Raw genomic sequence first — 56,451 nt, 5'->3', positions numbered from 1 at the left:
GAGGCCACGCTCCGGATCACCGGGATGGTCGGCCGCCTGGGGGCCGGCGAACGGCTGCACGCGGTGCGCTTCCTCGGACCGCTCGCCTACGTCGTGACGTTCCGGTCGGTCGACCCGCTCTACGTCCTCGACCTGCACGATCCGACCCACCCGAGGCGGTCGGCCGAGCTGACCATGACCGGCTACTCCGACTACCTGCACCCCGTCGGGCCCGGTCGGCTGCTCGGCGTGGGGGAGAGCGTGAACAGCAACGGCATCGTGAACGGTCTGCAGATCTCGCTGTTCGACAGCTCCTCGGCGCAGCACACGAGGCGGCTCGCCCACCTCACGCGGGCGAACACCCCGTCGGAATCACCCATCGATCCGCACGCCTTCCTGTACTGGCCGGCGGCGAAGCTGGCGATCCTGCCGATCAACTCGTGGAACGGCAATGAGTCCGGCGCGGCCCTCGTCGTGCGCGTAGGCGACATCGGTCTGCGAACGGTGGGCACCATCCGCAACCCGGCCGTGTCCACGACGGACGGGTACGACAGCGGAATCACGCGCACGCTGGTGATCGGCGACGACATCTGGACGATGTCCTCGTCCGGCATGCAGGTCAGCGACCTGACCACGCTCGACCGCCGCGCTTGGGTCCTGTTCACGTGACGGGGTGGATCAGCTGCGTACCCAGACGGCGGTGTCGGGTGCGAGTTCGATACCGACCGGCTCGGAGGCGTGCACGACCTCGCCGGCCGGCAACGGCACCGCGGCGTCTCCGGCGTTGAGCCAGACCGACAACCCGCCGCGCCGGTAGGCCAGGCAGCCGGCGGGCGCCGGCAGCCATTCGAGGTCGGCGCCGTGCAGGTCGGGCAGCTCGCGGCGCAGCCGCAACGTCGCGCGGTACAGGTGCAGCGTCGACGCCGGATCGGCGACTTGCGCGGCGACCGTGCAGCCGGCCCAGTCGGGCGGCATGGGCAGCCACGTCCGCGCCGCGGTCGTGAAGCCGAACGGCGGCGTCGTTCCGCTCCACGGCAGCGGGACCCGCTCCCCGTCGCGGCCGCGATCGACGTGCCCGCTGCGCTCCCACGTCGGATCCTGCAGCGCCTCGTCGGGAAGGTCGACGTTGTCCAGCCCCAGCTCGTCACCGTTGTAGACGTACGCCGCGCCGGGCAGGGACAACTGGATGAGGGCGGCCGCGCGGGCCCGGGCAACTCCCCGCCCCCCGCCGCCGTAGCGGGTGACCGTGCGATCGACGTCGTGATTCGCCAGAACCCAGGTGCACGGTGCGCCCACGTCGGCGAGGGCGGCCAGCGAGCGCTCGATCGCGCTGCGGAACGCCCGGGCGTCCCACCTCGACTCGACGAGATGGAAGTTGAACGTCAGGTTCAGCTCGTCCGGACGGACGTAGGCGGCCAGCCGCTCCGGATCGGCCACCCACGCCTCGCCGACCGTCATCCGGTCGCCGAGGTAGGAGTTCAACGTGCGGCGGAAGTGCCGATGGATGTCGTGGACGGCGTCGCGGTCCCAGCGGATGTCCCCGACGCTCGGGGTGTGCGCGACCTGGTCGGGGCCGGGCAGGATGCTCAGATCGAAGTCGGGCAGGCCGGGCTCCTTGGCCATGCCGTGCGCCACGTCGACCCGAAAGCCGTCGACTCCGCGGTCGAGCCAGAACCGCATGATCCGCTCGAACTCCGCCGGCACGGCCGGGTTGGTCCAGTCGAGGTCGGGCTGTTCCGGGGCGAACAGATGGAGGTACCAGTCGCCGTCCGGCAGCCGGGTCCACGCCGGGCCGCCGAACACCGACGGCCAGTTGTTCGGCGGCTCGTCACCGTTGCTCCCGCGGCCCGGCCGGATGATGAACCGGTCGCGCATCGGCGAGGCCGTCCCCTCGGCGAGGACCGACCGGAACCACTCGTGCTCGCTCGAGAAGTGGTTCGGGACCATGTCGACGGTAACCTTGATGCCGCGGGCGTGGGCATCGGCCAGCAGCGCGTCGAAGTCGGCGAGCGTGCCGAAGAGCGGATCGACGTCACAGGGATCGGCCACGTCGTAGCCGCCGTCGGCCATCGGCGAGCGGAAGAACGGCGACAACCAGACGGCGTCGACACCGAGTTCGACGAGATGGTCGAGGTGTTGGCGAACTCCGATCAGGTCACCCGTGCCGTCGCCGTTGCCGTCGGCGAAGCTGCGCGGATAGATCTGGTACACGACCGCAGACGCCCACCACGGGCGTTCGCTGAAAGCGCTTAAGGTCACCGGCTCATTGTGCCCGAGCCGCAAATCGGAGCGAATGTCAGTCGGCTGCGTTGCGCAGTGAGTCCGCGGCCGAGGTCAGGTAATCCCAGAGCAAGTGCTCGTAGGTGGGCGGCAGGTCGAGGGTGTCGAGCGCCCGGCGCATGTTGCGCAGCCAGGCGTCGCGAGCGGCCGTGTCGACCTTGAACCCGGCGTGGCGCATTCGCAGCCGCGGATGCCCGCGTTGTTGGGAATACGTGCCCGGCCCGCCCCAGTACTGGATCAAGAACATGCGCAACCGATCGGCCGCTCCGGCCAGGTCCTCCTCCGGGTACAGCGGACGCAGCACGGGGTCCTCGGCCACGCCGGCGTAGAAGGCGTCGACCAGGCGGCGGAAGGTGTCCTCGCCGCCGACCGCGGCGAAGAAGGTGTCCGCCCGTCCGTTCCCGTCCGGTAATCCCGTCACCGTCCCATTCTGACCGACCGCTCGATACCTTCTGCTGATGGACTACGACTTGATCGTGTTGGGGCTGGGCCCCGGCGGCGAGGAACTGACCGGGAAGGTCGCCGCGGCCGGGCGATCCGTCCTCGGCATCGATCCCCACCTCGTCGGCGGCGAGTGCCCGTACTACGGCTGCATCCCGTCGAAGATGATCTTGCGAGCCGCCGGCACGCTCGCCGAGTCGCGGCGGGTGAACCAGCTTTCCGGCCACGCCTCCGACTCGCCGGACTTCGGGCCGGTCGCCACCCGGATCCGCGATGAGGCCACCGACGACTGGAACGACAAGGTCGCCGTCGAGCGGCTGGAGGGCAAGGGCGCGACGATCCAGCGCGGCGCAGGTCGGCTGGCCGGACGGGGCGACGAGGGGCGGCTGCGCGTCGAGGTCGGCGGCGAGACGCACACGGCGGCGGCGGTGTGCGTGGCCACCGGTACCGCACCGGCGATGCCGCCGATCGACGGGCTGGACGGCCTGCCGCGCGGGGTCGACGACCTGGTGTGGACGAACCGCGAGATCGTCAAGGCGCGTGCCGCGCCCCGCTCGATGGTCGTCATCGGGGGCGGCGCCATCGGCTGCGAACTCTCGCAGGGCTTCGCCCGGTTCGGTACGGCCGTCACGGTGATCGAAGGCGCCCCGCACCTGCTGATGCCCGAGGAGCCCGAGGCCGGAGCCGTCGTCGCCGACGTCTTCGCCCGTGAAGGCATCACCGTGCACCAGGGTGTTGGGGTGCAATCCGTGGCCCGCGGCGGGGACGGCGTGATCGTCACACTGGCCGACGGCAGCACGGCAACCGGCGAGAAGCTCCTGGTCGCGGCCGGCCGGCGTCCCAACCTGTCCCACATCGGTCTCGAGACGGTCGGTCTGGACCCGAACGCGCGCAGTCTGGACGTCGACGAGCACATGCGGGCCGCGGACGGCGTGTTCGCGATCGGCGACGTCACCGGCAAGGGCGCCTTCACCCACGTCGCCGTCTGGCAGGCCCGCGTCCTGGCCGCCCACATCCTCGGCCAGCAGGAGCCGTACGGCGGCTATCACGCCGTCGCCTGGGCCACCTTCACCGATCCCGAGGTCGGTCGGGTCGGGTTGACCGAACAACAGGCGCGCGACAAGGGCCTGTCCGTCCGCGTCGGCCGCCAGCAGTTCGCATCAAACTCGCGCGGATGGATCCATGGGCCGGGCAACGACGGGTTCGTGAAGATCATCGAGGACGTCGACCGCGGGATTCTCGTCGGCGCGACGGTCGTCGGCCCGTACGGCGGGGAGCTGCTCGGCATGCTCACCCTCGCCGTTCACGCCGAAGTGCCGGTCGCGTCGATGGCGACGATGCACTACGCGTTCCCGACGCTGCACCGGGCCGTGCTGGAAGCCGTACTCGACCTCGCCGGCTGACTAGGTCGGTGGGGGCCGGTTGGGCTGGCCCGCATCGGCCGGCGGCGGCGGGACGTCCTCGCCGACGGGCTCCACCGGCTCCTCGGACTGCGGCGGCACGTGGGAATCGATGTCCAGGTGTTCGAGACGGTCACGGATGCGGCGACGCAGCTCGCGGGCGGTGCGCCACTGCTCCAGGGGGCGCACCTTGGCCACCAGGCGGATGACCGTCTCCTCGCGGGTCATCGCTTCGACGCCCTGCACCTCCGGTTCGCTCAGGAAGACGCCCGACCAGTCCTCGTCGGCGGCCAGTTCGTGCGAGACGGCGAGCATGGCCGCCGAGGCGGCGTCGACGTCGGCCCAGGCGTCGATCGGGATGTCGAGCACCACCTGCGCATAGCCCTGGCTCTTGTTGCCGACGCGCACGACCTCGCCGTTGCGGACGTACCAGACAGTGCCGTTGACGTCGCGCAACCGCGTCGACCGCAGGCCGACCGCCTCGACCGTTCCCGTCGCCTTCTCGAAGTCGATGACGTCACCGACCCCGTACTGGTCCTCCATCAGCATGAACATGCCGGCGAGGAAGTCCTTGACGATGTTCTGGGCGCCGAATCCCAGCGCGACGCCGACGATGGACGTCCCGGCGATGAACGGCGCGAGGTCGACCTGCAGCTCGCTGAGCACGAGCAGGAACGCGATGACGAAGATCGTGATGGACGCCGCCGAGTTGAGCACCGAGCCCAAAGTGGCGGCGCGCAGCGACCGGCGTTCGGACAGCAAACCGGCCGACTCCAGGAAGGAACTGCTGTCCAGCCGCTCCTTGAACGGGCGCAGCAGGCGGGGGAGCTCGCCCCGGACCGGGCGCACCGCGCGGTTGATCATCCGGCGGATCACCGCGCGCAGGATCAGAGCGACGACGATGATCACGACGATCCGGATGGGGATCTCGATCAGGACCCGCCGGTGCTCGTCCCAGAACTTCGGCAGGCTGCCGAGTTGTTTCGAATCGGGGATATCCATCGGGCCCACCCTGCCACGGAGCTGTCCCCCGAGTGCAAGCCGGGCGCGCCGCGATGTGGTCCGGCGCACGGCCGGCTGCGCGGTCCGAGCCCGTAACCGAGCCGATAATGCGTGCGCACAGGCGTTTCGTCAGGTTGACTGTGATCAGAGGAGGTCGGGCGTGGGCGCTGCACTGGTGCTCAACGCGACGTACGAGCCGCTGTGCGTCGTGCCGCTTCGCCGCGCGGTCGTCCTCGTCCTGGCCGAGAAGGCCATCGTCGTCGAGTCGAGCGACGACGTGATGCATTCCGAGCGGCTGAGCCTGCCGATCCCGACGGTAGTGCGCCTGTCGCGCTACGTGCGGGTCCCGTACCGCCGCGAGGTCCCGCTGACCCGGCGGGCCGTTCTTGAGCGCGACGCCCACGGCTGCGTCTACTGCGGCAACCGCGCCGACACGATCGACCATGTCCGCCCGCGCTCGCGCGGCGGGCAGCACGTCTGGACGAATGTCGTCGCGGCCTGCGCCCGCTGTAACCACCGCAAGGGCGACCGGCTGCTGGCCGAACTGGGCTGGCACCTGTCGACGCCGCCGGTCCAGCCGCCGGCCACCGTTGCCGTCGTGATGGGGTGGTCGGTACGCGATCCGTCCTGGGCGCAGTACCTCGGGCTGGGCCATGGACCGGCCGCGGTGGCGCCGGCGGTCTGAACCGCTGATCAGGCCGCCCCTGACGCACGGCGCCGAGGACGGATTGGCTAACGTAGGCGCCGTGACCGTCGTGCAGACCGTGCTGGTGTTCGTCGGCATTCCGCTGGGCATCATCGCCCTCATCGCGCTCGCCGTGTACGGCAAGTCGATGGTGCGCCAGCCCAACCGCTACCGCCCGGGCCGGCCGTGGGACTTCCCGCCGTCCTGGTACGTGCCGCATCCCGATGCCGTCGTCCAGCACGAGAGCGCCGGGTCGTCCACCACGGCCGTGGGAGGTGCCAGCGGTGAGTGGTGAGCTGACGACGCGGGTCACGACCAACGAACTCCAGTACGGGCCGCAGGGACCGATCTCGGCCGACAGCCCCTTCACCACCCGGCAGCTGAGCCGGCTCGACGAGGCGCTCACGCTGTCCAGCCGCGAGACCGGCCTGACGTTCTCGGTCTACGTCGGCGAGTTCAAGGCGCCCACCCGCGCCCACGCCGAGGCGTTGTTCGAGCGGCTCGACGACGCGTCCGTGCTGGTCGCGGTATCGCCGGGCCAGCGCGCGCTGCACATCGTCACCGGACCGGAGTCGAGCAAGCGCCTACCGAACCGGGCCTGCGCTCTGGCCGCGCTGGCCATGCGCGCCTCGTTCACCAACGGCGACCTGACCGGAGGCCTGGTCACCGGCCTGCGCATGCTGGCCGACTCCGCGGGCAACCGCTGATTCCCGCCAGACCGACCGGGCGGGCCAGCCGGGCCCGGGCGGGGCCGGGCGGGTCGAGTGCCCGCCAGGGCTTGCCGCGCTAAGGCTTGCAGCCGAGCAGGACCTCGATCGGGTTGCACGTCTTCGTCGGTGCGGGGGTCGGCGTCGAAGTCGGCGGGGTCGTCGCCTTCGTCGGCGACGCTGAGCTGGACGTGCGAGTCGAACCGGTCGAGGCCGCCGACGTGCCGCCCGGCTTCGCCGCCGTTGTGGTCGTCTGGCGCGGCGTGGACGAAGCAGTGGACTTGGGCGTGGTGGTCGACTTCGTCTTGTCCGAGCCGCTGCCGCCGACCGCAGTGGGGGCGCCGGGGTTCGCCGGCGGGATGTAGCCCGTGTTCACCTTCGGCAGCGCGCCCTTCGTGATACCCGTAGGGATGCCGGTTATCGACACGCCGCGGCGGTAGGCGTCGGCGAGGGCCAGGACCTGCGCCAGGTACTCGTCGGAGTGGTTGTAGGCGAGCACGGCGCGGACCTGGCCGGCGTGCGATCGGAGGTCGCCGCCCGCGGCACACAGGTAGCGAGCGGCGCCCAGCGCCGCGTCGTTGATGTTGAAGATGTCCGCCTTCCCGTCGCCGGTCGCATCGGTGCCGAAGACACCCCACGTGGACGGAATGAACTGCATCGGCCCGAGGGCGTGCGCGTACTTGGCGTCGCCGTCGAGCGCCATTCCGTTGGCCGGCGCCGGGATGTAGTCCCAGTGCGCGCCGTCGAGGGCCGGACCGATGATCGCCGGCGTGGACACCCCGTCGGCGTGCAGCACGGCGCCGCCGAAGCGGCCGTGGTCGGACTCCTCGCGGCCGATGCCGGCCAACAGGGCCCAGTCGATGCCGCAGCCGGGCGAGACATTGCCAATCCGGGCGGCGGCGACCCGATAGGCGTTCAGAGCGACCTGGGGGATCCCGTTGCCCGCCAGGCCGCTGATCACCCCGTGCGACACCGGAGCCTGCTTCTTGGCATGGGTGGGCTTGGTCTGGAGCAGGCGCATCACAACCGGCGCCGCAGGGTCGATGCTCATGCCCGGCAGGGGGAGCGAGGTGGTGTCGGCCGGCGAGGAGGACGGCGACGGAGGCTTGGCCTCATCGGCCGACGCGATCGGCGTCGTCAGGCTGGCGATGACGAACAGCGCGACGCCGGACACGATGGCGCCGATGGCTCCGCCGCGGCCCAGCTTCGGGTTGCGGCGCAGGAGGGCGGCCAGGCCGGGCATCCGGATGATCTCGCCGTCGACGACCACCGTGCCGCCGGCTCGACCGGCCGGGAGTTGCGGCGCGACGTGGTCCGTACCGGCCGACGAGCCGGATTCGGCCGCCGGGACGGCGGGCAGGCGCGGGCCAGGGCGCGGGCGGCGCGGCGGCTCGGCAGGCAGCATCATCATCTCTTCCGGACGGGTACGGGCGGCGGATGTACCAAACGGTTGTTTAACGAGCACGTCCAATGTTGGTAACGCGTTAAGTTTGCTCGGTCAACCCGCCGCCATGGCGATCTCAGGCGCGGTCGGCCGCGCGCGCGGCGAGGGCACGTTGCACGTCGGCACGGCCCTCGCTCACCAACCGGCGCAGCGCACTGGGCCGGTCGGCGTCGGCGAGGAACGCATCGGCCGCGGCGACGGTCGCCCGGTCGATGGTCGAGGACCACGTGGGGAACAGCCCCACCACGACGGTCTGGGCCAGCTCGCTCGTGCGCCGCTCCCATACCTCGGGGATGTCGGCGAAGTACCGCTCTACGTAGGGCTTCACGAGCTCCCCCTGGGTGGGGTGAGCGAAGCCGGCGATGACGGCGGCTTGGACGGCATTGGGGAGGTCATCGTCCTCGACCGCCAGCCGCCACGCCTCGGCCTTCGCCTCGGCGGTCGGCTGCAGCGCTCGTGCGGTGGCCGCGTGCCGCTGCCCGGCGGCCGACGGATCCCGCGCCAGCTCCGCATCGATCTCGTCGCGCCCGACCGCCCCGAGCGCGGACAGCGTCTGGACGATCGCCCACCGCAGCTCGTCGTCCACGGCCAGGCCTTCCGGCGTCGTGCGGCCGTCGAGCAGGCCGCGGACGAAGTCGATCTCCTCCGGCGTGCGCGTCGCGCCCAGCAGCGCGTGCACCCACGCCAGCTGATGATCCGAGCCCGGCGTCACCGACTCCAACGCCGAGCGGGCGGCGGCGGCGACAGCCGCATAACCCTCGGCGGTGGAAGACGGGTCGGCGTAGATCTCCAGGGCGCGCAGCGCCTGCCGGATCAGCGACTGCATCACCCCGATGTCGCCCTCGTGGGCGGCCCCGGCCGTCACCAGCGCGACGTAGTCGCGAGTGGCCAGCTCGCCGTCGCGGGTCATGTCCCACGCCGCGGACCAGCACAATGTGCGGGCCAGCGGTGAATCGAGCTTCGCGGTGCCGCCGGTGCGAAGGGTGTGCAGGCTGACGTCGTCGAGGCGCTGCTTGCAGTAGGTCAGGTCGTCGTCGTTCACCAGCAACAGCGCCGGCCGGCGGGTGCCGACCAGGTCTGGCACGCTGGTGCGCTCGCCGGCGACGTCCAGTTCGAAGCGGGCGGTGCGCACGAGCCGCCCGTCCTGTTCGTCGTAGAGGCCGACGGCGAGACGGTGCGGGCGCAGCGTGTTGGACGCCGCCACGTGCGTCGGAGCCGACTGCACGATCTCGAACGAGGTGAACACGCCGTCGCTGTCGACCGTGAACTCGGGCCGCAGCGTGCTGATACCGGCCGTCTCGAGCCAGGCCTTCGACCAGTCACCGAGGTCGCGGCCCGACGACTTCTCGAGCGCCCGCAGCAGATCGGCGAGGGTGGTGTTGCCGTACGCGTGCTCGGTGAAGTACTCGCGCAGACCGGCGAGGAAGGCGTCCACCCCGACGTACGCGCCGAGCTGCTTCAGCACGCTGGCGCCCTTGGCGTAGGTGATGCCGTCAAAGTTGACCTCCGCGGTCTGCACGTCGGGTGCGTCACTCGCGATCGGGTGCGTCGACGGCAGCTGGTCCTGGCGGTAGGCCCAGGTCTTCTCGCCGTTGGCGAAGGTCGCCCAGGCGTCGGTCCACCGGGTCGCGTTCGTCTGGCACAGCACCGACGCGTAGGTGGCGAACGACTCGTTCAGCCACAGGTCGTCCCACCAACGCATGGTCACGAGGTCGCCGAACCACATGTGCGCCATTTCGTGCAAAATCGTCTCGCCGCGCCGCTCGTAGCGGGCGTCGGTCACCCGGCTGCGGAAGACGTAGTCCTCGCGGAACGTCACGCAGCCCGCGTTCTCCATCGCGCCCGCGTTGAACTCGGGGACGAAGACCTGGTCGTACTTGTCGAAGGCGTACCGGACGCCGAAGTTGGCGTGGAACCAGTCGAAGCCCTGCTTGGTGACCTCGAACAGGTTGGCCGGGTCGAGGTGGCGGCCCAGCGTCTTCCGGCACCACAGGCCGAGATCGATCCCGTCGTGGGAGTCGGTCACGACGTGGTACGGCCCCGCGACCAGCGCGGTGACGTAGGGGCTGATCCGGGCCGTTGTCCGGAAGTGCAGCAGCTTGCCGGCCGGCAGCTCCTCCTCCCGCTCGATCCGTGCGTTGGACGCCACCTGCCAGTGTTCGGGCGCCGTGACGTGGAACGTGAACGCCGCCTTGAGGTCGGGCTGGTCGAAGCAGGCGTACATGCGCTTGGCATCGGCGGTCTCGAACTGGGAGTACAGGTAGGTCTCGCCGTCGAGCGGATCGACGAAGCGATGCAGCCCTTCGCCGGTGTTCGTGTAGAGCAGGTCGGCATCGACGACCAGCGTGTTGTCCGCGGCCAGCCCGGACAGCGCGATGCCGTCCTGGGGGCGGTAGCCGTCCACGTCGACGTCGCGTCCGTTCAGGGTGACCGCGTGGAACTTGTCGGCGATGACGTCAACGAAGGTCGACGCGCCCTCCTGGGCGGTGAACCGGATCGTCGTGGTCGAGCGGAACGTCCGATCCGACGGCTTGCCGCCGCCGTCGGTCAGGTCCAGCGCGATGTCGTAGGACTCGACGCGCAGCAGTTCGGCCCGCGCGCGGGCGTCATCGCGGGTGAGGTTCGGTACAGCCACGAACAGGTCACTCCTCGGTCGCGGGCGCTCGTTGTGGAACGCACCTGCAGTTCGACGGACGGGCGCCCGGCGGATCCACGCCGGGCACATATGCGAGAAGTCTTTCACGGCCCCCCGCCGACCCGGCAGCGCGTATACGGTGAGCGCATGGATCAAGGCGACCTCGTACCGGACTTCGAACTTCCCGACCAGGACGGAACCGTGCGCTCGCTGTCCGGCCTGTTGGCGAACGGGCCGGTAGTGCTGTTCTTCTACCCGGCGGCCATGACCACCGGCTGCACCAAGGAAGCGTGCCATTTCCGCGACATCGGGGCCGAGTTCGCCGCCGCCGGTGTGCAGCGGGTCGGCATCAGTCGCGACAGCGTGTCCCGGCAGAAGGAGTTCTCCGACAAGCACGGGTTCGACTACCCGCTGCTGTCCGACGAGGACGGTGCCGTCGCCAAGATCTTCGGTGTTGCCCGCGGCGGGCTGCTCGGCAAGCTCGGCCCGGTCAAGCGCTGGACCTTCGCGATCGGCAAGGACCACCGCGTCGTCAAGGTCATCCACAGCGAGATGAACATGAACATGCACGCCGACGACGCTCTGGCCGCCTTCGCCTGAGGCGCTTCCCGCCTGCCGTGGTTGATCTTCGGCCGTTTTTCAACCACACCAGGCGGGAAGCGGGTACGCCCTAACTACATTCCGAGTTAGGGTGGTTGATGTGACTACTTCTTCTGCGCGTCCCGTTGTCGACTTCTACTTCGATCCGCTGTGCCCGTATGCGTGGGTGACCTCGCGCTGGATCCTCGAAGTCGAGCAGCAACGCTCGATCGAGCTCACCTTCCGCATCATGTCGCTCGCGCTGCTGAACGAGGAGAAGGACGGCGTCTCCGACGACTACAAGTCCAAGGTCCAGCGCGGCTGGGGCGCGGTACGCGTCTGCATGGCGGCTGAGAAGCAGCACGGACCCGAGGTGCTGCGCGACCTGTACACCGCCATCGGCACCAAGCGGCACAACGAGCAGCGCCACTTCGACCGCAGCCTCTACGTCGAGGCGCTGCAGGAGGCCGGGCTCCCGGAGAGCCTGGCCGACGCGGCCGAGTCCGACGAGTACGACGAGGACGTCCGCAAGTCCCACCACCAGGGCATGGACCCGGTCGGTCTGGACGTCGGCACGCCGACGATCCACATCGACGGCGTCGCCTTCTTCGGCCCGGTTCTCACCCGGATCCCGCGCGGCGAGGACGCGGCGCGGCTGTGGGACGGCGCCCGACTCGTCGCGTCGTATCCGTATTTCTTCGAATTGAAGCGCACCCGCACGGACGACCCGCGCTTCGACTGACAACCCGCAGCGAGCAACGAGACGCCGGTCGGCCTATCAAGTACCGTCGGGGTGTCGGACGGCGCGTACCCCCCTCGCGCCGTCCGACGTCATCTTTCGGAGCACTGCTCTCGCTGGCCGCCCCACCGTGGCAGACTCCCGACCATGCCGGCACGACCGACGCTCTCGCCGCGCGCTCAGGCGCGCGCCGAGACGACCGAGCAGATCAAGCAGATCGCGCGTCGGCATCTGGCCGAGGAGGGCCCCAACCTGTCGCTACGGGCAGTGGCCCGGGACCTCGGCGTAGTCTCGTCGGCCGTCTACCGCTATTTCGCCAGTCGCGACGACCTTCTGACCGCCCTGATCGTCGACGGCTACATCTCGATGGCCGACGCGATCGAGCAGGCCGAGGCCGTGGTGCCCCGGCGCGACCTGGCCGGCCGCTGGGTGGCGATCGGCCGCGCCGCCCGGCTCTGGGCCCTCGATCACCGGCACGAGTACGCGCTGCTCTACGGCAGCCCGGTGCCCGGGTATGCCGCACCGCAGGCCACGATCGAACCGGCGTCGCGGCCGGTCGTGCTCGCCCTGGCGATCCTGCGCGCCGGGTTGGAACGCGGCGTCCTGGAACCGCCGTCCGACCGGCTGCCGCGCACCGTCCGCGCCGACCTCGAGGGCATCGCGGCCACGACGGGCTTCGAGGCCGTTCCAGCGGCGCTGATGGCCCGCGCGCTGAGCGAGTGGGCGTTGCTGTTCGGGACCATCAGCTTCGAACTGTTCGGCCGGCTGGTGAATGCCGTGACCGACTACGAGGCGTACTTCGACCACCAGCTGCGAGTAATGACCCGCCGGTTGGGCCTCGCTTGACGAGCTCGGGCAGCTGCGACGCCGCCTTCGGTCCGGTTCGCGAGATCTTCGACGAGAGCCTCGCCGGCGGAGGCGATCTCGGCGCGGCCGTCGCGGTGTACCTCGACGGGCGATGTGTCCTGGACCTCTGGGGCGGGATCGCCGACGAGCGCACGGGGCGCCGCTGGGAGCGCGACACCCGGTGTGTCACCTTCTCGGCGACGAAGGCGGTGACGGCGACGGCCGCGTTGGTGCTGGCCGAACGCGGCGCGGTGACGCTGGACGCGCGGGTGACCGAATGGTGGCCCGAGTTCGGCCGGGCGGGCAAGGGCGACACGACCGCTGAGCACCTGCTCACCCACCAGGCCGGCCTGCCGGCCTTCGACCGGCCGATCTCGGTGGACGAGGCGAGCGATCCGGTCGCGATGGCCGACCATCTCGCGGGGCAGACGCCCGAGTGGCGCCCGGGGACCGATCACGGCTACCACGCGCTCACGTTCGGCTGGCTCGTCGGGGAGCTGGTGCGGCGCCACTCGGGCCGGACCGTCGGCGAGTTCGTGCGGGAGGAGTTCGGGCCCGACCTGTGGCTCGGCGTCCCGGCCGGGTCGATCGACGACCTGGCCCGGATCAGTGCCGGCCGGCCGACCAAGGCGCCCGACCTGCCCGCGCCCAAGCCGCTGGTCGACCGGCTGGTGGCGGCCTCGCAGGATCCGGCATCGCCGCTGCAGCGCAGTACTGCCAACCCCGGTGCTTCGTTCAACAAACCCGCGTTGCTCACGGCCGGCTGGCCGGCCGCCGGGCTGGTCGCGACGGCGCGGGCGCTGGCCGAGTTCTACAGCGGGCTGATCGGCGGAGCGGTCCTCGGTCGGGACCGGCTCGACGATGCCGTCCGGGAACGCGTTCGGGGCCCGGACCGCACCCTGATCACCGAGAGCGCGTTCGGGCTGGGCTTCATGCGGCCGTCGGCGAACATGTATCTGCCGCCGGCGGCGCGGGTCACCGCGTTCGGTCATCCGGGCGCCAGCGGGGCGCTCGGCCTCGGCGACCTCGACTGCGGGCTCGCGCTGGCCTACATCCCGAACCTGACCCGTCCCGGTCCCGGTGACCGGCGGGCGTACCGGCTCGTCGAGGCGGTGTACGCGGCGCTGTAGGCGCCGGGCACGATGGGGCCGTGCAGTTCGCGCGTTTCGTGGCCTTGGGCGACAGCCAGACCGAGGGGTTGAACGACCCGGACGGGCGTGGCGGTTTCCGCGGGTGGGCCGACCGCTTCGCCGAAGCGCTGGCCGACCACAGCCCGCACCTGCAGTACGCCAACCTGGCCGTGCGCGGCCGGCTGGTCGCCGCGATCCGCGCCGAGCAACTCGAGCAGGCGTTGGCGCTGCGGCCGGACCTGGCCACCGTGATGGGCGGGCTCAACGACTTGATGCGGCCGTCGGTCGATCTGGACGCGGTCGCCGCTGATCTGGACGCGATGCTGGCCGCGCTGCGCGACAGCGGAGCCACGGTGCTGACCACCACCTTCCCCGACCCGTCCGAGATCGCCCCGCTGTTCCGCCGTCTCGCGCCGCGGGTCGCCGGCTACAACGACCGGATCCGCCGGATCGCCGCCGAGCACGGGGCGCTGGTCGTCGACTTCGCCGAGAAGGGCGTGGGCGCCGATCTACGCATCTGGAGCCCGGACCGTATCCACGCCAACCCCCTCGGCCACTCGCTCATCACCGCCGCCTTCGCCGACACGCTCGACCTGCCGGGATTCACGGGGTGGGCCGACCCGCTGCCGACGGTGGCCCGGGCCAACGCCCTGCGCCGGGCCGGCACGGAGCTGCGCTGGCTCGGCGGCGACGTGGCCCCGTGGATGCTGCGCCGCCTGCGCGGGCGTTCGTCCGGGGACGGGATCACCGCCAAGCGACCACGGCTCGTCCCGGTCGCGCCCCTGTTCCACATCGTCGCGACGGTGGACTGGCCGCGAACCGGGTGGTACCGGCCGGCGTCGCTCGACACCGAGGGCTTCGTCCACCTGTCGTTTCGCGATCAGGTCGCCGCGTCGGCGAATCGTCACTACCGCACCGCCGGCGAACTGGTGGTGATCGAGCTCGATCCGGTGTCGATCGCCGCCGAGATCCGCGTCGAGGACAGCTACGGAACCGGGACGGCGTTCCCGCACGCGTACGGGCCGATCCCGGTCTCCGCGGCGATCGCGGCGCATGCGCTCCAGCGCGACGAGAACGGCGACTGGCGCTTCAGTCCCGATCGCGCAGGCGCCGCTGCATCGCCGGGTCGCTGAGCCACCACGGCGCGTCGCGTTCCGCGGCCGGCCCCGGTTCGGCTCCCTCGTCCTGCAGCCCGCGCCGCGCGGCGCGTTCGGCTTCGAGGACCGCGTCGACCCGCGCCGCGTCGCGGGCGTCGGCGCGCAGCCAGCGGCGGTAGACGAGCACGAGGAACGGCAGGTCGATGACCTCGGCGATGCACCACAGGATCGCGCCGGCGGACTGCTGGTCGCGCAACGCCCGTGGCGTCCAGGAGTGCGTGGACCGCGAGTCGAACCAGCCGGTGACCAGGCCGGTGTGCAGCCGCAGCAGGACACCGGGCAGCGCGTCCAGGACCAGCTCGAACGAGCCGATTGCGAGCGACAGCCCGACGGTCAACGACGATGCGTCCTCGTCCAGCCCGACGAGTGGCAGCACCATGAGCCCACCGACGATCAGCAGGACGAGTTGCAGGACCCAGCCGGCCGCGGCCGAGGAGATTGCCCACTGGGGAAGCGGCCCGAAGAACAGCACGCCCGAGAGCAGCGGCACGAGCGCCGGCCCGACCAGCGGATTGCCCACCACTCGGGCGAACCGCGAGCGCAGCAGCCGGTCCAGTCGGCTGTCGGTTCCGGCGACGGCGCGGGCCAGCTGCACCGGGTGTCCGGACAGCACGAGGATTGGCACCACCAGCCACAGGGTCAGCGTCTGCGTCGTCCACACCCAGTAGAGCGAGTCCGAGTAGACCTGCGGGAACCCGCAGCTCGCCCAGACCAGGACGCCCAGCCCGAACACGAAGACGGCGCCGCGCCAGGCCGGCCATGCTCGATTCCGCCGCCGGATGCCGCGGATGCCGCGTACATAGTTCGCCGCCAGCACCAGAGCGACGGCGATCGCGACGGGCTGCGCCGTCCATTGCGTGAGCAGCGCCGACGGCTCGGGTCGGTCGAGTGCGGCGATCACATCACCAATGGTCCCAGGGAGCGACGCGGCGCCGGACGCTGCCATGATTTCCGGTATGCGCGTTTACCTCGGCAGTGACCACGCCGGCTTCGAGCTCAAGGCCCGGATGGTCGAGCACCTGACCGGCCTCGGCCATGACGCGACCGACTGCGGCGCGCATACCTTCGATCCGGAGGACGACTACCCGCCACCCTGCATCACCGCCGCCGCGCGGGCCGTCGCCGACCCGGGCAGTCTGGCCGTCGTCATCGGCGGGTCGGGCAACGGCGAGCAGATCGCGGCCAACAAGGTGACCGGCGTGCGGGCCGCGCTGGTCTGGAGCGAGGACACCGCCCGGTTGGCCCGCCAGCACAACGACGCGAACGTGATCAGCATCGGGGCGCGCAACCACCCGGAAGCCGACGCGCTCCACTTCGTCGAAATCTTCCTCGACACGCCGTTCTCGGAGGACGAGCGGCACAAGCGGCGCATCGCGATGCTCGCCGAGTACGAGGCGACCGGCGCCATCGCCGGGCACGAGACGGAGTGAACGAAGCCCGAGCGGTTACTGACCGGATCTAGGCGGGCTGTCGGACGGGCGCCAGTTCCGCCGGACGATCACCAGCTCCTGCTCGGCCGCGGCCAGGTCGCTGTCCGTCGGCCGGTTCACGTCGCGCGCCCGCAAGGCGCCGCTCACGCCCAGCTGCGAGCGGCCGGCGCCGATGAGGTCGCGCAGCCCGCCCTCGGCGGGCTGCGCACGGCGGCGGCGTGGCGGCGTGGCCCGCGCGGGCGGCGGAGCCTCGGTCGGGGCCGCAGCACCTGGCGGGGGTGCTGTGGCCTCCGGCGCCCCCTGGGCGCGGGTCGCCTTACGGCGCCGTCGACGCCGGATCGGTCCGGCCCGCTCGTCCGCCATGCCGCCGATCCTGCCCTATCCGGGCCCGGACGGGCGCCTTTCTCGCCGGCAGGACACTTCGGACCTCCTCGCGGTATACAAGCGAGAACGTGTTCTCATCCCCCGGAGGATCCACGTGGCTGTCCGGCTGCGCGCCGCGCTCGTCGTCTCGATCACCACGCTCACCGCCACCGCCCTCGTCGCCGGCGGGGGACCGGTCGGCGCCGCGGCGCCCTCGGCCGCCTACCGCGCCGACGACTACGCCGACGGCCGGGCCATGAGCATCCTGCCGCCCGGGGAGAACGGCCTCGTCACCGCGACGGACGCGCTCGGGTTCGAACTGCTCGGCCAGCGCCCGGCCGGTAGCGAGGACCAGCTGGGCAAGTACTCGAGCCTGCTCTACGGCTACCCGTCGCTCACCGACGCGAACCTCAGCGACTACTACGACGACGAGTCGTTCGGCGTGCGGCCGTCCGACGTCGTCCGCACCGAGGTGCCCACCGCCGGCGTGACCATCTATCGCGACACCCACGACGTCCCGCACGTCTACGGCGACTCCGACCAGACGATGGCCTTCGGCGCGGGGTACGCCCAGGCCGAGGACCGCCTGTTCCTGATGGACGTCCTGCGTCACTACGGGTCGGGAACGCTGGCCTCGTTCCTCGGCGCCTCGTGCGAGTTCGAGCAGATGGACCACGATCAGTTGCTGCTCGCGCCCTACACCAAGGCGCAGGCGACCGCCCAGGTGAACGCGCTGCCGGCGGAGTACGGCGCCCAGGGCGCACTCGCCAAATCCATGATCGAGAACTACGTCGCCGGCGTGAACCAGTACGTCGCGTCGACGTTCCTCAACCTGTCGCGACTGCCGGCCGACTACGCCGCTGCCGTGCCCAACCTGCTGCCCCAGCCGTGGACCGTGGCCGACGTCGTCTCGATCGCCGGGCTCATCGGAGGCATCTTCGGACGCGGCGGCGGCAACGAGGTCGCCAACGCCCACCTGCTGCAGTACCTGCAGAGGCAGCTCGGCGCAGCAGCCGGCGCGACCGCGTTCGCCGAGCTCAAGACGTCCAACGATCCGCTGGCGCCGACCACGTCCACCAAGACCTTCCCGTACGAGATCCCAGGCACCGTGGATCCCGCGACGACGGCGCTGCCGGACGACGGCGTCCCGCTCTCTGGCGGCCCGGTCGCCGCTGACCCGAACTGCGACCTGACCAAACCGAACCTGCTGGCCCTGTCGATCATCCAGGGTCTGACGACGCTGCCGAAGCACATGAGCAACGCACTCGTGGTGAACGCCGACCACAGTCAGGACGGGCATCCGATCGCCGTCTTCGAACCCCAGGTCTCGTACTACGCGCCGCAGATCCTGTCGCTGCTCGACCTGCACTCGCCGGACTACGCGGCGCAGGGTGCGTCCTTCCCGGGCACGGGCATCGTCGAGCTCGGGCGCGGCCAGGACTACGCGTGGTCGGCCACGTCGGCCGGCTCCGACCTCATCGACCAGCGCCTCGAACAGGTCTGCGACCCGGCCGGCGGGACACCGACCTCGCACGGCACGTACTACCTGTACCAAGGCGCGTGCGTGCCGATGACCGTGACCCACTTCAGCGAGACCGCGCTACCCAAACCGGGCGGCATCGGCTTCCCGTCCTACCTCGACCATGCCGTGTACCAGACCCGGCACGGCGTCGTGCAGGGCTGGACGACCGCCGGCGGCAAGCCGGTGGCGGTCGTGACGCAACGGTCGACGTTCAACCACGACGTGGACTCGGTCGTCGGGTTCCTGGGCTGGGGCCAGCCGGCACTCACCCACGACGTCGCATCGTGGATGGACTCCGCGGCCAAGATCGGGTTCACGTTCAACTGGTTCTACGTGGACGACCAGGACACCGGCTACTACGTCAGCGGGCTCGACCCGATCCGCCCGTCGAACGTCGACCCGAACCTGCCGACCTGGGGGACGGGCGGTTCGGAATGGCAGGGCTTCCTGCCGGCCTACCAGCACGTCCACGAGGTGAACCCGCCGACGGGCTATTTCGTCAGCTGGAACAACAAGCCGGCCCCGCAGTTCGCGGCCGCCGATGACCAGTACGGGTACGGACAGGTCTACCGGTCGCAGATGCTGACGAACCAACTCGACGCGCAGCTGGCCGCGCACGGCGGAAAGCTGACCCGCGCCAACGTGGTGCAGGCGATGGCTACCGCCGCCTCGCAGGACCTCGACGGGTTGACGATCGTCCCGACGCTCCTGTCCTACCTCGCCAACCGGCCGCAGCCCGCCGGCGTCGCCGCGATGATCTCGCAGCTGCAGTCCTGGGTGGCCGACGGTGCGCACCGGCGCAAGGCGGCGCCGGCCGATGCCCAGTACGCCCACGCCGCGGCGGTCGCGATCGCCGACGAGCTCGTGCCTCATCTGATCCGGGCGCTCTACGACCCGATCCTCGCCGCTAGTGGCGTCGGGGCGATCGGCTCCAACGGCGGGGCGACCTCGGCCGGCTACAACATCCTGCCGATGCAGTTGGTCAACACGCCGAACTCCGGCAACAAGCACCTGGGCAGCGCCTACGACGGCGGTTACGAGGGCTACGTGGTGGCCACCCTGCAGCAGCTGCTCGGCCAGAGCCCGGTCGACGGCTTCGGTCCGGAGCTGACCGACAAGGAGTGCAACGGCGGGCCGACCACGTGCGGGGCCGCGATCGACCAGGCGCTGGCGGCGACCTACGCCGCGTTGGTGACCGCGAACGGCTCGGCCGACGTCGGCACGTGGACGAAGTCGACCGAGTCCGCGGCGGCCGGCCAGACGATGCCGCAGTTCGACGCGATCCAGTTCCGCGCCCTCGGCATCGTCGGGCAGCCGGCGATCGACTGGCAGAACCGGCCGACCTTCCAGCAGGTCATCGAGTTCCCGAGGCACCGCGCCCGCTGAGTCGGCGGACTAGGACAGAGCGAGGATTTCGATCAGGGTGCGGGCGGCCTGGCCGCCGTCCTCGAGGGCGATGGCGACGGCCCGGCTCACGTCGAGGTCGTCGAGCAGCGCAGCCGGCACGGCGGCCGCGCCAGGGGCGAGCCCGGGTGACGACGCTGCCCCGTAGAGCCGCTCCAGAAGCGCCTCGGCGTCGTCCAGCGCGGACGGGTCGTACTCCCACGCTCGACCCCAGGGCCGGTTGAGGAGCAGCAGGCGGACGGCTCCGGGGCTGTGCTCGCGCAGCAGGTCCTCGACGAGAACGAGATTGCCCGTCGACTTGGCCATCTTGGCGCCGTCGACCGAGACGATGCCGGCGCGCATCCAGGCGCGGGCGAACGGGGTCACGCCGGTGACCGCCTCGGCGAGCGCCGCCTCGCACGCGTGGTGCGGGTAGGCGAGATCGCCGCCGCCACAGTGGATGTCGACGCTCGAGCCGAACAGCGCGAGCACCATCGCAGCGCACTCGGCGTGCCATCCCGGCCGGCCCTCGCCCCACGGGCTGGGCCACGACACGTCGTCGTCGGATCCGGCCGCCTGCCACACGGCGATGTCCAGCGGATCGTCCTTGTCCGGGTCCCCGGGATTGTCGTGGTACTCCTCGGCCCGCTGGAGCGCGGACGCCTGGTCCAGTCCGGCCTGGGCCGCGGCGTGGGCTGTGCGCGCATAGACGGTGCCGTTGCGCTCGTACGCGGCGTCGCGGTCGAGCAATGCGGCCGCGAGTTGGATGACGTGCCCGATGTGCTGCGCGGCGCTCGGCGCCAGGTCCGGCGTCCGGACCTGCAGGGTGGCCATCGTCGCCTCGAACGACGCCCGCTGCAGGGTGGCCAGCATGGTGGCGGACTCGCCCCGGCGCCGCGCCTCGGCGAACAGGACGTCGTCGACGTCGGTCACGTTGCGAGCGACTGTGACCGTGTGCCCGTGCCACTGCAGCACCCGCTCGGCCGCGTCGGCCCAGACGTAGGTGGCCGCATGCCCCAGGTGCGTGACGTCGTATGGCGTGATGCCGCAGACGTACATGCGGACGTGGCCGACCATCGGCAGCAGCTCGCCACCGAGGCGCAGGCGCATCGGCGGGCCGGTGAGACGAGACGGGTTCACCTGTCGCATCCTGCCAGCGTCCGGCGGGGCAGCTGACCGGACGGGTATCCTGGCCCGGCGGCCGAAGCCGCACGCGGGCGTAGCTCAATGGTAGAGCCTCAGTCTTCCAAACTGATTACGCGAGTTCGATTCTCGTCGCCCGCTCGAGCACTCCCCAGCGCTGTCTCGCGGTAGCTTCGCGGGTCGGACCGTCGGGTCGTCCGGCCAGTTCTCGTGCGCAGGCAACCCGTCCGGGTCCGGCCGTCGTCTTTCCGAGTAGGACGGGCGAAAAGGGAGGCACCGTGGCCGAGGCCGATCGGGCCGCGTTCGAGCGATTCGTCGCCGAGCACGGGGACCGCCTGCTGCACACCGCCTACGGCCTGTGCGGCGACTGGCAGCACGCGGAGGATCTCGTCCAGCAGGCGCTGACCACGGTGGCCCGGCGCTGGGGCGCGATCGGATCCCACCCGCTCGGTTACGCCTACCGCTGCCTGGTGCGCTCGAACATCGATCGGTGGCGGGTGCGCAACCGCCGCCCTGAGATGCTGCTCGATCCGGACGACCTCGCCGCGGCCGGGCCACTCGTTTCGGACGCCTGCGACGACGGCGCCGTTCTCGCCGCACTCACCGCGCTGCCACCTCGCCAGCGCGCGATCGTCGTCCTGCGCTACGTGCAGGACCTGTCCGAGGCCGACACCGCGGACCTGCTCGACATCAGCGTCGGTGCCGTCAAGAGCGGCGCGTCACGCGCTCTGGCCCGACTGCGACAAACGGCCCTTGAGGAGTCCAACCATGAATGACGAGCCCGCCATCGCCACCTTGCGGCGCGCGCTGAACGCCGCGACCGCCGGCCACCACCTCGACCCGGAGGTGGCCGCGACGGCGTGGGCGGACGCGCACGCCGCCCGGCCACACCGGCTTCGCACGGCGCTGGCGGTCGCGGCCAGCGTGATCGCGGTGGGCGGCGGGGCGGTGACACTCACGCTCACCCGGGGCGGTGGCGCCACGTCTCCGCGGGCCACCTCGAATTGCCGCGCGAGGGTCTCGACCGACCGGCTGCCGACCTGGGCGCGCGAAGGGTTCAGTTCGCAGGCGCTGCACGTACCGCATGTCGTCGGCGCGAAGGGTGACATCGTGGGGATCCTCTTCGGCCCGCTCCGCGCGCACCAGCCGGCGGGGACGAACAACAAGGTTCTCTGGGTGGCCAAGGACGGATTCGGCAGCCTGCACATCAGCGCGAGGCTCGAGGGCTCGAATCTGGCGGCTAGTCGGACGGTCAACCTGGGCCCGTCGATCGTCGACGTCCCGGCGGCCGGCTGCTGGCAGATGACGCTGACCTGGCCCGGCCATTCCGACACTCTCGCATTGCCCTACCAGTAGGACCGAGCGGATCGCGGCGCGCGAACACGGCCGGCCCACAGCGGCCGAGGGCGGCTCTACCCCCGTCGTCACCCGCTTCCGTGCCGCCTGGGCCGACTCCCAGGCCGACACAGACGCCGGGACCGAACTCCTGCCCACGCGCCTCAGCCAGGCCTGTCTCGCCGTCTTTCCCGTCGACGGGGCCGGGCTCAGCCTGCTCGACAAGGATTTCCGGGTACCGATCGGTGCGTCCGACGACGCGGCGGCCCAGGCCGAGCGACTGCAGTTCACCCTCGGTGAGGGCCCGTGCCTCGACGCCGCGACGGAGCGGCGGGTCATCGTGGCGGACCGGGAGCAGCTGACCGAACGCTGGCCGCTCTACGGGCACGAGCTGTTCACCCGGACCGAGTTCCGCCGCGTCGGGGGCGATTCCGCTGTCGCTAGCGCCCGAACCTACGCGGCGCTCGACCTGTTCGTGACCGACTCCGCGCGGCTCGGCGCGGTCAACCTGGCCGAGGTGTCGACGCTCGCGGAGGAGATCGTCGACGCGCTGCTGCTGAGCCAGGTGGTGCCGCCGACGGCGGGCGGGGGGTCCGGGATTCCGATCCCGATTGGTTGCGCAGCCGGCCGACCCGCGACCGGACCTTCGTATGGGTCGCGATGGGGATGATGATCACCGAGTTCGACCTCGCAGCACCTGACGCTCTCGTGCTGTTGCGCTCGCACGCCTACTCCCGAGGCTCCGACGTGGACCAGGTGGCCGCCGAGCTCACCTCCGGTGCGCTGGGCCTCAACGCCCTCCGGCCGTGACACGCGGAACGCTTCACCCCCGGCCGAACCGGGTAAGTGATACAGAGTGACCAACCAAACCAGCGAGCGCTACGAATGCGAAAAGGGCTCACCCGGACGCGCCCGGAGGTTTTGCAGCGAGGTGTTGCGCCGGGCACTCGGTGACAACTCGCGCAGCCGCGAGGTGATAGACGACGCGGAACTTGTCGTCAGCGAACTGATCACCAACGCGATCGACGCCGACTGCGGCGGTGTCGAACTGACGGTGACAGTCGCGACGGACGGCGCAGTGCGCATCGAGGTCGTGGACGACGCGCTCGGACTGCCACAGGAGGCGGTCGTTCCCTCCAGCGCCCAGCGTGGCCGCGGGCTCGCCCTCGTCGCCGCGCTGTCCACCCGGTGGGGCTACGAGAAGAAGCCACGGGGCAAGCGGGTGTGGGCGGAACTGCCGGCGCGGCGGGCCGGGCTCACTTCTGCGTGAGCACCGTCCCGGCCGCGTCCCCCGACTGAACCGCACCGATCTGCCTACTTGAGCACCGCGTCGACCGTCTTCTTCAGCGCGCTCGGCTGGGCGGGGGAGCGAGGCGCCTTGGCCTTGGCCGCGAGCATCCGCTCACCGAGTTCGGCGAGTTGCTTGCGGCCGAGTCCGGCGCGGACCTTCGGGAACCACTCGTCCTCCTCTTCCTCGATGTGGTGAGTGACGTTCTCGATGAGGACGGTGGTCTTGGCGTCGAAGCGCTCCGCGTCGGCCTTCATGGCGAACAGCTCCATGACGAGGACGTCCGCGACGTGGTGCTCCTCGTAGGACTCGAGAATGTCGTCCTCGAGGTCGGGCAGCAGTCGCCGGACCTCCGGATACATGATCTCGTTCTCGAGGTACGTGTGGACGGTGAGCAGCTCGATGATCTTGGAGACCAGGTCGCCCTTCTTCGTGGTCGCGTCCTCGCCGGCCGCCTGGAACTCGCGGAACAGCTTGCGGACCTCTTTGTGATCGTTCTTCAGCATGACGATGGCGTCGGTGGACATCTCACTCCTTGGTAGGGGACTCGCAGTGCTCATACCCGCAAGTGCGTGGGTACAACACCGGCAGAACCACCGGAGGAGGAGCCATGGCGCGGGCAATCTGGTCGGGCGTGTTGAGCTTCGGGCTGGTCTCGGTGCCGATCGAGATCTACTCGGCGACCGAGGCGCACGAACCGAGCTTCCATCAGTACGAGAAGGGCACGAAGGACCGCATCCGCTACCAGCGGGTGAACGAGCGAACCGGCAAGGAAGTGGAGTACGCCGACATCGTCAAGGGCATCGAATCGGGTCGGACGCTGATCCAGCTCGACCAGGACGAGCTCGACGCGGTGGCCCCGGGCCGGTCACGCGCGATGGAGATCGATCGCTTCGTCGATCTCGACGAGATCGACCCGATCTACTTCGCCAAGACCTACTTCCTCGGCCCGAAGGGTGAGGAGAACAAGAAGACCTATGCGCTGTTGCGCGATGCGATGGCCGCTACCAACCGGGCCGCGATCGCCAGTTTCGTCATGCGCGGCAAGGAGTACCTCGCGGCCGTCCGCCCCGACGGAGACGTGCTGGCACTGGAGACGATGTTCTTCGCCGACGAGGTTCGCACGGCCTCCGACGAGGTGAGCGATCTGCCCGGCAAGGTCAAGCTGCGCCCGGACGAGCTGCGGATGGCCAAGCAGCTGATCGACTCGATGCGCGGGGAGTGGCGTCCGACCGATTTCCGCGACACGTACACCGACCGGGTCAACGAGCTGATCAAGGCCAAGAAGGCCAAGAAGGACTACTCGCCGGCCGACGAGGCGCCGACTGCCACTGACGCAGTGGACCTGATGGAAGCGCTGCGGCAGAGCGTGGACGCCGCCAAGCGAGGTGGCCGGTCGCCGGCCGTCAAGAAGTCGCCGGCCAAGAAGCCGGCCGCCAGGAAGCCGGCCGCCAAGAAGAGCGCGGCCAAGAAGCCGGCCGCCAAGAAGAGTGCTGCCCGCAAGAAAGCCGCCTAGTCGGACGTCGGGGCCACCCGGACGGCGAGCACTGCGACATCGTCCTCGTTGGCCCGAGGCCGCCGGTCGAGGATCCGGTCACACAGCTCCGGCAGCGACAGCTGCGCACCGCCGGTGAGGTCGGCGGCCAGTCGGGCGATGCTCAGGTCGAGGTCCTCGTCGCGCCGTTCGATCAGCCCGTCCGTGTAGAGCACGAGCGTGTCCCCGGCGTGCATTTGCAGCTCCAGCTGACTGCGCTCGCTGGCCGGAAGGACGCCCAGCAGCACGTCGGGCGTGCCGTTCAGCACCTCGGCGGTGCCGTTCCGGCGCACCAGTACCGGCGGCGGATGGCCGGCGCTGGACCACTGCACGGCGAAGGTGCCCGGGCTCACCTGGCGCAGGGTGGCGAGCACCGCGCTGGCGATCACCCGCAGTTGCAGTCCGGCGGCGGCTCGGTCCGCTTCGGCGAGAGTCTGCGCCGGCGTCCCGGACCGGGTGTACCCGATGGTGCGGATGACCCCACGCAGGTGGCCCATCGCCGCCGCCGCGTCGAGGTCGTGACCGACCACGTCGCCGACCACCACGGCGGTCGCTCCGTTCGCCTGCTCGAACGCGTCGTACCAGTCGCCGCCGACCTCGCTCCCGTTCGCTCCGGGGGCATACCGCGAGACGATCTCCAGCGCCGCGTGCGCGGGAAGCGGCGTGAGCAGCGCCTTCTGCAGGCCGACCGAGATCGCGCGCGCCCGCGCATACAGCCGCAGGTTGTCTATTGCGGTCCCGGTGCGCTCGGCCAGGTCGACGACCTGGGTGAGGTCCTCGTCGGTGAACGCCGGCCGCTCCGGTCCGCGCACCAGGACGAGCAGCGCTGCCTGCTGGGCGTGCGCCGTGCTCGGCACCACCAGCGCGCTGCGCACGCCCAGGGCGGTCACCAGGTCGATCACCTCGGTACTCGTGGTCATCGCGCGGAGGGCATCCCGTGTCACGTCGGGCAGGACGACCGGCGCGGCGCCGGCGCCGACCTTGCGCAGCACCGATCCCTCCGACGCGTGGCGCGGGAGCAGCGGAGCCAGCCGGTCGAGGTCCGCCTGGCGGCTCGGGTCGACGTGGGCGGCCGCCCAGTGGGGGAGTTGGTTGGGCAGGTCCGGGTCGACGGTGTAGACGAGGCACCAGTCGGCGACCTCGCCGACCAGCAGGCGGGCGAGGCGCCGCAGGGCGGCGCGCACGTCGACGCTGCTGGCCAGGGCCGAGTTCGCCCCCGCGAGTAGTTCCAGACGTTTGCGCACCTGCGCGTTGGCGTCGTTCGCCACCTCGGCCTCGTGCTGCGCGTTGCGCAACCGGCGTTCGTACTCCTGCCGATCCGGAACGGACATGAGCGCGAGCCGGGTGCGCTCGCCGTCCGGCGACCGGTCGGCGCGCGACTGCTCGGCGGTGACCAGGACGGGCAGGCGCCGGCCACCTGGGCAGACGATCTCGAGCATGAGCTCCTCGACCCGGCCGTTCAGGGCCAGCATCGGGGCGAGCTGCGTCTCGTAGAAGATCCGCCCGGCCGGCGTCAGCAACGACGTGAACGACAGCCCGTCGTCGACGTCTGCGCGCGTGTAGCCGGTTCGCGCCAGGAACTGCTCGTTCGCCCGGACGACGATTCGCCTGCCGTCGACCTCCAACAGGCCGCAAGGAGCCAGATCCCACTCATCGGGCGAGCGGGTCAACTCGAGCTACGACCAGCGCCGGCGACGGTCAGGTACTCGCGGATCGCCGCGCTCGTCTCGTCCGGCGCGCTGAGGTTCGGACAGTGACCGGTGGCGTCGAGCAGCACGAGTTCGCTGGTCGGGACGTGGTCGCGGACATACTCGCCGACGGCGACGGGGGCGATCGCGTCCTCGCGGCACTGCAGGATCAACGTCGGCGCCGAAATTCTCGGCAGGTCGGCGCGGTTGTCGGCCAGGAACGTCGCCCGGACGAAGGTCTGCGCGACCTCCTGATCAATCCGGCAGAAGCTGTCGGCCAGCTCGGCGGCGAGCTCCGGGCGATCCACGTTGCCCATGATCACCGGGGCCATCGCCGTCGACCAGCTCAGCACATTGCTGTCGAGCGCCTCGATCAGGTCGTGGATGTCCTGCTCGCCGAAGCCGCCGACGTAGCCGGTGGCCGGCTCGTCGATGTAGCGCGGCGAAGGCCCGATGAAGACAAGGTGGGTGAAGCGATCGGGCTCGGCCATCGCGGCGAGGGCGCCGATCATGGCCGAGACGGAGTGACCCACGAAAACAATGTCGCGCAGATCGAGTTCGCGCACGATGTCGAGCAGGTCGTCGGCGTATCCGGCCAACGTGGCGTGCCGGACCGGATCCCAGGCGCTGCGGTCGGAACCGCCGAAGCCCACGTGATCGAACTGCACGATGCGGTGATCGTGCTCGAACCTCGGCGCGACGTAGCGCCACATCGTCTGGTCACAGCCGTAACCGTGCGCGAACAGCATCGGCGGGCCCGCCGAACCGGACAGCCGGACGTTGTTGCGCGTCACAGCTCCGCTCACCCGGAGCACAGTAGTCGCCGTCGGTGGGTCAGGTCACACCGGCGAGACGGACCCCGGGTGGGCCGGGTAGCCCATTCAGTGAGGGAAAGGAGCAACCATGCAGATTCCTCGCATCGACCCCAAGAACGCACTCGGACTCGCCGACAAGGTCGTCGGGCTGGGCAAGGAGATCGCCGGCTCGCTCACCGGACAGGACCGGCTCAAGAAGGCTGGCCAGGTGCAGCAGGAGAAGGGCACCGAGCGACTGAAGGCCGTGGAGTCCGAACTGGACGCCAAGGCGCACCAGACCAAGGCGAATGCCGCCGCTCAGGCGCAGAAGACGGCGCAGAAGCAGAAGGAAGTGGTGAACAGCTGATGGGCATCGGGGAGAGCATCAAGGGCACCCTGAAGGAGAAGGCCGGCGACCTCGTCGACAACGACGAGCTCACGGCCGAGGGCGAAGCCCAGCAGACCAAGGGCGACGAAGAGACGCGCGAGAGCAAGGACCGGGCCGAGGCCAAGGCCCACGAAGAGAAGGCCGACGCGCTCGAGCAGCAGCAGGAAGCGCTCGAGGACTGAGCGCCAGCAATCAAGGAGGAGCCCGGACGGCGACAGCCGCCCGGGCTCCTCGCTGTCCGGCCCCTCAAGTGGATCGCTGCTCGCGCGCCTTCATCTCCGCCTCGAAGACGTGCTGGGCGGCGCCCGTCCGGTCGCGGGCCTCGGCCTCGACGTCACGGAAGACGCTCCAATACCCGCTGTCGTAGGCCTCGACGACCTGAAAGCTCCACCGTCCGTCCACGATGTCCCGCCCCACGAGGCAGTCCTCGATCTCGTCGGCGAGGTCGGGGAGGTCCGCCTTGCGGAAGTGCTCGACCGCTTCCTGCAGGGTCAGATCGGCGGTCCCACACAACCGGTGGAACCCGTAGAGCAATCCGCGGGCGTGCTCAACGACCTCCAGTGCCTCCGACAGTTTGCCGAGCGCAGCCACCACCTCGTCGCTCAGCCCGTCCGGACGGTCCTTGGCCACGTCGCGGGCGGGTTTCTTGGCGCTGCCGTGCTTCTCGGGCAATGTCGTCACCCGGTGGCAATACCCGGATCTGCGATCGTCAAGCAGCAATGGCTTAAGCTGCGCGGCAGTCGGTCGGGCCGGCGAGCCACGCCACGCCCGGCAATTGCAGGGAACGGTGGTCGGCGGCATGGACGCGCAGGGCATGGCGGAGCTGACGCAGGAATTTGCCGGGTTGGCCGGCGAGTTGCACGGCGACGGCGAGAACGAGGCGGCGCTGCACCGCGCGGTGGAGCTTGCGGTCAAGTACGTCGAGGGTTGCGGTTGCGCCAGCATCACCGTCGTCCGGGAAGGTAAGGGCCGCACCATCGCGGCGACCGACGATGTCGCGCGGCTCGCGGACGCGCTTCAGTACGAGCTGGGGGAGGGCCCCTGCCTGCAGGCTGCCTGGGACGACGCGAACTATCTGATGTTCGACGTGGCCGGCGAGCGGCGGTGGCCGCGGTACGCCGCGATGCTGGCCGAACGCACGCCGGTGCGCTGCGTCCTCTCCTTCCAACTCCCGGCGGCGGACTCGGCCGCACTGAACCTCTTCGGCCCGGAGGGCGCCGTGTTCGGCGATGACGCGATCGACACCGGCGCGTTGTTCGCCGCCCATGTGTCGAGCGTCGTCGCGCTCTACGAGGCCGAGGAGCAGTCAGCGAACCTGCGGACGGCGCTGGACTCGAGTCGGCAGATCGGTGCGGCCGTCGGGATCCTCATGGCGCATCACCGCATCACCCAGGACGCCGCGTTCGCACTCCTGCGAGAGACCAGCCAGACCCTGCAGCGCAAACTGCGCGACGTGGCCGAGCGGGTGGTCGAGACCGGCGCGCTGCCCCCCGGCGGGTCGGCCGAGCCTGCTGGCTAATCCACTCCGGACCCGCCCCACCCGTGCTAGTGTCAGCCCCGTATTGAACATGGTTATCAAGTTCGTCAGGGGAGACACGTGCTCTTGTCGGGTCGTCGACGCCGCTGCGGGGCCGCGCTGGCCGCCGCCGTCCTCGCGGTGTCCCCAGGAGCATGTGACGCCTCGTCGCGAGCGGAGGGCCGTGCAGTGGTGGCCGTCGTCGCGTCCACCGACGTCTACGGCGACGTCGTCACCCAGCTCGCGGGCCGGCTGGCGGGCAACCGGGTCGCCATCACGTCGGTCATCGACGACCCGGCGGCCGACCCTCACTCCTACGAGGCGAACACCCGCACCGAGCTCGCCATATCGCACGCCGACCTGCTGATCGAGAACGGCGGCGGTTACGACGACTTCATGCGCACCATGGCGCGGTCGGCCCACAGCGGCGCCGTGCTGATCGACGTCGTCGGGCTCTCCGGGCGGCGCGCGCCGGCCGGAGGCGACCTGAACGAGCACGTCTGGTTCGAGTTGCCGACCGTGGGCAAGCTCGTCGATCGTGTCGTCGCCGTGCTGAGCACGAAGGACCCCACCGACGCGCCGGCGTTCCAGGCCAACGCGGACCTCTTCAGGACGAAACTCGCGGCCCTCCAGCGAAGCGAGGCGGCACTGAAGGCCGCCCACGGCGGCGCCGGCGTGGCGGTCACCGAGGCGGTTCCGCTGTATCTCCTGCAGGCCTGCGGTCTCGTCGACCGGACGCCCCCCGAGTTCAGCCGGGCGGTCGAGGACGAGACGGACGTCTCGCCCCGCGTGCTGCGCCGCACCCTCGCGTTGTTCAGCAAGCATCAGGTGAAGCTGCTGGTCTACAACGAGCAGACGGCCGGTCCGATCACCGCGAAGGTGCTGGCCGCCGCGAGGGCGGCGGCCATCCCGATCGTGCCGGTGACCGAGACGCTGCCAGAGCACTCCGACTACCTCAGCGAGATCGGCGATGTCCTCCACGCCGTTCGTTCCGCTCTCAGCGACGGCGCCAGGTGAGCTCGTGACCGACTCCGTACTGCGCCTGACCGACGCGGCCCTGGCCTATGGCAGCCGCACGCTGTGGTCGGGCCTGGACCTGGACATCGCCGCGGGTGAGTTCGTCGCCGTGCTCGGCGCGAACGGGTCGGGCAAGACCAGCCTGATCCGGGTCATCCTGGGGCTCCAGCCGCTGACCGCCGGCCGGCTGGAGGTCTCCGGCCGGCCGCCACGGCGGGGTAGCGACGACATCGGGTACGTGCCGCAGCAGCGCCGCGCCGACCCGCTGACGCCGCTGCGCGCGCGTGACGTGGTCGGCCAAGGATTGGACGGTCACCGGTGGGGGATCGGGCTGCCCTCGAAGGCGCGGCGGCGTCGGGTGCTGGCCGCGCTCCAGTCCGTCGGCGCCGAGGCGTACGCGGACATGCCGATCGGGCTACTGTCCGGCGGCGAGCAACAGCGGGTGCGGATCGCCCAGGCGCTCGTTGCCGATCCACCACTGCTGCTGTGCGACGAGCCGCTGCTGTCGCTGGATCTGCCGAGCCAGCGCACTGTCACAGCACTCGTCGATCGCCGCCGGCGCGAACGCGACACGGCCGTCCTGTTCGTGACCCACGAGGTCAATCCGGTGCTGCCGTATGTCGACCGGGTGCTCTACCTCGCCGGCGGCCGGTTCCGCATCGGGACGGTCGACGAGGTGCTCAACTCGGCGACGCTCAGCGAGCTGTTCGGCGCCCCGATCGAGGTGGTCCGCTCCCACGGCCGGATCCTCGTCGCCGGCATCCCTGAGGCGGGCGACCACGACCATCACGATCACTCCGACGACGTGGTGGTGGTCTGACGATGAGCGACGCTTGCGGAGCGATCAGAGGCATCGCGTCTTCGCATGGCCGAACGGAGTGAGGTCATGAGCGACGACCCGGGGTTCTGGCAGCGGATCTTCGACTTCCGCGACTACGGAGAGCTGCTGGCCCTGGTCCACAATTCGCTGATCGCCGGGGCGGTGCTCGGCGTCGTGGGCGGGCTCATCAGCGCCTTCGTGATGATGCGGGATATGCCGTTCGCGGTTCACGGCATCAGCGAGCTGTCCTTCGCCGGCGCCTCCGGTTTCCTTCTGCTCGGGCAGAGCGTGGTCGTCGGCTCACTGACGGGGTCGATCGGGGCCGCCCTGCTGATCGGCGCGCTGGGCACGCGGGCCCGTGACCGCAATTCCATCATCGGCGTGCTCATGCCGTTCGGCCTCGGGCTCGGCGTGCTGTTCCTGTCTCTGTACAAGGGCCGGGCGAACAACAAGTTCGGCCTGCTCACTGGGCAGATCGCCGCCGTGGACACGCCACACCTGGCCGTGCTCAGCGCGGTGTCGATCATCGTCGTCACCGGTCTGCTCATCGTGTGGCGTCCGCTGACCTTCGCCAGCACCGATCCCGAACTCGCGGCGGCGCGCGGCGTCCCGGTTCGGCTGCTGTCGCCCGTCTTCATGTTGCTGCTCGGCCTCACCGTCGCCATGTCGGTGCAGATCGTCGGTGCGCTGCTGGTGCTGAGCATCGTCGTGACGCCGGCCGCCGCAGCGATGCGGGTCACCTCGTCACCCACGCTCGTACCGCTGTTGAGCGTCGCCTTCGCCGTTGTCGCGATGGTCGGCGGCACGCTGCTGGAACTGGGCAGCTACGTCCCGATCAGCCCGTACGTCACGACGATCTCGTTCGTGATCTACCTCGTCTGCCGCATCGTAGGGGCGCTGCGGGCACCGCCTACGTCAGCGCTCGGAGCCGTTGCGTAATGCGTGGCGCAGGGACGGTGCGGTAGCGGCCGCCGCCTTCGCGATCTCCGGCGACAGGTCGTGGACGAGATGCAGTACGGCGGCCCGCGCGTCGTCGTCGCAGGCCGCCAGCGCCGCGGCCGCGTCGGCGGGCGACCGGCCGGCGATCTCGGCCACGATGCCCATGGCCCGCTCGCGCAGCTTGGCGTTCCCCGCGACCACGTCGATCATCAGGTCGCCGTGGACCCGGCCGGCCCGGGCCATCGCGGCCGTGGTCAGCGTGTTCAGGGCAACCTTCTGTGCGGTGCCCGCCGTCAGCCGCGTCGAACCGCGCAGGACCTCGTCGCCGACCGTCACCTGGACGGCCGCGGTGGCCAGCCGGCCAAGCGGCGTCGCCGCCGCGGTGACGATCGCGATGACTGTCGCGCCCGCGGCGAGTGCCTCGGTGGCGGCCGCCACGGTGTACGGGGTGCGACCACTGGCGGCTACTGCGACGAGCACGTCACGTGTCGTCAGGCCGAGGGCGCGAACGCCGGCCGCACCGCCGTCGGCGTCGTCCTCTGCCGCGTCGTTGATCGGCGCGGCCTCGATGGGGGCGGTGCCGCCACCTGCGACGAGGGCCAGGCAGCGTTCCTCGGCCACCCCGAACGTCCCGGGAAGCTCAGCCGCCTCGGCGGCCGCCAGCCGGCCCGAGGTGCCCGCACCGCTGAACACGATCCGGCCGCCGGAGGAGATGGTGTCGGCCAACAGCTCCGCCGCGCGGCTGAGCGCCGGAGCCGCCCGGCGCAGCGCCGGCGCGACTCGGGCCTCGGCGTCGAGCAGCAGGTCGACGACCTCTGCGGTGGGTAACCGGTCGAGTTCCGGACGATCGCCACTCACGTCATCACCACGTCTCGGTCACCTTGCTGAGCCCGCGGGGCCTGTCGGGGTCGCCGCCCCGGTCGAGTGCGAGCCGCCAGGCCAGCTGCTGCAGCGGGAGGATCTCCAGCACCGGCGCGAGGCTCTCGTGCACCCCGTCGAGCACGACCGGCAGTCCGTCCGGCGGCCCCACGCGCAGAACGTCGACCTGTGCCGCGGCGAGCCGGTCGAGCACCGGTGTCAGCGCAGCCGCGCCGCGACCCGTCGTGGTCACGGCGATCACCGGCACCTCGGGGCCCAGCATGGCCAGCGGCCCGTGCAGCAGGTCGGCGCCGGAGAAGGCCTGGGCCGCGAGATAGGAGGTCTCCATCAGTTTCAAGGCGCCTTCACGCGCGGTGGGGTAGGAGAAGCCGCGGGCCGTCGTGACGAGCCGATCCACGAGCAGGAACCGCCCAGCGGCGGCAACGGCCGCATCACCGTGCGCGAGCGTGCGGGCGGCGGCCTCGGGCACCCCGGCCGCGTCGCCGCCAACGAGCAGGAGATACAGCGCGAGCAGCTCCGCGGTGTAGGTCTTCGTCGCGGCGACGGCGCGTTCCGGCCCGGCGTGCACGTGGACGTGATGCTCGGCCGCGGCCGCCAGGGCAGAGGCCGGGTTGTTCGTGACCGCCACGGTGAGCGCACCGCATCCGCGCGCGACCTCCATCGACTCGACGAGGTCGGGCGAGCCGCCGGACTGGCTGATCGCGACGAACAGGACGCCGGTCATGTCCGGTCGCGATCCGTAGACGGTGAACGAGGATGCCGAGGCCAGGCCGGCGGGCAGGTTGAGTTCGACCTCGGCGAGGTATTTCGCGTAGAGCGCGGCGTGATCACTCGTACCCCGCGCGGCAAGCAGCACGAACCGTGGCCGATATTTCTCGATGGCGCTGCGAGCGCGGGCGGCGTCAACCCGGCCGTCGCGTAACACTCGGCCCAGGGCCTCGGGCTGCTCCGCGATCTCCGCCGCCATCAGTGCGCCGGGCGTCGTCATGGTGCTCCCTTGCTCATGTGGCGGCCGGCCGGCTGCGGTGAATGGGACTAGACCACTCGCCATCGTGCATGCTTCACTATGGCCGGTCAATGGTGTAGACAAATCTTGCCCCACGACCCACTCCGACTACGGACCAGGAGACCGCCGGTGCCGACCATGCTGCTGCAAGGCGGTCGGGTCGTCCGTGCGGGGCGGGTCGTCGAGGACGGTTGGGTGCTGGTCGCCGGTGCGACGATCGCCGACGTCGGCGCGGGGCCGCCGCCGGCCCGAGTCGACACCGTCGTCGAACTGCGCGGTCGCTGGCTGTTGCCGGGCTTCGTCGACATGCACATGCACGGAGGCGGCGGATCGGACGTCACGTCCTCGCCGGCGGCCATGGCCGCCGCGGTCGAGTTCCACCGCTCCCACGGCACGACGCGCACGCTCGTCTCCCTCGTGACGGCTCCGCTCGCCGACCTCGAGCGGCAGCTGGAGTGGGTCGCCGCACTCGTCGACGGTGGCGTCGGGACCGTGGTCGGCTCGCACCTCGAGGGGCCGTTCCTGTCCCAGGTCCGGTGCGGCGCGCAGAACCCACGGCATCTGCGCACTCCGGACCGGGCCGACTTCCGCCGGCTGGTCGATGCCGCCCGCGGCACGCTGCGCTCGATCACAGTCGCACCGGAGCTTCCTGGCGCCCTCGACGTCATCCGCGACGCGGTCGTTGCCGGGGCCATCGCAGCCATCGGGCACACCGACGCCACGCACGCCCAGGCGATGCAGGCGATCGAGTCCGGCGCGACGGTCGCGACGCATCTTTTCAACGGCATGCGGCCGATTCACCACCGCGAGCCGGGCCCCGCCGGCGCTGCCCTCGCGTCCGGGCTGGCCTGCGAGGTCATCAACGACGGCATCCATGTCCACCCCGCGATCACCACGCTGGTCAATGAGCAGCCCGGCCGGCTGATCCTGGTCACCGACGCCATCGACGCGGCCGGGATGGGCGACGGGGAAGTGGAGCTCGGGGGCCAGCAGGTCGAGGTGCGCAACGGCGAGGCGCGCCTGATGCACACCGGCAGCCTGGCCGGCAGCACCCTCACCATGGACGCCGCCGTGCGTCGCGCGGTCCGGCACAGCGGGCTGTCCATCGCGGACGCGTCCGCGGCGGCGTCGGGAACCCCCGCCCGGTTGCTCGGCCGGGGGACGGAGTTCGGTGCCGTCGAGTCCGGCTTGGCGGCAGATCTGGTCGTCCTCGATGCCGAGCTGGCTGTGGCCGGTGTCCTGGCCTCGGGGCGCTGGGTCGGCGCCCCGCCCCAGCCCTCGACCAATGGTCGAGATGTGACCGAGTTGGTACAGACGAATCCGGCCAGTGGTCTAGACCATTGACGAACTCTGCAGTACCGTCCCCCGAAACGCAGCAACATGCTGACATCGAGCGAAAGAGGTCGAAGATGGATCGACGCTGGGCCGTCGTCGCGGTGGTCACCGCCACGACCGCACTGAGTCTCGCCGCATGCGGCAGTTCCGGCGGCGGGGCCGGAGGTAGCACCAACACACTCAGTCTGGTCGCGGCCGACTACGGAACCGGGCCGGCCAACAGCAGCCAGAAGTACTGGCAGGGGATCGCCGACGACTTCCACAAGGCGAACTCGAAGATCACCGTGAAGGTCAAGACGGTCAACTGGAACGACTTCGACAACCAGATCCAGACAGCGGTGCAGAACCACCAGCAGCCCGACATCACCGAAGGTGACTACTTCGCGAACTACGCGCAGGAGGGCCTGCTCTACAAGGCCAGTGACGTGCTGACGAAGACGGACAATCTGGTGCCGGTGTTTGCGAACCTCGGCAGCTACAAGGGCACCCAGTACGGCATCCCGTTCACCACGAGTTCGCGCACCCTCTTCTACAACAAGAAGCTCTTCACGCAGGCCGGGATCAGCTCGGCCCCGCAGACCTGGAACGATGTCAAGGCCGACGCGGTGAAGATCAAGGCTCTCGGCAAGATCGGGTTCGGGCTGCCACTCGGCTCCGAAGAGGCCCAGGCCGAGACGCTGCTATGGACGCTGGGCAACGGCGGTGGGTTCACCGACAAGTCCGGTGCCTACACGATCGACAGCCCGCAGAACGTCGAGACCTTCAACTTCCTGAAGGACCTCGTCAAATCCGGGGCGACCGAGCCCAACCCGGGCACGAAGAACCGCACCGACCTCTGGAAGCAGTTCGCGCAGGGCGGCATCGGCATGATCAACGGTTCGCCGGCGCTCATCCCGATCATCGAGTCCGGCAAGGTGCTCGGCGCCTCCGACTGGACCTCGGTGCCGATCGCCGGCAAGACCGGCCCGCTGAGCAGCACCCTGGGCGTTTGTGACTTCACCGCCGCGTTCAAGAACGGCGGCACCAAGAAGCAGGCAGCGATCAAGGCGTTCCTCGATTTCGCCTACCAGGACAAGTACCAGGTCCAGTTCGACAAGGAGTACTCGCTGCTGCCGGCGACGACCTCGGCGCTGAACGCGCTCAGCTCGAACACTACGTTCGCGCCGTTCTTGAAGGCGCTGCCCCACGCGGTGCAGTATCCGAGTGACACCGGCTGGGCCGCGGTGAAGACGCAGATCCAGCAGACGATCGGCACGGCGGTGAACGGCGATCCGAAGAAGGTGCTCAGCACGATCCAGGCGACCGCCAAGAAGGGCAGCTGAACGAGATGACCCAGATTCCGGCGCGGTCGCCACACCGGCGGCTGCGCCGGAGGCTGGAACCGCTTCTCTGGATCGGCCCGGCCGTCGCGCTGATCTCGGTGGTGGTCCTCTGGCCCGTCGTCGTGATGTTCCGGACGTCGATCCAGCACATCAGCCCGGACGGGTTCGTCCTGGGCACGCGGGGAACCGGGAACTTCAAGGACCTGTTCGACGAGCCCGACCTGTCGGGCGTGCTGACCCGGACGGTGATCTGGGTCGTCGCCGTCGTCACGGTGACGATGGTGCTGTCGCTGTTCATGGCCCAGCTGTTCAACGAACGGTTCCCCGGCCGCCGGGTCGCGCGGTGGGCCCTCATCGCACCGTGGGCCGCGTCGGTGATGATGACCTCGCTCGTGTTCCGGTGGGCGCTCGACGCGAACAGCGGCGTCATCAACGTGTTCCTGCATGACATCGGCGTGCTGCACTCGTTCAACTCCAACCAGGCCGACTGGCTCGGCCGGCCCACGTCCGCCTTCGTGTGGATGATGGTCGTCGCCGTCTTCGTGTCGGTGCCGTTCTCGACCTATGCACTGTTGGCTGGTCTGCAGGCAATCCCCGAAGAGGTCTACGAGGCCGCCAAGGTCGATGGAGCCTCGCGCTGGCGGGCGTACTTCAGCATCACCCTGCCGATGTTGCGTCCCTCGTTGATCGTGGCCGCGCTCATCAACGTCATCAATGTGTTCAACTCGTTCCCGATCATCTGGGAGATGACGAGAGGCGGTCCGGGCCACCAGACCAGCACCACGACGACGTTCATGTTCCAGCTGAAGCAGAGCTTCATCGGCGAGTCGGCGGCGATGTCGGTGATCAACTTCGGGCTGGTCATTGTCCTGGTGCTCCTGTTCCTGCGTGCCACCCGGTGGCGGGAGCAGGTGAACTGATGTCGGTCCTCGTCGCCGAACCACTCACCGGCCAACCGACGCCCGACCGCCCGGCGGTCCGGCGGCGGAGCAGGCTGACGCCGCGGCGGATGTTGCTGGCGCTGGTCGCCTACGTCATCGCGTTGATCTTCATCCTGCCGTACGTCGAGATGGTCATCTCGGCGCTGCGCCCGCCCGCGGAGCTGCTCGACCGCGGCTACCTGCCCAAACACTTCGACTGGTCGAACTTCACGTCGATCTGGAAGACGAGCTTCGGCGACAACCTCGGCGCCAGCCTGAAGGTGGCCGGCGGATCGACGGCGATCGTGCTCGTCGTCGCGCTGCCCGCCGCCTACTACAGCGCGCGGCGGAAGTTCCGTGGCCGTGCGCTGTTCCTGTTGCTCGTACTGGCGACGCAGATGTTCCAGCCGGCGGCCATGCTGGTCGGCATCCAGCGAGAGTTCACCAGCTTCAACATCGCCAACCCGCTCACGTCGCTGATGCTCGTGAACGCCGGGTTCAACATGGCGTTCGCGGTGTGGATCCTGAACGCGTACTTCTCGTCGATCCCGGCCGAACTCGAGGAAGCGGCGATGGTCGACGGCACGAGCCGGGTCGGCGCGCTGTTCCGCATCACCCTGCCGCTGGCCATGCCGGGCATCGTCACCGCGCTCATCTTCACGTTCATCGGCGCCTGGAACGAACTGCTGGTGGCGCTGACCTTCACACAGGGCCAGCCGAACGCGCGTCAGCCGGTGACGGTCAACCTGAACAACTACATCGGCCAGTACTCGATCGACTGGGGGCACGTGTTCGCCGGATCGGTGGTCGCCACGGTGCCCGTCATCGCGCTGTTCGCCATGATCGAGGGCAAGGTGGTCGGCGGCCTCACCGCCGGCTCGGTCAAGTAGCGAGGAGCCGATGTCCTTCGTCGCCGCCGAGATCGCCACTCAACCCGACCTCTGGGTGCGAGCGACGACCCTGGCCGCCGAGCCGGCCGTGGCCGCTGCGCTGCCGGGCCGGGGCGCGCGCGTGGCGGTGGTGGGGTGCGGCACGTCGCTGTACATGGCCCGCGCCTGGGCCGCGCGGCGTGAGGAACTCGGGTACGGCGAGACCGATGCCTTCCCGGCGTCGGAGTTCCCGGCCGCGCGCCGCTACGACCGCGTCGTGGCCCTGACCCGTTCGGGCACGACGACCGAGATCGTCCGCCTCGTGTCGGCGCTGCGCGGCGTCACGCCGACGACCGTCATCACGGCCGACGCGTCGCTGCCCGCGGGTGCGGCCGCCGATAGCGTGGTCGAGCTGGCCTTCGCCGACGAGAAGTCGGTCGTCCAGACGCGCTTTGCGACGACCGCGCTCGCGCTCCTGCGGTCGGCGGTGGGCGACCCGCTCGACCGGGCGGTCGCCGATGTCCGGGCCGAACTCGCGCGCCCCGTGCCGGCCGGGTACCGCGACAGGCGGCAGTTCACCTTCCTGGGCACGGGCTGGACGGTCGGCCTGGCCGAGGAGGCCGGGCTCAAGCTGCGCGAGTCGGCGCAGGCGTGGGCCGAGGCGTACCCGGCGATGGAGTACCGGCACGGGCCGATCAGCGTCGCCGATGAGCACGCCCTCGTCTGGGTCTTCGGCGCGGCGCCGGAGGGACTGCGGGCCGAGATCGAACAGACCGCGGCCACGGTGATCACCTCGGCCGCTGACCCGATGGCCGAGCTCGTCGGTGCTCAGCGGCTCGCGGTGGAACTCGCCGAACGCCGCGGCCTCGACCCCGACGCGCCGCGCAACCTCACCCGTTCGATCGTGCTGACAGACTCCTGATCCGTGCCGGGTTCCGCAGTCGTCGCCGTCGATGTGGGCGGGACGTCCATCAAGGCGGCTGTGCTCGACGACCGCGGAACGACGGTGCGCCGGCACGACGCGCCGACTCCGGCGGCCGAGGGGCCGGACGCGGTGGTGGCCGCGGTGCGGCAGGCCGTCCGTGACCTGACCGGTCCCGACGTCCAGGCCGTGGGCGTCGTCGTCCCCGGGGTCGTCGATGTCGCCGTCGGGGTCGCGCGCTATTCGGCGAACCTCGGGTGGCGCGACGTCCCCTTGGGCGCGCTACTCGCCGCCGACCTGGGCGTTCCGGTCGCGATCGAGCACGACGTGCGCGCCGCCGGTCATGCCGAGCGGGTGCTCGGCCGCGCCCGTGGCGTCGCCGACTGCCTGATCGTCGTCCTCGGCACCGGGATCGCCGGCGTCGTGGTCAGCGGCGGACAGCACCTGCGCGGGGCGACCGACCTGGCTGGCGAGATCGGGCATGTTCCGGTCTACCCGGACGGCGACCCGTGCGCCTGTGGTCAGCGCGGGTGCACGGAGACCTACGCGTCGGCTGCGGCCATCGCCCGCCGGTACTTCGACCGCACCGGCCGGCGCCTGACGGCCGAGCAGGTCGCCGCCGCACGCTCGACCGACGTGGCCGCCGCGCAGGTGTGGGACGAGGCCGTCACCGCACTCGGCCTGGCGCTCGCCGGCTACGCGATGCTGCTCGACCCGTCGCTGGTCGTACTGGCCGGCGGCCTCTCGGCGGCCGGGACCGCTCTGCGCGATCCGGTCCGGGCGGCGTTGGCGGCGCGGCTGGTGTGGCGTCCGGCGCCCGTCGTCGAGCTCTCGCCGCTGGCCGGCCGGGCCGGTCAGTACGGCGCGGCGCTGTTTGCCTGGCGGGCGGCCGGCCACGAGCTGGGCGACGACTGGACCGTCTGACCGGCTCCGGGGGTGTGCGCTCGCGCCGCGGGATAGGGTGGCACCGCGCCCGGGGTGTGGCGCAGCTTGGTAGCGCACTCGCTTTGGGAGCGAGGGGCCGTGGGTTCGAATCCCGCCACCCCGACACTGTGTTTTTCGCGACCACTCGACGGGATCAGCCGGTCAGCCGGTCAGGTGTGCAGGCTGGCGACCGGCGACGACGTCCCTGGGGCACCCGTGGCCGGTGCACTAGTGGTCGCCAGCGGAAGCTTGTCGGCGAAGCTGAGCACGTAGCCGTCGGCCGACAGGCGCAGCAGCCGGGGTTGTACGTCCACGCTCACCGGCTGCCCGCTCGATTGTCCCGACCGGCCGTAGGTGATCGCCGTCATCGCATCGACCGCGGTCAGCACGGCCGGGTCGGAACCGGCGTAGCCGGACCCGGTCGTACCGATCGGCGTGACGACGAGGTCGCCCGCGTCGGTGACGGTGTACCGGGCATCGGTGAAACTGGTGCCCACGCCGGCACCAAGCCTCGTGTGGTCGCGTTCGAAGTCGACGCCGGCACCCACTCGCGCCGGGATCGCGACCGTCGATCCGTCCGGCTTGCGGACGGAGTCCAAGCGCCACCCCGTCCCGGCGAGTGACGCGACGGCGGCCGGCCCCGACCCGCCGGCCGACGTCCGGCCGGAATGGGGACCCGCGGCGATGACGGCGACCACGCCGGCCACCGCGAGGACGCAGACAGCGATCGCAGCCGGCGCCAACCACGTCAGCCCGCGGCGAGCCGGCCGACCGGGGACAACCCTCGGCCCGTCGGCGAACCGCAAACCTGCGAGGGTCACCTCGTCAGCCTGCAGTCGCAGCGCGTCGCGCAGGCGGGCCTCGAGCTCAACGGTCATGGCGAGGGCCTTTCGATGAGAGCAGGAAGGGAAGCGAGTGCCCGGCGCAGCGAGGTGGTGACCGCGCCGGCCCGGATGCCGAGCACCGCCGCCGCCTCAGCGACGGACAGGTCGGCGTAGAAGCGCAGGACGACGACTTCGCGTTGCCGCCGGGGCAGGGCGGCTACGGCCGCCAGCACCGCGCGCGCCTCCTCGGAGCGGAGCAACTCGGCGTCGGCCGGATCCGCGGCGCCGGCCGGGTCGACCGGCCGGTGCGCGTACGCCCGGACCGTCCGTCGCCGCCGCAGCACCGACCGGGAGCGGTTGACCACGCCCCTGCGCAGATAGCGCACCGGATCGTCGGGCAGCCGCTTGTCCGCCAGCGCGGCGAACACGTCCTGCACGACGTCCTCGGCCGTCTCGACGTCGTCCACGAGCTGGCGAGCCAGCCGGACGAGTTCCAGATAGTGGCGGGCGTACAGGGCGGCCGGTCCGGGCTGCATCTCGGTCGGCACGGCGGTCACACCACTACAGACGCGCGGCCGCCGTCAATCCAACTTCGCCGACTGCAGGCCGAGCCGCCCGGCTCTATAGACTGGGCCGCAACTGGGCTCCCACCATCCGGGAGCGCGGGGCCGCGGGTTCGAACTCGCGCCACCCCACCGACCGCCGTCCCGCACATCGCCGAGGAGCACACGCACGTGAAGAGCACCGTCGAGAACCTGAGCCCGACCCGCGTTCGGCTCGCCGTCGAGGTGCCCTTCGACGACCTGAAGGCCAATCTGGACGCCGCCTACAAGGCGATCGCCTCCCAGGTCCGCGTACCGGGCTTCCGGCCCGGCAAGGTCCCCACCCGGATCATCGACCAGCGCGTCGGGCGCGGCACCGTGCTGCAGGAGGCGGTCAACGAGGCGCTGCCCGGCCTCTACGGCGAGGCGGCCCGCGAGCACGAGTTGCAGCCGCTGGGCCAGCCCGAGATCGACATCACCAACCTCGACGACTCGGCCGACGGTTCCCTTTCGTTCACCGCCGAGGTGGACGTCCGTCCGCAGATCGACCTGCCCGACCTCGACGGCATCGCGGTGACCGTCGACGACACCGAGGTCAGTGACGCCGAGGTCGACGAGCAGCTGGCCGAGCTACGCGACCGCTTCGGCACCCTGAAGGGCGTCGAGCGTCCCGCCGAGGAAGGCGACTACGTTTCGATCGATCTTGTCTCCTCCATCGACGGTGAAGAGGTCGACGGCGGCTCGGCGAAGGGGCTGTCCTACGTCGTCGGTTCCGACGACTTGGTCGACGGTCTGGACGAGGCTGTCACCGGCAAGAGCGCGGGCGAGACGGCGACGCTGACCACGACACTGCGGCAGGGCGAGCACGCGGGGCGCGAGGCCGAGGTCACCGTCACGCTCAAGTCGGTGAAGGCCAAGGAGCTACCCGAGATCGACGAGGAGTTCGCGCAGCTCGCCAGCGAATTCGACACCGTCGACGAGCTGCGGGCCGACCTGCGCACCCGGCTCGGCCGGGTGAAGACGCTCGAGCAGGGCGCGCAGGCGCGGGACAAGCTGCTCGAGCACCTGATCGAGACGGTCGAGTTCCCGCTGCCGGAATCGGCGATCAAGTCCGAGGTCGAGTACCGCGAGCACGACATCGTCCACTCCCTCGGCCACGACGACGCCCTCTTCGACCGCTACCTCGAGTCGCAGGGCAAGTCGCGCGAGGAGTTCGACTCCGAACTGCGCGACAGCGCGGAGAAGTCCGTGCGCGTCCAGTTCATCCTCGACGCGATCGCGGAGAAGACCGAAGTACAGATCGGCGACGCCGAACTCACCCAGTACCTCGTCCAGCAGGCCGCCCGTTACGAGATGGCGCCCCAGGAGTTCGCGAACCAGGTCGTCCAATCGGGCAATCTGCCCATGCTCGTCGCCGACATCCGGCGAAACAAGGCGTTGGCCCAGGTGCTGGAATCAGCCACCATCACGGACGCTTCGGGCAATCCGGTGGATCTGAACGCGCTGTCCGGCGACCCTGTGGACATGCTCACCGCGTTGGGCGCAGACCCGGACGAGGACGACGAGGCCGGCGAGGACTAGCCGGCCGCGTCACGCCCTGAGCGAACGCAGGCCCTTCGCGGGACTCCGCGGCGCGATCCCTTCGTTAGGGTCGACGACAGCAACGAACGACCGAGGAGAAAATGTGAGCCGCTTCGATCCACAGCCGCTGCGCGTCACGCAGGACGCGGAGATGCGCAGCCCGGGCGTTGGCATGACGCTGAACGACTCCGTCTACGACCGGTTGCTCCGCGAACGGATCATCTTCCTCGGCCAGGCCGTCGACGACACCATCGCCAACCAGATCTGCGCGCAGTTGCTGCTGCTGTCGGCCGAGGACCCCGAGCGTGACATCGCGCTGTACATCAACTCGCCGGGTGGTTCGGTGACCGCCGGCATGGCGATCTTCGATACGATGACCTTCGTCGACTGCGACATCGCCACCTACGCCATGGGCCTGGCCGCGTCCATGGGGCAGTTCCTGCTCTCAGCCGGCACGAAGGGCAAGCGTTACGCCTTGCCGCACGCCCGCATCCTGATGCATCAGCCGTCGGCCGGCATCGGCGGCACCGCGTCCGACATCGCCATCCAGGCCGAGCAGTTCAAGCTCACCAAGATCGAGATGGCCAAGCTCATCTCCGAGCACACCGGCCAGCCGGTGGAGCAGATTCAGGCCGACTCCGAGCGTGACCGCTGGTTCACCGCCCAGCAGGCGCTCGAATACGGCTTCGTCGACCACGTCGTCAGCCGGGTGGCCCAGGTGCCAAACGGTTCCGGCCCGGCCCCGGCCTGATCCCCGGCCTGAGAGGTACCAACATGAGCATGTTCGAACTGCCGCAGTCGCGCTACGTGCTGCCGTCCTTCGTCGAGCGGACGAACTACGGCATCAAGGAGTCGAACCCGTACAACAAGCTGTTCGAGGAACGGATCATCTTCCTCGGCGCGCCCATCGACGACGTCGTCGCCAATGACGTCATGGCGCAACTCATCGTGCTGGAGTCGACCGACCCCGACCGCGACATCCAGATCTACATCAACAGCCCGGGTGGTTCTTTCACCGCACTGACGGCCATCTACGACACGCTGCAGTACGTGCGTCCGGAGATCCAGACGATCTGCATGGGCCAGGCCGCCTCGGCCGCGGCCGTGCTGCTGGCCGCCGGCACCAAGGGCAAGCGGTTCGCCCTGCAGAACGCCCGGATCCTGATCCACCAGCCCTCCGGCGAGGGTCAAGGACAGGTCACCGACCTCGAGATCCAGGCCAACGAGATCCTGCGGATGCGGGCCCTCCTGGAGGACGTCCTGGCCAAGCACACCGGGCAGACGGTCGAGAAGGTGCGCGCCGACATCGAGCGCGACACCATCCTCACCGCCGAGCAGGCCAAGGAGTACGGGATGGTCGACGAGGTCATCACCTCGCGCAAGCTCGTTCCGGAGCCGTAAACACCGCGACCCGCCGGAACCGTCCGCCGCGCTATACAGCGGACTTCCGGCGGTTTTGCGGGTAGCGTGCGAGATCTGGCGGTGTGCTCCGTGCCGCCGTCCACCCCCACGAACCCCCACAAGTCCAGTACCACCCGGACCCGATCTGCATGAGGGAGTGTCGCCAGTGGCTCCACGCGTCGGCGAGACCGGCGACCTGCTCAAGTGCTCGTTCTGTGGCAAGAGCCAGAAGCAGGTCAAGAAGCTGATCGCCGGTCCCGGCGTGTACATCTGCGACGAGTGCATCGACCTCTGCAACGAGATCATCGAGGAGGAGCTGGCCGAGACCAGCGACTTCAGCTTCGAGGAACTGCCGAAGCCCAACGAGATCTACGAGTTCCTCAACGGGTACGTGGTGGGGCAGGACCAGGCGAAGAAGACCCTCGCGGTCGCCGTCTACAACCACTACAAGCGCGTGCAGGCCGGGGGCGAGGCCAAGCCGCGCAACGCCGACTCGGTCGTCGAGCTGGCCAAGTCCAACATCTTGCTGCTGGGCCCGACCGGTTCGGGCAAGACGCTGCTGGCCCAGACCCTGGCCCGGATGCTCAACGTCCCGTTCGCCATCGCCGACGCCACTGCGCTGACCGAGGCCGGCTACGTGGGCGAGGATGTCGAGAACATCCTGCTCAAGCTGATCCAGGCCGCCGATTACGACGTCAAGCGGGCCGAGACCGGCATCATCTACATCGACGAGGTCGACAAGATCGCCCGCAAGGCCGAGAACCCGTCGATCACCCGTGACGTCTCCGGCGAGGGCGTGCAGCAGGCCCTGCTGAAGATCCTCGAGGGCACCGCCGCCTCGGTGCCGCCGCAGGGTGGCCGCAAGCACCCGCACCAGGAATTCATCCAGATCGACACCACGAACGTGCTCTTCATCGTGGGCGGCGCCTTCGCCGGGCTGGACACGATCATCGAGTCGCGTGTGGGCAAGAAGGGTCTCGGTTTCGGCGCCGAGCTGCACACGAAGTTCGACAAGGACACCAAGGACGTCTTCGGCGACGTCATGCCCGAGGACCTCATCAAGTTCGGGCTGATCCCCGAGTTCATCGGCCGGCTGCCGGTCATCACGTCGGTGCGCCCGCTGGACCGCGATGCCCTCGTGCAGATCCTGACGGAGCCCAAGAACGCGCTCGTGCGCCAGTACGGCAAGCTCTTCGAGCTGGACAACGTCGAGCTCGAGTTCACCGACGACGCGCTCGAGGCGATCGCCGACCAGGCCGTCCTGCGGGGCACCGGGGCCCGCGGCCTCCGCGCGATCATGGAAGAAGTGTTGCTTTCGGTGATGTACGAGGTGCCGTCCCGCGAGGACGTCGCGCGCGTTGTCATCACCCGCGAAACCGTGATGGATCACGTGTACCCGACCCTGGTGCCGCGCGAGCCGGCCAAGCGCGAGCGCCGCGAGAAGTCCGCGTAGCTTCAACCTCGTGTGTGGCGACCCAGCGGGTCGACACGCCGTGCGTTCACCCGCTGCGTCGCCACACTGGGTGGACGGTCAGCGGTTCCGCCGCGCGGCGAGCGTGGTGAGCGTGTCGCGGCGGCAGCCGGCGACGTCGTGGTGCAGTCGCTCGTACGAGAACCGCAGCGTGAGCCAGCCGATCGACGCGAGCGCGGCGTCGCGGCGCATGTCGCGCTCTCGCTGGTCCCGGCCGGAGTGGTACCGGTACCCGTCGAGCTCGACGGCCACTCGCTCGTCGTCGTAAGCCAGGTCGAGGCGGAAGGTGCGACCGCGCACCTGCACGATCTTCTGTCGCTGCCCGTGGCGCAGCCCCGGCGCGTCGAAGACGTGCAGGAACCCCCACAGCTCCAGCTCGCTCTCGCAGCCTGAGTCGAGCGCATCGATGAGCCGGCCGAGCTGGGCCCGGCCCGGCATGCCGACGGTGTGTGACGCGGCGCCGCGAAGGTCGGCCGGGGTCACCAGTTTCCGCCGGACAGCCTCGATAGCGGGCGCCCGGCGGGTTGATGACGGCAACAGGGGCCACGACCGGACGACGGCCACGGCGGGGGCGACGATGCGCAGCCCGTCCAGCAGCCGCACCGGCGTGGGCACCCGCGTGCGGTGGACGACCAGACCCGGCGTCCGGCCGATGGGGTGCCGCTCGAACGGCACGGTCACATGCACCGGAAGGGCGTCGGGTACCGGCAGATCCCAGCGCCGGAGCGCGCTGAGGTGGCTGAGGGCCACAGGCGGTCCGACGCTGACGAGCCCAGCCCGATCAAGCGTCGATTGCACCTCGGCGTCCCAAGGACGGCAGTAAGCCCGCGGGAACGGCGCGATCAGGTGACGCCGAGCGATCTCGTCGTCGAGCTGGTTGCGGGTCTGTACGGTCAGCAACGCCGCCCGCGACGCCACCCCGCCACAAGCGGCGAGCAGGCGGTCCACCTCCGAGCGCATGGCGGCAGCGTCGCCGCGAATCGGCCGCGACGGGCGGCTGGGCGCGGTGCTGTGGATGGGAAGCGCCTTTTCCACATCGTGTGTGGCGACGTTGCGGGCTCGCCACCGGCGTGTCGTCCCGCTGCGTCGCCACACACAGGCGCCGCGGAGGGTCAGGCAGGCACGGGGGAGGCCGGGTCCGGGGCGACGGTGGCGACCGCGCGGCGGATCAGGGCGGGCCCGAGCAGCAGCGGCGCGGCCAACCCGAACGCTCCCGCACCGATGAAGACCTCGCGCGGCGTGAAGGCCCCGGTGACCGCCCCGCCGATCGCGAAGGCCAGGATCTGGGTCCCGGACGCCACCCCGCCCACCAGCGCGCCGACCCGCCCACGTTCGTCGGGAGCGGTCCGCGCCATTGCCAGCGACGACAGCGTCACGCTGAACACGCCGTTGGTGGCGCCGAGCAGCACGACCCCCGGCAACAACCACCAGATCGTCGGCGCGCAGCCGGCGACCGCGATCGAAAGCGCCAGGCCGGCGGCCGACCAGACGAAGCCGCGGGCCAGTCCGGCGACCCCGCGGATGCGGCCGCCGAACAGGGCACCGACCAGCATGCCGGAGGACAGGGCGGCACCGGCGATCCCGTACATCGTCGTGCTCGCGTGCAACGTCTCGCGGACGAGGAACACCTCGACCACGTTCACCATCGAGCCGAGCAGCACGAACAGGCCCAGCAGCATGACCAGGGGGCGCAGCACGGCATCGGCCCGGACGATAGAGAGGCCGCCCCGGCGCGGCGTCCCGTCCTCGACCGGTGCCACGAACCGGCGGGTCGCGATGGCCAGCGCCGCGCCGGCCACCGCGACGTAGGCCGCCGCGTCGACCAGCAACGGAACGCCGGCGCCATAGAGCCCGACCAGCAAACCACTCAGCGCCGGCGCGACGATGCCGCCGACCGTCCGCCCCATCTGGGTGTGGCCGATGGCCCGGGTGAGGTCGTCGCCGTCGACGATCGCCGCCAACAGCGCCTGCCAGGCCGCGGCGTTCACCGCCTGCCCGACGCCCAGCGCACCCACTAGCGCGAGGACAGCCGCCGTCGGGTGGACGAACGCCACGGCGGCGCAGACGGCCGCCTGGGCGAGGCTCGACATGACCAGCAGCCGCCGGTTGTCGCAGCGGTCGACCAGCTGCCCGACGACGCCGGACAGCAGCACCAGCGGCACCGCGTTCGCGATGAGCAGGGCCGACACCGCGCCGGCCCCGCCCCCGTGCGACTGCAGGCGCAACACCAAGGCCACGATCGCCACCTCGTCGCCGAGCCACGACACCGACTTGGCGATGACGATCCAGCGAACGTCCCGGCGGACAGATGTGAAGGACATATTGCGAAAGTAATGCTTCATATTCCGGTGGTCAAGAGCCCGCCAGTAACCTGTCGACCGTGACGCCGCGCAAGAAGGAGCGACCCGAGGACCGGCCGCCGGTCCTGCTGTCCGATCCGCGGGCCATTCGCGCGCTCGCGCATCCGGCCCGCCTGGCGGTCATCGACGAGCTCTACTCCGGACGGGAGCTCACCGCGACCGAGTGTGCCGAGATCGCCGGGCTGAGTCCGAGCGCCATGAGCTACCACCTGCGCAGCCTCGAGAAGTACGGAATCGTCGAGCGGGCCGAGTCGGCCGCGGACGCTCGGGAACGGCCGTGGCGCGCCGCGGGCCGCTACCTGCAGGTCGACACCACCAGCGCAACAGTGGGCGAGATGGCCGCCTCGGCGGCGCTCAGCTCGACCGTCCTCGGCCGCACGGTCGAGCAGTTCGAGCAGTACCTGGCCCGTCGCGGTGACGAGCCCAAGGAATGGCTGGACGCGAGCGAGGCCAGCTACGGGCAGCTGTGGCTGCTCCCCGAAGAGGCGAAAGAGCTCGCCGACCTGTTCCTCGGCAGCCTCGAGAAGTACCGCGGCCGGCGCACCGGCCACCGGCCGGAAGGAGCGAGGCGCATGCGGCTCGCCGTCATGCTCTTCCCCACGGACCGACCCAAACCACCTCCGGACGCCCCGTAAGGTCGAAAGCGTGAGCGAACCTGATCCGCAGCCCCTTGTCCTTCCCGTGGACGGTTGGCCGGACTGGCTGGCCGCCCGCGTCGACGTCCTGCTGCACACCACCCGCTACCGGCTCGGCGAGCTCAAGGACGGCACCGTCCGGGACGCGGTCGAGGTGCTCGGTCTCTGGAACGCCGCGGACATCGCGCTGCGCGGCGCCGACTCGACCACCGGATTGCTCAGCGAGGTGCACCCCGAAGAGGCCGTCCGGACCCTCGCCGAGCAACGCGCGCAGGACATCGCCCGGTTGCGCACTGATCGAGGGCTCGACCGGGCGCTCTACGACGTCGTCGACAACGCCGACCCGGGCGGGCTGGACGACCAGGCCCGCCGGCTGCGCGAGCACGTCCTGCGCGACTTCCGACGCAGCGGCATCGACCGCAGTGACGAGACCCGCCCCCGGCTGCGCGAGATCTCCGAGCGCCTGACCGTCCTCGAGCAGGATTTCTCCCGCCTCATCCGCGACGACATCCGCGCGGTGAAGATCTCCCCCGAGCAGTTGGACGGGTTGCCCGCGGACTTCATCGAGGGCCACCCGCCCGACGCCGACGGGCTGGTCACGATCACCACCGACATGCCTGACTACTTGCCGTTCCGCACGTTCGCGCGCGACCCCCAGGCGCGGCGGGCACTCACCGTGCAGTTCCTCAACCGGGCCTGGCCGGACAACGACCCGGTCCTGCACGAGATGCTCGCCCTCCGCGACGAGATGGCGCGCATCCTCGGCTATCGCACCTGGCCCGACTACGACGCCGACGTGAAGATGATCGGCAGCGGCCAGGCCATCGCCGAGTTCATCGAGCGGATCGCCGACGCCGCCGAGCCGGCCGCCCGCCGCGACCGCGAGGTCCTCGTTCAGCGGCAGCGTCAGGACGAGCCGGAGGCGCCCGGCTTCGACGCCGCCGACGCCAGCTACTACATGGAGCTCGTGCGGCGCGAGCAGTTCGACCTCGACGCCCAGGAGGTCCGCCGGTACTTCGACTTCGACCGCGTGCGCAAGGGCCTGCTCGAGGTCACGAGCCGGCTGTTCGGGATCGAGTACCAGCCGGTCGACGCGCCCGTCTGGCATCCCGATGTCGCCGCCTTCGACGTGCTCGACGACGGCGAGCGGCTCGGCCGCATCTACCTCGACCTGCACCCGCGGGAGGGCAAGTACAAGCACGCCGCGCAGTTCGACCTGGTCGGCGGCATCGCCGGCGAGCTGCTGCCCGAAGGCGTCCTGGTCTGCAACTTCCCCAAGGGATTGATGGAGCACCAGCACGTGGTGACGCTCTTCCACGAGTTCGGTCACCTCGTGCACCACGTGCTCGGGGGACGCCAGCGGTTCGCCCGGTTCTCCGGTGTGGCCACCGAGTGGGATTTCGTCGAGGCGCCGTCACAGATGCTCGAGGAATGGGCGTGGGACGCCGACGTCCTCGCCACCTTCGCGCTGGACGCGGACGGCACGCCGATCCCGGCCGAGCTGGTGCGGCGGATGCGAGCCGCGAAGGAGTTCGGCAAGGGCATGTCCGTCCGGACGCAGACGTTCTACACCGCGCTGTCCTACCTGCTGCACCGCGACCGACCGGCCGACCACACCCTCGCGGTGCGCGAGCTCCAGTCCCGGTACGACTTCGTCGACCACCTGGGCGGCACGCACTTCCAGGCGGCGTTCGGGCACCTGTCCGGTTACACGTCGGCGTACTACACCTATCTCTGGAGCCTGGTGATCGCGAAGGATCTGTTCTCCGCCTTCGACCCGGCGGCCCTGTTCGAGCCCACCGTGGCCCGCCGCTACCGCGACCGGATCCTGGCCCCGGGCGGCACCAAGGACGCCGCCGCTCTCATCGAGGACTTCCTCGGCCGGCCGTTCTCCTTCGACGCGTTCGCCGCATGGCTCGACCGGGAACCAGTCGGGGCGAACGGCTGACGCGGTGCCGACCGGGCCGCGCCGCGGCCGCAGTCAGGCGAAACGCACCGACAGGCGGTCGGACACGGGCCGGAACCCGATGGCCTGATAGATCTGGTTGGACGTCCGGTTGGCCCGGTCGGCATAGAGCACCGGTACCGCCGCGTCGTCGAGGACGGTGCGGACGACCTGGGCGGTGACGGCTGAGGCGTACCCCTGCGCGCGCTCGGGCGGTGGGGTGTACACCGGGCCGATGCGGGCGACGCCGGCCGCGGTCGGTTGGCGGGCCGCCATCGACACCGGTCGCCCGGTCGGACCGGTCCAGAGCCATAGCCGCCGCTCACGTATCGCGGCCGCGACGAGGTCGCGCGGGTCGAAGCGGTCGGGGACTCCGCCGTGCGCCTCGGACCCGAACGCGGTGAGCCACTCCGCGACGAGCTCCAGCTCGCACTCGTCGGCCGGCCGCGCCGCACCGGGCACGCCCGTCGGCTCGTGCAGCGCGTCCAGTCGGTAGAGCCGCTCGTCGGTCCGGCTCGCCGGGGTGATGCTGAGCAGCCCGAGCAGCTCCTCGACCGCCGCGACCGGGCCGCCGATGCCGGCGAGGTCGGGAAGCTCGTCCAGGGCGCTGGCCAGCGCCGGCAGGTCGGTCCAGCCCGGCGTCAGCGCCACGGGGTGGGCGGCGCTGGAGCGCACGGCGAGAGCGACGTCGTCACGCGCGCACCAGCCGCCGCCCCCGGCGCCGTTGAGCAAGTAGGCGCGGACGGTCCCTAACACCGTGTTGCGGACGGGATCGGCCAGCACCAAGGGCTCGAGCAGCCGCCCGATCGCAACCGGGTCGGTGGTGATCTGCAGGGGCATGCGCCGATCGTCCCTGTCCCGTCAGCGGAGCCGCCACCGCATATCGCCCCGGGGCCCTTCCATAGAATCGCAGCGTGACCCCCACCCCGCCGCCGGACGGCAGTGCCCTGCCGAGCCAATACAGCCCGGCCGAGGTCGAGGGCACGCTCTACGAGCAGTGGGTCGAGCGCGGGTACTTCACCGCCGAACCGAGCAGCGACAAGCCCCCGTTCTCGCTGGTGATCCCGCCGCCCAACGTCACCGGCAGCCTGCACATCGGCCACGCGCTCGAGCAGTCGATGATGGACGCGCTGACCCGGCGGGCCCGCATGCGCGGCTTCGACACCCTCTGGCTGCCGGGCATGGACCACGCCAGCATCGCCGTGCAGAACCTCGTCGAGCGGCAGCTGACGGAGACCGAGGGCAAGGGCCGCTTCGACTACGCCCGCGAGGAGTTCGTCGAGAAGGCCTGGCAGTGGAAGGAGCGCCACGGCGGCCAGATTCTCGGCCAGATGCGCCGGCTCGGCGACGGCGTCGACTGGTCACGCGAACGTTTCACGATGGACGACGGCCTGTCCCGCGCCGTCCAGACGATCTTCAAACGGCTCTACGACGACGACTTGATCTACCGGGCCGAGCGGATCATCAACTGGTGCCCGCGCGACCTCACCGCGCTGTCCGACGCCGAGGTCGACCACGCCGACGAACCAGGCGAACTGGTCTCCATCCGCTACGGCGAGGGCGATGCGTCGATCGTCGTGGCCACCACCCGCGCCGAGACGATGCTCGGCGACACCGCCGTCGCCGTGCATCCCGACGACGAGCGCTACCGGCATCTGATCGGCAGCGAGGTGTCGCTGCCGCTGACCAATCGGCGGATCCCGATCGTCGCCGACGAGCACGTCGACCCCGCGTTCGGTACCGGCGCGGTGAAGGTGACCCCCGCGCACGACCCCAACGACTTCGAGATCGGCCGGCGCCACGACCTTCCGATGCCGATCATCATGGACGAGCGGGGGGTCATCACCGCGCCGGGCCCGTTCGCCGGGCTCGACCGGTTGGAGGCGCGGTACGCCATCGTCGCCGCGTTGCGCGAGGACGGCCGCGTCGTCGCCGAGACGCGCCCCTACCTGCACTCGGTCGGGCACTGCTCGCGGTGCGACACAGTGGTCGAGCCGCGGCTGTCGCTGCAGTGGTGGGTCCGGGTCGAGACACTTGCCGCCGCGGCCGGCGACGCCGTCCGCGCCGGCCGGGTCGTCATCGAGCCCGAGTCCATGCGCAGCCGCTACTTCCAGTGGGTCGACAATCTGCGCGACTGGTGCATCAGCCGTCAGCTGTGGTGGGGACACCGCATCCCGGTCTGGTACTCGCCCGACGGCGACGACATGTGCTTCGGGCCCGACGAGACGCCGCCAACCGGCTGGACGCAGGATGCCGACGTGCTCGACACCTGGTTCTCGTCGGCACTGTGGCCGTTCTCGACCTTCGGTTGGCCTGAGGACACCGAGGACCTGCGCACCTACTATCCGACCACCGTCCTCGTCACCGGCTACGACATCCTCTTCTTCTGGGTCGTGCGGATGATGCTGTTCGGCCTCTACGCGATGGACGGCGAGGTTCCTTTCAAGACGGTGGTGCTGCACGGCCTCGTCCGCGACAGCTCGGGCACGAAGATGTCGAAGTCGCGCGGCAACGTGGTCGACCCGCTGCTGTGGATCGACGCCTACGGCGCCGACGCGGTGCGGTTGTCCCTGCTGCAGGGCGCCAACCCCGGCGCCGACCAGGCGATCAACGAGGAGTGGGTGGTCGGCACCCGCAACTTCTGCACCAAGCTGTGGAACGCCACGCGCTTCGCGCTGATGTCCGGGGCGACCGTCGAGGGGGCGCTGCCCGACGCGCCGACCGGCGCCGACGCGTGGGTCCTGTCGCGGCTGCAGGCCGTGGTCACCGAGGTCGACGAGCTGTACGAGCGGTACGAGTTCGCCAAGATCGTCGACGTCCTCTACCACTTCGCGTGGGACGAGGTCTGCGACTGGTACATCGAGCTGGCCAAGCTGAGCCTCGGCGGTGAGGACGCCGCGGCGACCCGCCGCGTCCTCGGCGAGGTCCTCGACACGCTGTTGCGCTTGCTCCATCCGATGATCCCGTTCGTCACGGAGACGCTGTGGACGGCGCTGACCGGCGGCGAGTCCGTGGTGGTGGCCGCGTGGCCGCACGCGGACACCGCTCGGGCCAACGCCGACGCCGAGGCGAAGATCGCGACCCTGCAACATGTGGTCACCGAGGTCCGCCGTTTCCGTTCCGACCAGGGCGTCAAGCCGTCGCAGCGGATCCCCGCGACCGTCAGCGGCCCGGTCGACGAGGCGCAGGTCCGCGCGCTGCTCCGGTTGGACCCGCCGGGCGCGGACTTCGCGCCTACGGCGTCGCTACCGCTGTCGGTCGGGGTGCACCTCGAGTTCGACCTCTCCGGCGCGATCGACGTGGCCGCCGAACGGGCTCGCCTGATGAAGGATCGCGCGGCGGCGGAGAAGGAGTGGGCGGGCACCTCGGCGAAGCTCGGCAACGAGGCTTTCACCGGCAAGGCGCCCGAGGCGGTCATCGCCAAGGTGCGCGGCCGCCTGGCCGCCGCGGAAGCCGACCTCGCGCGTATCGACGCCGCGCTCGCCGCTCTGCCACCCGCGCCATGAGCGGAGCTTGCGGAGCGAATCAAGGGCACGAAAGTCCTTTGGTGGCCGACCCGAGCGAAGCGAGGGTAGGCCAATGAGCGAGGCCCTGCGCTACGCCGAGCAGCTGCGTCTGATCGAGGCCGAGATCTTCGAGCGTCGCGGCGAAGGTCACGTCAACCCGACCAACGAGCGGATGCAGGCGCTCGTCGACGTGCTCGGTGACCCGCAGCGCGCCTACCGCTCCATCCACCTGACCGGCACCAACGGCAAGACCAGCACGGCCCGGATGATCGATGAACTGCTGCGGGGCTTCGGCGTGCGCACCGGGCGCTACACGAGCCCGCATTTGGAGAAGGTCACCGAGCGGATCGTCATCGACGGCGAACCGATCAACGACGTCACCTTCGTCGAGGGCTATCGCGAACTGCGGCCCTACATCGACATGATCGATGCACGCTTCGACACCCCGCTCTCGTTCTTCGAGATCGTGACCGCGCTGGCGTTCTCGATCTTCGCCGATGCCCCGATCGACGTTGCTGTGGTCGAGGTCGGGCTCGGCGGATCGTGGGACAACACAAACGTGATTGACGGCGAGGTCGCGGTGATCACCCCGATCGGGCTCGATCACATGCAGTACCTGGGCGAGACGGTCGACAAGATCGCCGCCGAGAAGGCCGGAATCATCAAGCCGGGCGCGGTTGCAATCCTCGCCGCCCAGCCCAACGAGGCCGCCCCCGAACTCATCCGCCGCGCGGTCGAGGTCGAGGCGACGGTTGCCCGCGAAGGGCTCGAGTTCGGGGTGCTCGAGCGGCGGATCGCCGTCGGGGGTCAGTTCCTCACCATCCAGGGCCTGGCCGGCGTGTACGACGAGATCTTCCTGCCCTTGCACGGAGCGCACCAGGCGCAGAACGCGGCCTGCGCCCTCGCGGCGGTCGAGGCGTTCTTCGGTGCCGGCGCCGAAGGCGGGACCATCGACGTCGACACGGTGCGGGCCGCCTTCGCCACGGTGCGCTCGCCCGGACGCCTCGAGCCGATCCGGTCCGCCCCCACGATCCTGCTCGATGCCGCGCACAATCCGGCCGGCCTCAAGGCGAGCCTCGAGGCGGTCGCCGAGGCGTTCAGCTTCCGTCGCCTGATCGCGGTGGTCGCGGTGATGAGCGACAAGGACGTGGCCGGCCTGCTCGAACTGCTCGAGCCGGCGGTCGACGAACTCGTCGTCACCGAGAACTCCTCCAGCCGAGGGCTGTCGGCCGACGACCTGGCCGCCGCCGCTGTCCCGCTGTTCGGCGCCGACCGGGTCACCGTCGAACCGCGACTGGACGACGCCATCGAAGCCGCCGTACGACTGGCCGAGGACGCCGGCGACGAGGTGCTCGTCGGCGCCGGCGTGCTGGTCACCGGCTCGGTGGTCACGGTCGGGGAGGCCCGGACCCTGCTCGGCGGCCGCGGGTGACCGACCCCCTCGACGCCGACGAACCGGACGGCCCCGAGCTCGGCGAGCCCACCCCGGAGCAGTACGCCGAACGCGCCCGGCGGGCCGACAAGGCGACCCGCGGCGCGCTGGCCGGGGTGCTCGGCCTCGAGGCAGTGGTCGTCCTCCTCATCCCGCGGGCCATCGCCTTCACCACCGGGCTGGGTGCGGTCCGGACGGGTATCTGCATCGGCATCGCTGTCCTGCTGGTCGCCGGCGCCGCGACCCTGCGCCGGTCGTGGGGGATCGCCTTCGGCTCGGTGCTGCAGCTCGTGTTCGTCGCGACCGGGTTCATGATCGGGACGATGTTCCTGGTCGGCGCCCTGTTCATCGCGATCTGGTTGCGACTGCTCATGTTGCGCCATGAGATCGTCG

General features: G+C 70.4%; 58 protein-coding genes and 2 tRNA genes (1 of these 60 only partly in view). 41 read left to right on the top strand and 19 right to left on the bottom strand.

What is annotated here, in order from left to right:
* Positions 1–648 carry part of the coding region annotated (locus ABR571_RS16220; RefSeq protein ID WP_409454244.1) for a beta-propeller domain-containing protein on the top strand (this coding region is incomplete at its 5' end). 863 nt of the annotated region lie to the left of the window's left edge, so 648 of the 1,511 annotated nt are shown.
* A 9-nt stretch (positions 649–657) separates the two neighbouring features.
* Here the strand turns inward: ABR571_RS16220 and ABR571_RS16215 are convergent.
* Complete coding sequence (locus ABR571_RS16215; protein WP_409454243.1) at positions 658–2,238, bottom strand: glycoside hydrolase family 13 protein; 1,581 nt, start codon at positions 2,236–2,238, stop codon at positions 658–660.
* Positions 2,239–2,275: 37 nt separating this feature from the next.
* A complete protein-coding gene (locus ABR571_RS16210) occupies positions 2,276–2,680 on the bottom strand; it encodes a globin (protein ID WP_409454242.1) in 405 nt (134 codons plus the stop codon).
* Between the two features lie 37 nt (positions 2,681–2,717).
* On the opposite strand from ABR571_RS16210, the gene ABR571_RS16205 reads away from it, so the two are divergent.
* On the top strand, positions 2,718–4,103 hold the full coding sequence (locus ABR571_RS16205) for a dihydrolipoyl dehydrogenase family protein (RefSeq protein WP_409454241.1): 1,386 nt from the start codon (positions 2,718–2,720) through the stop codon (positions 4,101–4,103).
* Here ABR571_RS16205 and ABR571_RS16200 read toward each other — a convergent pair whose 3' ends face one another.
* Positions 4,104–5,102: a mechanosensitive ion channel family protein gene (locus ABR571_RS16200; protein WP_409454240.1), complete on the bottom strand. Its 999-nt coding sequence runs from the start codon at positions 5,100–5,102 to the stop codon at positions 4,104–4,106.
* A 160-nt stretch (positions 5,103–5,262) separates the two neighbouring features.
* On the opposite strand from ABR571_RS16200, the gene ABR571_RS16195 reads away from it, so the two are divergent.
* The 3 genes from ABR571_RS16195 (at position 5,263) to ABR571_RS16185 (ending at position 6,494) form a co-directional block, all read left to right on the top strand.
* Complete coding sequence (locus tag ABR571_RS16195; RefSeq protein WP_409454239.1) at positions 5,263–5,787, top strand: HNH endonuclease; 525 nt, start codon at positions 5,263–5,265, stop codon at positions 5,785–5,787.
* A 61-nt stretch (positions 5,788–5,848) separates the two neighbouring features.
* Positions 5,849–6,082 (top strand): hypothetical protein, encoded by a 234-nt coding sequence (locus tag ABR571_RS16190; RefSeq protein WP_409454238.1) that lies wholly within the window; start codon positions 5,849–5,851, stop codon positions 6,080–6,082.
* Entirely contained in the window at positions 6,072–6,494 is a 423-nt protein-coding gene (locus tag ABR571_RS16185; protein ID WP_409454237.1) for a DUF5130 family protein, read from the top strand. Before ABR571_RS16190 ends, ABR571_RS16185 begins: the two co-directional genes overlap by 11 nt.
* 79 nt (positions 6,495–6,573) lie before the next feature.
* Here ABR571_RS16185 and ABR571_RS16180 read toward each other — a convergent pair whose 3' ends face one another.
* Together ABR571_RS16180 and pepN are read right to left on the bottom strand one after the other, a co-directional pair.
* A complete protein-coding gene (locus ABR571_RS16180) occupies positions 6,574–7,905 on the bottom strand; it encodes a lytic transglycosylase domain-containing protein (protein ID WP_409454236.1) in 1,332 nt (443 codons plus the stop codon).
* 109 nt (positions 7,906–8,014) lie between these two features.
* Complete coding sequence (gene pepN, locus ABR571_RS16175; protein WP_409454235.1) at positions 8,015–10,573, bottom strand: aminopeptidase N; 2,559 nt, start codon at positions 10,571–10,573, stop codon at positions 8,015–8,017.
* Between the two features lie 147 nt (positions 10,574–10,720).
* On the opposite strand from pepN, the gene ABR571_RS16170 reads away from it, so the two are divergent.
* The 5 genes from ABR571_RS16170 (at position 10,721) to ABR571_RS16150 (ending at position 15,000) form a co-directional block, all read left to right on the top strand.
* Complete coding sequence (locus tag ABR571_RS16170; protein WP_409454234.1) at positions 10,721–11,173, top strand: peroxiredoxin; 453 nt, start codon at positions 10,721–10,723, stop codon at positions 11,171–11,173.
* 100 nt (positions 11,174–11,273) lie between these two features.
* Positions 11,274–11,894, top strand: a complete 621-nt coding sequence (locus ABR571_RS16165) for a DsbA family protein (protein WP_409454233.1) — start codon at positions 11,274–11,276, stop codon at positions 11,892–11,894.
* 144 nt (positions 11,895–12,038) lie between these two features.
* Positions 12,039–12,737, top strand: coding sequence for a TetR/AcrR family transcriptional regulator (locus ABR571_RS16160; protein ID WP_409454232.1), 699 nt, complete (start codon positions 12,039–12,041; stop codon positions 12,735–12,737).
* A complete protein-coding gene (locus tag ABR571_RS16155) occupies positions 12,734–13,867 on the top strand; it encodes a serine hydrolase domain-containing protein (protein WP_409454231.1) in 1,134 nt (377 codons plus the stop codon). The genes ABR571_RS16160 and ABR571_RS16155 overlap by 4 nt, the downstream gene beginning before the upstream one ends.
* 20 nt (positions 13,868–13,887) lie before the next feature.
* Positions 13,888–15,000, top strand: coding sequence for a DUF952 domain-containing protein (locus ABR571_RS16150; protein ID WP_409454230.1), 1,113 nt, complete (start codon positions 13,888–13,890; stop codon positions 14,998–15,000).
* On the opposite strand, the gene ABR571_RS16145 is transcribed toward ABR571_RS16150, so the two are convergent.
* A complete protein-coding gene (locus tag ABR571_RS16145; RefSeq protein WP_409454229.1) occupies positions 14,957–15,925 on the bottom strand; it encodes a cytochrome c oxidase assembly protein in 969 nt (322 codons plus the stop codon). The two genes, ABR571_RS16150 and ABR571_RS16145, sit on opposite strands and share 44 nt — an antisense overlap.
* A gap of 55 nt (positions 15,926–15,980) precedes the next feature.
* Between ABR571_RS16145 and ABR571_RS16140 the strand changes: the two genes are divergently transcribed.
* On the top strand, positions 15,981–16,454 hold the full coding sequence (locus ABR571_RS16140; protein WP_409454228.1) for a ribose-5-phosphate isomerase: 474 nt from the start codon (positions 15,981–15,983) through the stop codon (positions 16,452–16,454).
* Positions 16,455–16,469: 15 nt separating this feature from the next.
* Here ABR571_RS16140 and ABR571_RS16135 read toward each other — a convergent pair whose 3' ends face one another.
* On the bottom strand, positions 16,470–16,817 hold the full coding sequence (locus ABR571_RS16135; protein WP_409454227.1) for a hypothetical protein: 348 nt from the start codon (positions 16,815–16,817) through the stop codon (positions 16,470–16,472).
* Between the two features lie 115 nt (positions 16,818–16,932).
* Between ABR571_RS16135 and ABR571_RS16130 the strand changes: the two genes are divergently transcribed.
* Positions 16,933–19,725 (top strand): penicillin acylase family protein, encoded by a 2,793-nt coding sequence (locus ABR571_RS16130; protein WP_409454226.1) that lies wholly within the window; start codon positions 16,933–16,935, stop codon positions 19,723–19,725.
* 9 nt (positions 19,726–19,734) lie between these two features.
* Here ABR571_RS16130 and ABR571_RS16125 read toward each other — a convergent pair whose 3' ends face one another.
* Positions 19,735–20,871 carry a class I tRNA ligase family protein gene (locus ABR571_RS16125; protein ID WP_409454225.1) on the bottom strand — a complete coding sequence of 379 codons (1,137 nt, stop codon included), beginning with the start codon at positions 20,869–20,871 and terminating at the stop codon, positions 19,735–19,737.
* Between the two features lie 64 nt (positions 20,872–20,935).
* On the opposite strand from ABR571_RS16125, the gene ABR571_RS16120 reads away from it, so the two are divergent.
* The 6 genes from ABR571_RS16120 (at position 20,936) to ABR571_RS16095 (ending at position 23,470) form a co-directional block, all read left to right on the top strand.
* A tRNA-Gly gene (locus ABR571_RS16120) sits at positions 20,936–21,006 on the top strand.
* A gap of 137 nt (positions 21,007–21,143) precedes the next feature.
* A complete protein-coding gene (locus tag ABR571_RS16115; protein WP_409454224.1) occupies positions 21,144–21,641 on the top strand; it encodes an RNA polymerase sigma factor in 498 nt (165 codons plus the stop codon).
* Positions 21,634–22,221: a hypothetical protein gene (locus tag ABR571_RS16110; protein ID WP_409454223.1), complete on the top strand. Its 588-nt coding sequence runs from the start codon at positions 21,634–21,636 to the stop codon at positions 22,219–22,221. The genes ABR571_RS16115 and ABR571_RS16110 overlap by 8 nt, the downstream gene beginning before the upstream one ends.
* A gap of 319 nt (positions 22,222–22,540) precedes the next feature.
* Positions 22,541–22,870, top strand: coding sequence for a hypothetical protein (locus ABR571_RS16105; RefSeq protein WP_409454222.1), 330 nt, complete (start codon positions 22,541–22,543; stop codon positions 22,868–22,870).
* Entirely contained in the window at positions 22,867–23,010 is a 144-nt protein-coding gene (locus ABR571_RS16100) for a hypothetical protein (protein WP_409454221.1), read from the top strand. Before ABR571_RS16105 ends, ABR571_RS16100 begins: the two co-directional genes overlap by 4 nt.
* Before the next feature lie 46 nt (positions 23,011–23,056).
* A complete protein-coding gene (locus ABR571_RS16095) occupies positions 23,057–23,470 on the top strand; it encodes an ATP-binding protein (RefSeq protein ID WP_409454220.1) in 414 nt (137 codons plus the stop codon).
* A 44-nt stretch (positions 23,471–23,514) separates the two neighbouring features.
* Here ABR571_RS16095 and ABR571_RS16090 read toward each other — a convergent pair whose 3' ends face one another.
* On the bottom strand, positions 23,515–24,015 hold the full coding sequence (locus ABR571_RS16090) for a hemerythrin domain-containing protein (protein WP_409454219.1): 501 nt from the start codon (positions 24,013–24,015) through the stop codon (positions 23,515–23,517).
* An 83-nt stretch (positions 24,016–24,098) separates the two neighbouring features.
* On the opposite strand from ABR571_RS16090, the gene ABR571_RS16085 reads away from it, so the two are divergent.
* Positions 24,099–25,004 (top strand): Ku protein, encoded by a 906-nt coding sequence (locus tag ABR571_RS16085; protein WP_409454218.1) that lies wholly within the window; start codon positions 24,099–24,101, stop codon positions 25,002–25,004.
* On the opposite strand, the gene ABR571_RS16080 is transcribed toward ABR571_RS16085, so the two are convergent.
* Entirely contained in the window at positions 25,001–26,692 is a 1,692-nt protein-coding gene (locus tag ABR571_RS16080) for a SpoIIE family protein phosphatase (RefSeq protein ID WP_409454217.1), read from the bottom strand. The genes ABR571_RS16085 and ABR571_RS16080 overlap by 4 nt on opposite strands.
* Complete coding sequence (locus tag ABR571_RS16075; protein ID WP_409454216.1) at positions 26,689–27,516, bottom strand: alpha/beta fold hydrolase; 828 nt, start codon at positions 27,514–27,516, stop codon at positions 26,689–26,691. Before ABR571_RS16075 ends, ABR571_RS16080 begins: the two co-directional genes overlap by 4 nt.
* A 97-nt stretch (positions 27,517–27,613) precedes the next feature.
* Between ABR571_RS16075 and ABR571_RS16070 the strand changes: the two genes are divergently transcribed.
* Both ABR571_RS16070 and ABR571_RS16065 read left to right on the top strand, forming a co-directional pair.
* Entirely contained in the window at positions 27,614–27,871 is a 258-nt protein-coding gene (locus tag ABR571_RS16070; protein ID WP_409454215.1) for a hypothetical protein, read from the top strand.
* Complete coding sequence (locus tag ABR571_RS16065) at positions 27,871–28,074, top strand: CsbD family protein (RefSeq protein WP_409454214.1); 204 nt, start codon at positions 27,871–27,873, stop codon at positions 28,072–28,074. The genes ABR571_RS16070 and ABR571_RS16065 overlap by 1 nt, the downstream gene beginning before the upstream one ends.
* 64 nt (positions 28,075–28,138) lie before the next feature.
* On the opposite strand, the gene ABR571_RS16060 is transcribed toward ABR571_RS16065, so the two are convergent.
* Complete coding sequence (locus ABR571_RS16060) at positions 28,139–28,564, bottom strand: hypothetical protein (protein WP_409454247.1); 426 nt, start codon at positions 28,562–28,564, stop codon at positions 28,139–28,141.
* 127 nt (positions 28,565–28,691) lie between these two features.
* On the opposite strand from ABR571_RS16060, the gene ABR571_RS16055 reads away from it, so the two are divergent.
* From ABR571_RS16055 to ABR571_RS16040, 4 genes are all read left to right on the top strand, one after another.
* Positions 28,692–29,411 carry an ANTAR domain-containing protein gene (locus tag ABR571_RS16055; protein ID WP_409454213.1) on the top strand — a complete coding sequence of 240 codons (720 nt, stop codon included), beginning with the start codon at positions 28,692–28,694 and terminating at the stop codon, positions 29,409–29,411.
* Between the two features lie 78 nt (positions 29,412–29,489).
* Positions 29,490–30,425 (top strand): metal ABC transporter solute-binding protein, Zn/Mn family, encoded by a 936-nt coding sequence (locus ABR571_RS16050; RefSeq protein ID WP_409454212.1) that lies wholly within the window; start codon positions 29,490–29,492, stop codon positions 30,423–30,425.
* Positions 30,379–31,245: a metal ABC transporter ATP-binding protein gene (locus tag ABR571_RS16045; RefSeq protein ID WP_409454211.1), complete on the top strand. Its 867-nt coding sequence runs from the start codon at positions 30,379–30,381 to the stop codon at positions 31,243–31,245. Before ABR571_RS16050 ends, ABR571_RS16045 begins: the two co-directional genes overlap by 47 nt.
* A gap of 66 nt (positions 31,246–31,311) precedes the next feature.
* Positions 31,312–32,184, top strand: coding sequence for a metal ABC transporter permease (locus ABR571_RS16040; protein ID WP_409454210.1), 873 nt, complete (start codon positions 31,312–31,314; stop codon positions 32,182–32,184).
* On the opposite strand, the gene ABR571_RS16035 is transcribed toward ABR571_RS16040, so the two are convergent.
* Positions 32,161–33,042 carry an N-acetylmuramic acid 6-phosphate etherase gene (locus tag ABR571_RS16035; RefSeq protein ID WP_409454209.1) on the bottom strand — a complete coding sequence of 294 codons (882 nt, stop codon included), beginning with the start codon at positions 33,040–33,042 and terminating at the stop codon, positions 32,161–32,163. The two genes, ABR571_RS16040 and ABR571_RS16035, sit on opposite strands and share 24 nt — an antisense overlap.
* A 4-nt stretch (positions 33,043–33,046) precedes the next feature.
* Complete coding sequence (locus ABR571_RS16030) at positions 33,047–34,051, bottom strand: SIS domain-containing protein (protein WP_409454208.1); 1,005 nt, start codon at positions 34,049–34,051, stop codon at positions 33,047–33,049.
* Between the two features lie 156 nt (positions 34,052–34,207).
* Between ABR571_RS16030 and nagA the strand changes: the two genes are divergently transcribed.
* The 7 genes from nagA to ABR571_RS15995 all read left to right on the top strand — a co-directional run bounded on the left by nagA (position 34,208) and on the right by ABR571_RS15995 (position 40,485).
* On the top strand, positions 34,208–35,413 hold the full coding sequence (nagA, locus tag ABR571_RS16025) for an N-acetylglucosamine-6-phosphate deacetylase (RefSeq protein ID WP_409454246.1): 1,206 nt from the start codon (positions 34,208–34,210) through the stop codon (positions 35,411–35,413).
* Positions 35,414–35,478: 65 nt separating this feature from the next.
* Positions 35,479–36,726 (top strand): extracellular solute-binding protein, encoded by a 1,248-nt coding sequence (locus ABR571_RS16020; RefSeq protein ID WP_409454207.1) that lies wholly within the window; start codon positions 35,479–35,481, stop codon positions 36,724–36,726.
* A 5-nt stretch (positions 36,727–36,731) separates the two neighbouring features.
* On the top strand, positions 36,732–37,646 hold the full coding sequence (locus tag ABR571_RS16015; RefSeq protein ID WP_409454206.1) for a carbohydrate ABC transporter permease: 915 nt from the start codon (positions 36,732–36,734) through the stop codon (positions 37,644–37,646).
* The gene (locus tag ABR571_RS16010) at positions 37,646–38,536 is read left to right on the top strand and encodes a carbohydrate ABC transporter permease (RefSeq protein WP_409454205.1); all 891 of its coding nucleotides are present in this window, start codon (positions 37,646–37,648) and stop codon (positions 38,534–38,536) included. The genes ABR571_RS16015 and ABR571_RS16010 overlap by 1 nt, the downstream gene beginning before the upstream one ends.
* 10 nt (positions 38,537–38,546) lie before the next feature.
* On the top strand, positions 38,547–39,437 hold the full coding sequence (locus ABR571_RS16005) for an SIS domain-containing protein (RefSeq protein WP_409454204.1): 891 nt from the start codon (positions 38,547–38,549) through the stop codon (positions 39,435–39,437).
* A gap of 3 nt (positions 39,438–39,440) precedes the next feature.
* Entirely contained in the window at positions 39,441–40,361 is a 921-nt protein-coding gene (locus ABR571_RS16000; protein WP_409454203.1) for an ROK family protein, read from the top strand.
* 50 nt (positions 40,362–40,411) lie between these two features.
* A tRNA-Pro gene (locus ABR571_RS15995) sits at positions 40,412–40,485 on the top strand.
* A 46-nt stretch (positions 40,486–40,531) separates the two neighbouring features.
* Here the strand turns inward: ABR571_RS15995 and ABR571_RS15990 are convergent.
* Both ABR571_RS15990 and ABR571_RS15985 read right to left on the bottom strand, forming a co-directional pair.
* Positions 40,532–41,239: a hypothetical protein gene (locus ABR571_RS15990; protein ID WP_409454202.1), complete on the bottom strand. Its 708-nt coding sequence runs from the start codon at positions 41,237–41,239 to the stop codon at positions 40,532–40,534.
* The gene (locus ABR571_RS15985) at positions 41,236–41,733 is read right to left on the bottom strand and encodes a sigma-70 family RNA polymerase sigma factor (protein WP_409454201.1); all 498 of its coding nucleotides are present in this window, start codon (positions 41,731–41,733) and stop codon (positions 41,236–41,238) included. The genes ABR571_RS15990 and ABR571_RS15985 overlap by 4 nt, the downstream gene beginning before the upstream one ends.
* A gap of 186 nt (positions 41,734–41,919) precedes the next feature.
* Here ABR571_RS15985 and tig point away from each other — a divergent pair, with 186 nt between their 5' ends.
* The 4 genes from tig (at position 41,920) to clpX (ending at position 46,162) form a co-directional block, all read left to right on the top strand.
* Entirely contained in the window at positions 41,920–43,308 is a 1,389-nt protein-coding gene (tig, locus tag ABR571_RS15980; protein ID WP_409454200.1) for a trigger factor, read from the top strand.
* A 151-nt stretch (positions 43,309–43,459) separates the two neighbouring features.
* On the top strand, positions 43,460–44,059 hold the full coding sequence (locus ABR571_RS15975; protein ID WP_409454245.1) for an ATP-dependent Clp protease proteolytic subunit: 600 nt from the start codon (positions 43,460–43,462) through the stop codon (positions 44,057–44,059).
* A gap of 23 nt (positions 44,060–44,082) precedes the next feature.
* Complete coding sequence (locus ABR571_RS15970; protein ID WP_409454199.1) at positions 44,083–44,709, top strand: ATP-dependent Clp protease proteolytic subunit; 627 nt, start codon at positions 44,083–44,085, stop codon at positions 44,707–44,709.
* A 166-nt stretch (positions 44,710–44,875) separates the two neighbouring features.
* Positions 44,876–46,162, top strand: a complete 1,287-nt coding sequence (gene clpX, locus ABR571_RS15965) for an ATP-dependent Clp protease ATP-binding subunit ClpX (protein WP_409454198.1) — start codon at positions 44,876–44,878, stop codon at positions 46,160–46,162.
* Positions 46,163–46,240: 78 nt separating this feature from the next.
* On the opposite strand, the gene ABR571_RS15960 is transcribed toward clpX, so the two are convergent.
* A complete protein-coding gene (locus tag ABR571_RS15960) occupies positions 46,241–47,140 on the bottom strand; it encodes an endonuclease domain-containing protein (protein WP_409454197.1) in 900 nt (299 codons plus the stop codon).
* A gap of 152 nt (positions 47,141–47,292) precedes the next feature.
* A complete protein-coding gene (locus tag ABR571_RS15955; RefSeq protein ID WP_409454196.1) occupies positions 47,293–48,501 on the bottom strand; it encodes an MFS transporter in 1,209 nt (402 codons plus the stop codon).
* A 59-nt stretch (positions 48,502–48,560) separates the two neighbouring features.
* Here ABR571_RS15955 and ABR571_RS15950 point away from each other — a divergent pair, with 59 nt between their 5' ends.
* On the top strand, positions 48,561–49,175 hold the full coding sequence (locus ABR571_RS15950; protein WP_409454195.1) for an ArsR/SmtB family transcription factor: 615 nt from the start codon (positions 48,561–48,563) through the stop codon (positions 49,173–49,175).
* A gap of 10 nt (positions 49,176–49,185) precedes the next feature.
* Complete coding sequence (locus tag ABR571_RS15945; RefSeq protein WP_409454194.1) at positions 49,186–51,123, top strand: M3 family metallopeptidase; 1,938 nt, start codon at positions 49,186–49,188, stop codon at positions 51,121–51,123.
* Between the two features lie 33 nt (positions 51,124–51,156).
* Here the strand turns inward: ABR571_RS15945 and ABR571_RS15940 are convergent, their stop codons facing one another.
* Entirely contained in the window at positions 51,157–51,960 is an 804-nt protein-coding gene (locus ABR571_RS15940; protein WP_409454193.1) for a GNAT family N-acetyltransferase, read from the bottom strand.
* 74 nt (positions 51,961–52,034) lie between these two features.
* Here ABR571_RS15940 and ABR571_RS15935 point away from each other — a divergent pair, with 74 nt between their 5' ends.
* The 3 genes from ABR571_RS15935 to ABR571_RS15925 form a co-directional block, all read left to right on the top strand.
* Complete coding sequence (locus ABR571_RS15935) at positions 52,035–54,626, top strand: valine--tRNA ligase (RefSeq protein ID WP_409454192.1); 2,592 nt, start codon at positions 52,035–52,037, stop codon at positions 54,624–54,626.
* A gap of 73 nt (positions 54,627–54,699) precedes the next feature.
* Positions 54,700–56,058, top strand: a complete 1,359-nt coding sequence (locus ABR571_RS15930) for a bifunctional folylpolyglutamate synthase/dihydrofolate synthase (protein WP_409454191.1) — start codon at positions 54,700–54,702, stop codon at positions 56,056–56,058.
* Positions 56,055–56,451, top strand: a 397-nt coding sequence (locus tag ABR571_RS15925) for a DUF4233 domain-containing protein (RefSeq protein ID WP_409454190.1), incomplete at its 3' end; no start/stop codon positions are given. The genes ABR571_RS15930 and ABR571_RS15925, both read left to right, overlap by 4 nt.

The organism is Jatrophihabitans sp. (genome assembly GCF_046262535.1).
Taxonomy (GTDB): Bacteria; Actinomycetota; Actinomycetes; order Mycobacteriales; family Jatrophihabitantaceae; genus Jatrophihabitans.
This window is presented reverse-complemented; position numbering and strand designations above follow the sequence as displayed.

What these genes read in the sequence shown, in the direction of transcription:
- ABR571_RS16205 (WP_409454241.1), top strand. Translation starts at nt 2,718, where the DNA reads ATGGACTACGACTTGATCGTGTTGGGGCTGGGCCCCGGCGGCGAGGAA.
- ABR571_RS16180 (WP_409454236.1), bottom strand. Translation starts at nt 7,905, where the DNA reads ATGATGATGCTGCCTGCCGAGCCGCCGCGCCGCCCGCGCCCTGGCCCG.
- ABR571_RS15940 (WP_409454193.1), bottom strand. Translation starts at nt 51,960, where the DNA reads ATGCCCCTGCAGATCACCACCGACCCGGTTGCGATCGGGCGGCTGCTC.
- ABR571_RS16070 (WP_409454215.1), top strand. Translation starts at nt 27,614, where the DNA reads ATGCAGATTCCTCGCATCGACCCCAAGAACGCACTCGGACTCGCCGAC.
- ABR571_RS16170 (WP_409454234.1), top strand. Translation starts at nt 10,721, where the DNA reads ATGGATCAAGGCGACCTCGTACCGGACTTCGAACTTCCCGACCAGGAC.
- ABR571_RS16020 (WP_409454207.1), top strand. Translation starts at nt 35,479, where the DNA reads ATGGATCGACGCTGGGCCGTCGTCGCGGTGGTCACCGCCACGACCGCA.
- ABR571_RS16100 (WP_409454221.1), top strand. Translation starts at nt 22,867, where the DNA reads ATGATGATCACCGAGTTCGACCTCGCAGCACCTGACGCTCTCGTGCTG.
- ABR571_RS16200 (WP_409454240.1), bottom strand. Translation starts at nt 5,102, where the DNA reads ATGGATATCCCCGATTCGAAACAACTCGGCAGCCTGCCGAAGTTCTGG.
- ABR571_RS16125 (WP_409454225.1), bottom strand. Translation starts at nt 20,871, where the DNA reads ATGCGACAGGTGAACCCGTCTCGTCTCACCGGCCCGCCGATGCGCCTG.
- ABR571_RS16015 (WP_409454206.1), top strand. Translation starts at nt 36,732, where the DNA reads ATGACCCAGATTCCGGCGCGGTCGCCACACCGGCGGCTGCGCCGGAGG.
- ABR571_RS15990 (WP_409454202.1), bottom strand. Translation starts at nt 41,239, where the DNA reads ATGACCGTTGAGCTCGAGGCCCGCCTGCGCGACGCGCTGCGACTGCAG.
- ABR571_RS16030 (WP_409454208.1), bottom strand. Translation starts at nt 34,051, where the DNA reads ATGACGACGCCCGGCGCACTGATGGCGGCGGAGATCGCGGAGCAGCCC.
- ABR571_RS15955 (WP_409454196.1), bottom strand. Translation starts at nt 48,501, where the DNA reads ATGTCCTTCACATCTGTCCGCCGGGACGTTCGCTGGATCGTCATCGCC.
- ABR571_RS15975 (WP_409454245.1), top strand. Translation starts at nt 43,460, where the DNA reads ATGCGCAGCCCGGGCGTTGGCATGACGCTGAACGACTCCGTCTACGAC.
- nagA (WP_409454246.1), top strand. Translation starts at nt 34,208, where the DNA reads ATGCTGCTGCAAGGCGGTCGGGTCGTCCGTGCGGGGCGGGTCGTCGAG.
- ABR571_RS15930 (WP_409454191.1), top strand. Translation starts at nt 54,700, where the DNA reads ATGAGCGAGGCCCTGCGCTACGCCGAGCAGCTGCGTCTGATCGAGGCC.
- ABR571_RS16085 (WP_409454218.1), top strand. Translation starts at nt 24,099, where the DNA reads ATGGCGCGGGCAATCTGGTCGGGCGTGTTGAGCTTCGGGCTGGTCTCG.
- ABR571_RS16140 (WP_409454228.1), top strand. Translation starts at nt 15,981, where the DNA reads ATGCGCGTTTACCTCGGCAGTGACCACGCCGGCTTCGAGCTCAAGGCC.
- ABR571_RS15960 (WP_409454197.1), bottom strand. Translation starts at nt 47,140, where the DNA reads ATGCGCTCGGAGGTGGACCGCCTGCTCGCCGCTTGTGGCGGGGTGGCG.
- ABR571_RS16065 (WP_409454214.1), top strand. Translation starts at nt 27,871, where the DNA reads ATGGGCATCGGGGAGAGCATCAAGGGCACCCTGAAGGAGAAGGCCGGC.
- ABR571_RS16160 (WP_409454232.1), top strand. Translation starts at nt 12,039, where the DNA reads ATGCCGGCACGACCGACGCTCTCGCCGCGCGCTCAGGCGCGCGCCGAG.
- ABR571_RS16110 (WP_409454223.1), top strand. Translation starts at nt 21,634, where the DNA reads ATGAATGACGAGCCCGCCATCGCCACCTTGCGGCGCGCGCTGAACGCC.
- ABR571_RS16010 (WP_409454205.1), top strand. Translation starts at nt 37,646, where the DNA reads ATGTCGGTCCTCGTCGCCGAACCACTCACCGGCCAACCGACGCCCGAC.
- ABR571_RS15970 (WP_409454199.1), top strand. Translation starts at nt 44,083, where the DNA reads ATGAGCATGTTCGAACTGCCGCAGTCGCGCTACGTGCTGCCGTCCTTC.
- ABR571_RS16090 (WP_409454219.1), bottom strand. Translation starts at nt 24,015, where the DNA reads ATGTCCACCGACGCCATCGTCATGCTGAAGAACGATCACAAAGAGGTC.
- ABR571_RS16045 (WP_409454211.1), top strand. Translation starts at nt 30,379, where the DNA reads ATGTCCTCCACGCCGTTCGTTCCGCTCTCAGCGACGGCGCCAGGTGAG.
- ABR571_RS16005 (WP_409454204.1), top strand. Translation starts at nt 38,547, where the DNA reads ATGTCCTTCGTCGCCGCCGAGATCGCCACTCAACCCGACCTCTGGGTG.
- ABR571_RS16055 (WP_409454213.1), top strand. Translation starts at nt 28,692, where the DNA reads ATGGACGCGCAGGGCATGGCGGAGCTGACGCAGGAATTTGCCGGGTTG.
- ABR571_RS16040 (WP_409454210.1), top strand. Translation starts at nt 31,312, where the DNA reads ATGAGCGACGACCCGGGGTTCTGGCAGCGGATCTTCGACTTCCGCGAC.
- ABR571_RS16135 (WP_409454227.1), bottom strand. Translation starts at nt 16,817, where the DNA reads ATGGCGGACGAGCGGGCCGGACCGATCCGGCGTCGACGGCGCCGTAAG.